The organism is Chitinimonas koreensis (genome assembly GCF_014353015.1).
GTDB lineage: Bacteria > Pseudomonadota > Gammaproteobacteria > Burkholderiales > Chitinimonadaceae > Chitinimonas > Chitinimonas koreensis.
The window spans coordinates 4,565,180-4,620,691 of sequence record NZ_CP060704.1; the positions used below are offsets into that span (position 1 = coordinate 4,565,180).

The following is a 55,512-nucleotide window of genomic DNA, read 5'->3' on the forward strand; positions in this document are numbered from 1 at the left end:
TCAAGGACATCGGCGACCAGGTGGCGCGGCAGATGGGCTACACGCCGCGCTACGTGGTGCTGTCGCGCAAGCGCATGGACCTGGCGCTGACCCGCGGCGACACCGATCTCAACTGTTTCTTCAACCCGGGCTGGACGGCGCTGGCCGACCAGCTCGAATGGACCGAGGAGACCGTGCCCCAGATCGAGCGGCTGCTGATGCCGGCCGAGGCGGCGCGCCGCGTGCACGGGCTCGACGATCTCCACGGCCTGCGCCTGGGCCTGATCCACGGCTTCCACTACCCGACGCTGGAGCCGCTGATCGCCGCCGGCCAGATCGTGCCGGTGTACGAGCGCGACCACCTCTCCAACTTCCGCCTGCTCGAACGCGGCGCGGTCGACGCGGTGGTCAGCGCCGACCTGCAGATCGCCCACTACCTGCACGGCCGCGACAAGGGCGCGCCGGTGGCGGTGGCCGATTTCGTGCTGAGCTCGACGCCGACCTATTGCGTGGTGCCCAAGGCCAGCCCGATCGACGCCGCCGCGGTGCAGCGCGCCGTGCATACCCTGCGCGAGCAGGGCGTGTTCGATCGATTGCTCAACCAGTACCGCGGGCCGCACCTGCGCGCCCCGGCCCGGACCGAATCGCCATGACGCTCTATTTCGAAGACCTCAAGCCCGGCCGCGTGTTCAAGGCCGGCCCGGTGACCGTCGATCCCGCCGAGGTGCACGACTTCGCCCGGCGCTACGATCCGCAACCGTTCCATCTCGACGAAGCGGCCGGTGCCGCCAGCGTGTTCGGCGGCCTGGTCGCCAGCGGCTGGCAGACGGCCGCCTACAGCATGCGCATGCTGGCCGCCAGCGAGCTGAACAGCATCGCCAACGGCCTGGTGGGCCTGCAGATCGACAAGCTGATGTGGCACCAGCCGGTGAAGCCGGGCGACGTGCTGAACGCCGAATTCGACGTGATGGGCCGCAAGCACTCGCGCTCCAAGCCCGAGTTCGGCGTGGTGCAGCTGGCCTGGCGCACCTTCAACCAGCGGGGAGAGCTGGTGATGAGTCTGGAGAATGCGATCTGGGTGGCGGTGAAGAACGTGAAAAGTGAAACGTGAAACGTGGAGCAGCCGCTACGCGGCGCTGATTTCAGGTGCGGCAACGCCGCACCACGTTTCACGTTTCACCCATGCCGCGCAGCGGCGAATCACGTTTCACGCCTGGCGCGCCAACAAACATAAGAGGGACAACTCATGATTCTCAGCGAAGAACACCAGCTCATCCGCGACAGCGTGCGCGATTTCGCCCGCGAGCGGCTGTGGCCGACGGCCGGGCTGCGTGACGAGACCCATGCCTTTCCGCACGACGAGCTGGCCATGGCGGCCGAGCTCGGCCTCCTGGGCCTGACCGTGCCGACCGACTGGGACGGCGCCGGGCTCGACTACCTGGCCGCCGCGCTGGCGATCGAGGAACTGGCGGCCGGCGACGGCGCCTTCTCGACCATCGTGTCGGTGCACAACTCGGTCGGCTGCGGCCCGGTCCTGGCGTTCGGCACCGAGGCGCAGAAGGAGCAGTACCTGAAGAAGCTCGCCAGCGGCCGCTGGCTGGCCAGCTTCTGCCTGACCGAGCCGCAGGTCGGCTCCGACGCCGGCGCGATCAAGACCCGCGCGGTGCGCGACGGCGACCACTACGTGCTCAACGGCGCCAAGCAGTTCATCACCAACGGCAAGAACGGCCACGTCAGCATCGTCATCGCCGTCACCGACCCGGCCGCCGGCAAGAAGGGCCTGAGCGCCTTCATCGTGCCGACCGACACGCCCGGCTACACCGTGTCGCGCATCGAGAAGAAGCTCGGCCAGGCCGCCAGCGACACCTGCGCCATCGTGCTGGACGACTGCCGGGTGCCGGCCGCCAACCTGCTGGGCGCGGAAGGCATGGGCTACAAGGTGGCGCTGGCCAGCCTCGAATCGGGCCGCATCGGCATCGCCGCCCAGGCGGTCGGCATGGCGCGTTCTGCCTACGAGTGCGCACTGCAATACAGCAAGGAGCGCGAGACCTTCGGCAAGCCGATCATCGAGCACCAGGCGGTCGCCTTCCGCCTGGCCGAGATGGCGACCCAGCTCGAGGCCGCGCGCCAGCTGATCTGGCACGCCGCCACGCTGAAGGACGCCGGCCTGCCCTGCCTCAAGGAGGCCAGCATGGCCAAGCTGTTCGCCAGCGAGATCGCCGAACGCGTCTGCTCGGATGCGATCCAGATCCACGGGGGCTATGGTTATCTCAACGACTTCCCGGTCGAACGCATCTATCGCGACGTGCGCGTGTGCCAGATCTACGAGGGCACCAGCGACATCCAGAAGATCGTCATCGGCCGGGCGATCGCGGCGGAAATTATGTGAAAAGTGAAATGTGACTCGCCGCTGCGCGGCATCGGTGAAACGTAGTGCGGCGCCGCCGCACCAAGCAAGCGGCGGCACGCCAAAACGCGAGCCGCATGGCGGCGACCCACGTTTCACCTTTCACCTTTCACGTTTCACTGGGGTCCAAACATGCAAGAACAAATCCAGCGCATCCGCCCCGACCAGGCGGACGTCCTGCGCGGCCTGCGGCTCCTCGGGCTGGAAGACGCGCCCGACGCGTTCGGCCGCCGCTACGCCGAAGTCGCGGCGCGGCCGTTCCAGTACTGGTGCGACCACGTCCAGCGCTACGCCAGCAGCAGCGATTCGGCCACCTTCGTGCTCTACCGCGCCGGCAAGCCGGTCGGCATGGCCGGGGCCTATCTCGAAGGCGGCCGCCGCGACCATGCCTACATCTGCAATATGTGGGTCGAGCCGGCCTACCGCCGCGGCGGCGCAGGCGCGCGGCTGGTCGACACCGCCAACCGCTGGCTGGCCGAGCGGGGCGTCGAGCGCATCAACGCCTGGGTGGTCGACACCAACGACACCGCGCTGCGCTTCTACGAAACGCTCGGCTTCGTCCGCCTCGAGCAGCGCCGGCCGATGCCGGGCAATCCCGGCCACGACGAGGTGCTGCTGGTGTTCGACACCGCGCTGCTCTAACCCGCCATCCACACGATCGCGCAGGAGCGGCCGGCCCCGCACCGGACCTCGGCCGACGACGGCACGGCGCCAACCGCGCCGGCCGCGGCCGAAGCCCGCTACCGGCCGGCCGCTCCTGCCAAACCCGCCCGACCGCCTCGGAGACGACATGCAGACCTTCCACCTCGACGCCATCAGCCAGGACCGCCAGACGCTGGCCGAGCCCTACCACGAGTTCCTGCGCACGCGCGACATGAGCGCCGGCGTCTACCACATGGAACCGGGCAGCCACGACCCGCAGGGCGCGCACCAGGAGGACGTGCTGTTCTACGTGATCCGCGGCGCGGCCACGCTGCGCGTCGGCGACGACGAGCTCGAAGTCGGCGCCGGCAGCATCGTCCACGTGCCGGCCCGCGTGGCGCCGCGCTTCGTCGCGGTCGCCGAGGCGATCGACGTGCTGGTGGTGTTCGCGCCGGCCGAGTCGGCGCCGACCATCGAAGTGAAATACACGGCCTGAGCGCCTGAACGGGCGCCGCGTGCCGCCCTGCCTATCCACCGCAGCGCCGGACCCACGCCCGGCCGACCGATGCCCATGAATACGCTACCCAACACCATCAATCCCAAATCCGAGCAATTCCAGGCCAACCGCGCCGCCATGGAGGCGCTGGTGGACGACCTGCGCACCCAGGCCGCCCGCGTCGAGCAGGGCGGCGGCCAGGTCGCGCGCGACCGCCACACCGCCCGCGGCAAGCTCCTGCCGCGCGACCGCGTGGCCCAGCTGCTCGACGTCGGCTCGCCCTTCCTCGAGATCGGCCAGCTCGCCGCCCACGGCCAGTACGACGACCAGGTGCCGTCGGCCGGCCTGATCGCCGGCATCGGCCGGGTCTCGGGCGTCGAGTGCATGATCATCGCCAACGACGCCACGGTGAAGGGCGGCACCTACTACCCGATCACGGTGAAGAAGCACCTGCGCGCGCAGGAGATCGCCATGGAGAACCGGCTGCCGTGCATCGCGCTGGTCGATTCCGGCGGCGCCAACCTGCCCAACCAGGACGAGGTCTTCCCCGACCGCGACCACTTCGGCCGCATCTTCTACAACCAGGCCAACCTCAGCAGCCAGGGCGTGCCGCAGATCGCCGCGGTGATGGGCTCGTGCACCGCCGGCGGCGCCTACGTGCCGGCCATGAGCGACTACTCGGTGATGGTGAAGAACCAGGCCACCATCTTCCTGGCCGGCCCGCCGCTGGTGCGCGCCGCCACCGGCGAGGTGGTGACGGCCGAGGAGCTCGGCGGCGCCGACGTGCACGCCAAGATCAGCGGCGTGGCCGACTACTACGCCCACAACGACGCCCATGCGCTCGACCAGGTGCGCCGCATCGTCGCCAACCTCAACTGGACCAAGCCGATGACGGTGGCGATGAAGCCGGCCGAGGCGCCGCTCTACCCGGCGGAGGAGCTGTACGGCATCGTCGGCGCCGACCTGAAGAAGCCGTTCGACATCCGCCAGGTGATCGCCCGCATCGTCGACGGCTCGAAGTTCGACGAATTCAAGGAAACCTACGGCACCACCCTGGTCACCGGCTTCGCCCACCTGTACGGCTATCCGGTCGGCATCGTCGCCAACAACGGCGTGCTGTTCAGCGAATCGGCCCAGAAGGGCGCGCACTTCATCGAGCTGTGCAGCCAGCGCGGCATCCCGCTGGTGTTCCTGCAGAACATCACCGGCTTCATGGTCGGCAAGAAGTACGAGGCCGAGGGCATCGCCAAGCACGGCGCCAAGATGGTGACCGCGGTGGCGACCAGCAAGGTGCCCAAGTTCACCGTGATCGTCGGCGGCAGCTTCGGCGCCGGCAACTACGGCATGTGCGGCCGCGCCTACGGCCCCAACTTCCTGTTCATGTGGCCCAACGCGCGCATCGCGGTGATGGGCGGCGAGCAGGCGGCCGGCGTGCTGGCCCAGGTGCGCGAGGAGGCGCTGGCCAAGAAGGGCCAGCAGCTGTCGGACGAGGAACGCGAAAGCATCAGACGGCCGCTGCGCGACCAGTTCGAGGCGCAGAGCCATCCCTACTACGCCACCAGCCGGCTGTGGGACGACGGCATCATCGATCCGAAGGACACCCGCCGCGTGCTGGGCCTGGCGATCTCGGCCAGCCTCAACAAGCCGATCGCCGAGACCAAGTTCGGCGTGTTCCGGATGTAGGCGGACGAGGCCGGTATGGGAGCGGCTCCGGCCGCGGACGCATCCAGAACGAATCGCGGCGCCAGTCGCTCCTACAATATGCCAACCGGATCGCCGCCGGCCGGACTTCGGTCCGGCCATGCCGGCGGACCGGACCGCCGTCGGGCCGCCCCCCGGCCCACCCGCCGACCTATCCAGACGAGATTGCAGACCGACTCATGAGCACCGAAGCCATCCTTCCCTCCCCCGCAGTGCCGCGCACGCGCGATACCGGCCGCCTGCGCCGGGCGCTGGTTTTCCTGATCGCCGGCTGGTCCGGCTTCTTCGTGATGGCGGTCGAGCTGCTCAGCGGCCGGCTGCTGGCGCCGAGCTTCGGCAACAGCATCTACGTCTGGGGCGGCGTGATCACGGTGTTCATGCTGGCGCTGTCGATCGGCTACCTGCTCGGCGGCCAGCTGAGCCTGCACTCGCCGAGCCTGCGCCGGCTCGGCGCCCTGCTGATCGCGGCCGGGGTCTCGACCCTGCCGGTGGTGCTGTTCGGCGACACGGTGCTGGACGCCCTGTTCGAGCACGTCGCCGACCCGCGCTGGGGCACGCTGCTGGCGTCGAGCGCGCTGTTCTTCGTGCCGACCGTGATCTCGGGCACGGTGTCGCCCTACGCGATCCGCCTGCTGGTCACCCATCTGCGCGCCAGCGGCCGCTCGGCCGGCCTGCTGTACTTCGTCTCGACCTTCGGCAGCGCGGCCGGCACGCTGGCCACCTCGTTCTACCTGGTGCTGCTGCTGGAGGTGAACCAGATCTTCTTCGGCCTGATCGCGGTCTCCTGCGTGCTCGGCGCGCTGGCGCTGCCGTTCGGCGACCAGGCGACGGAGGACGCGGCATGAAGCGCGCCCTCCTCTCCCTCGCCGCCGTGCTGCTGGCGGCCTGCCTGCCCCATGCCCGCGCCGAGGTGGTGCACACCGAGAAATCGCTGTACCGCAACATCGTCATCTACGAAGAGAACGGCGTGCGCTGCATGGGCTTCGGCCGCAACGGCGTCGGCCGCCAGACCTGCCAGATCATCGCCGCGCCGGACAAGCTGGTGTTCGCCTACACCCGCATCATGCTGGGCGCGCTCTACCTCAATCCCGAGCCGCGCGAGATCCTGGTGATCGGCCTCGGCGGCGGCACCCTGCCGCGCGTGCTGCGCAAGCTCAGGCCCGAGGCGCGCATCGACGCGGTCGAGATCGACCCGGCCGTCAGCCGCATCGCCGGCCGCTTCTTCGGCTACCGGCCCGACGCCAACAGCCGCGTCTACGAGGAGGACGGCCGGGTGTTCGTCAAGCGCCAGCTCAAGCAGGGCAAGAAGTACGACCTGGTGATCCTCGACGCTTTCGACCACGACTACATCCCCGAGCACCTCTTGACCCGCGAGTTCCTGCAGGAAGTGCGCGGCGTCCTGGCGCCCGGCGGCGTGCTGGCGGCCAACACCTTCTCGACCAGCAAGCTGTACGCCCACGAGTCGGCCACCTACGCCAGCGTGTTCGGCGAGTTCTACAACATCCGCCAGATCAACCGCGTGATCCTGCTGCGCCAGGGCGGCCTGCCGAGCCAGGCCGAGCTCGAGCGCAACGCCGCGCGCTACGAAACGGCGCTGGCGCCGTACGACATCGGCCGCGAAGCGCTGCTGCCGCTGTTCAAGGCCCAGCCGCGCGACTGGCCGGCCGACACCCGGGTGCTGACCGACCAGTATTCGCCGTCCAACCTGTTGAATGCCTTGTGAGCACGGCGATCCAAGCATGGGCGGACCCAACCCGCCGCGACCGAACCACCCGATACCGACACAGGAGATGACACCATGAGCAACTGTCTCGACCTCCAGCTCGCCGCCAACGGCGTGGCGACGCTGACCATGAACCGCAGCGAGCGCCACAACGCCTTCGACGACGTGCTGATCGCGCAGATGACCACCGCGCTCGAGGCGCTGGCGGCCGATCCCAAGGTCCGGGTGGTGGTGCTGGCCGCCAGCGGCAAGAGCTTCTCGGCCGGCGCCGACCTCGGCTGGATGAAGCGCATGGCGAGCTACGGCGAGGCGGAGAACCTCGAGGACGCCAAGAAGCTGGCGCGCCTGATGCACGTGCTCGACACCCTGGGCAAGCCGACCGTCGCCGCGGTGCAGGGCCCGGCCTACGGCGGCGGCGTCGGCCTGGTGGCCTGCTGCGACATGGTGTTCGCCGCGCCCGAGGCCTTCTTCGCGCTGTCGGAGGTCAAGATCGGCCTGATCCCGGCGGTGATCTCGCCCTACGTGGTGCGCAAGATCGGCGTGGCGCAGGCGCGCCGCTACTTCGTCTCGGCCGAGCGCTTCAGCGCCGAGCAGGCCCAGCGCATCGGCCTGGTGCACGAGATCGCGCCGCAGGACGAGGTCGGCACGCTGGCGCGCAGCTGGGCCGCGCAGCTGCTCAACAACGGCCCCGAGTCGATGGCGGCCGCCAAGCGCCTGATCGCCGACGTGGCCGACCGGCCGATCTGCGAAAACCTCAACGAGGACTGCGCCCGCCGCATCGCCGGCCAGCGCGTCAGCGCCGAGGGCCAGGAAGGCCTGACCGCCTTCATCGAGAAGCGGCCGCCGAGCTGGGTCAACCAATAACCTTTTCCACTCACCGCCGAGGACGCAGAGGACGCGGAGGAAACCGGAGCCAGGCTCCGCGTCCTCGGCGTCCTCTGCGGTGAAAGCACTGTCCCTATGTTCAAGAAAATCCTGATCGCCAACCGCGGCGAGATCGCCTGCCGCGTCATCAAGACCGCGCGCCAGCTCGGCATCAAGACGGTCGCCGTCTATTCCGACGCCGATGCCGACGCGCGCCACGTCAAGCTCGCCGACGAGGCGTTCCGGCTCGGGCCGGCCGCGCCGCGCGAGTCCTACCTCAAGGCCGAGCTGATCCTCGAACTGGCGCGCCGCAGCGGCGCCGAGGCGGTCCACCCGGGCTACGGCTTCCTCAGCGAGAACGAAGCCTTCGCCGAGGCCTGCGCCGCCGCCGGCGTGGCCTTCATCGGCCCGCCGGCCTCGGCCATCGCCGCGATGGGCTCCAAGTCGGCCGCCAAGACGCTGATGGAAGGCGCCGGCGTGCCGCTGGTGCCGGGCTACCACGGCGACGAGCAGGACACCGCCTTCCTGCAGCAGCAGGCCGACCGCATCGGCTACCCGGTGCTGATCAAGGCCAGCGCAGGCGGCGGCGGCAAGGGCATGAAGATCGTCGAGACCGCCGCCGACTTCGCCGGCCAGCTCGCCTCGGCCAAGCGCGAGGCGGCCGCCAGCTTCGGCGACGACAAGGTGCTGATCGAGAAGTACCTGACCCGGCCGCGCCACGTCGAGATCCAGGTGTTCGGCGACAGCCACGGCGACGCGGTCTACCTGTTCGAGCGCGACTGCTCGGTGCAGCGCCGCCACCAGAAGGTGCTCGAGGAAGCGCCGGCGCCGGGCCTGTCGGCTGAACTGCGGCGCGAGATCGGCGAGGCCGCGGTGCGCGCTGCCCGCGCGGTCGGCTATGTCGGCGCCGGCACGGTCGAATTCATCTTCGACACGCTGACCGACGCGTTCTACTTCATGGAGATGAACACCCGCCTGCAGGTCGAGCACCCGGTCACCGAGATGGTCACCGGGCTGGACCTGGTCGAATGGCAATTGCGCGTCGCCGCCGGCGAGCCGCTGCCGCTGGCGCAGGACGCGCTGCGCATCCGCGGCCACGCCTTCGAGGCGCGCGTCTACGCCGAAGACCCGGCGCGCGACTTCCTGCCGCAGATCGGCCGGCTCGCCCACCTGCGCCAGCCGGCCGAGTCGGCCCACGTGCGGGTCGATACCGGCGTCGAGAGCGGCGACGAGATCTCGCCGTTCTACGACCCGATGATCGCCAAGCTGATCGTCTGGGACGAGAACCGCGACCGCGCGCTCGACCGGCTGGCCAGCGCGCTGGCCGAGTACGAGGTGGTCGGCCTCGACACCAACCTCGACTTCCTGCGCCGGCTGGCCGGCCACCCGGCCTTCCGCGCCCAGGAACTCGATACCGGCTTCATCGCCCGCCACCGCGACGCGCTGATCCCGCCGCCGGCGCCGGTCGACGCCGAGACGCTGGCGCTGGCCGCGCTGGCCGAGCTGGCGCTGCTCGAAGCGCGCGGCGAAGCGGCCCGGCTGCGCTCGGCCGACGCCGCCTCGCCGTGGTGGCAGACCGACGGCTGGCGGCTCAACCAGGACAACCGCCACGCGCTGCACTTCCGCGTGGGCGAAGCCGAGCACGCGGTGGTGGCGCACTACCGCGACGACGGCTACCTGCTCGAGATCGGCGAGGCCCGCATCGAAGCGCGCGGCAGCCTGCGCGACGGCCGCCTCTCGGCCACGCTGGACGGCTACCGGCTGGCGGCTGGCGTGGTGCGCGACGGCGGCACGCTGACACTGGTGCGCGACGGCGGCAACGTCGCGCTCGAACCGTTCAACCCGCTGCTGGCCGGCCTCGCGGCCGCCGAGAGCGGCGGCGGCCTGACCGCGCCGATGCCGGGCACGGTGGTGGCGGTCCACGTCGCACCGGGCGACACGGTCGAGAAGGGCGCGCCGCTGGTGATCCTGGAGGCGATGAAGATGGAGCACACCATCCTGGCGCCGCACGCGGGCACGGTGCGCGAGGTGTTCTTCCAGAAGGGCGAGCAGGTGAAGGAAGGGCTGCCGCTGCTCGAGATCGAAGCAGCCGCCTGAGCGACGGAACCGGGCATGCAAGGCCCGGCATCCGTGCAATTGCAATGAAATGAAGCCGGGCACGATGCCCGGCTTCTGCTTTTGGATGGACCTGACTCGGCGAGGGACATTTGCAGGAGCGGCTTCAGCCGCGAACGGCCTTCGCGCGCTTCCCGCTATTCGCGGCTGAAGCCGCTCCTGCATGAAACCGAGCCCGCAGCGCGGCCCGGCTAGTGCCCAGGCCCGGCCAGCGCCACCCGCTGCTCCGCCTTCTTCGCTGCTGCCTCGGCCGCCAGCCGCAACAGCAGCCGGTGGCCGACGCTGCCGGTCCAGTTGAAGCTGTTCTGCAGCACCACCACCGCGGTGCGGTTGGCCGTGTCGAGGCCGACATAGCTGGTGTAACCGGCCACCAGGCCGATCTGGTAGGTGATGCGCTGGCCGTTCACGTCGTCGGTGATCCAGGCGATCGCGGCGCCCTCCTTGGGCCGCGGGAAGCGGACCTTCAGCGTATCGTCGAGCGCCGCGTGCAGCGGGGTGTCCGCCTGTTCGAGATGGGCCTGGGCATAGCGCAGCAGGTCGCGCGCGCTGGCATAGGCGCCGGCCGAGCCGCGCATCAGCGGCGTGAACTGCCAGTCCGGCGTCGGCTGGCCGCGGCGGATGAACTTGGGCTGGTCGCCGGCATAGCCGTGCGCACGGGTGGCATAGCCGGGCAGCAGTTCGGGCCGGTAGCCGGTGCTGCGCAGGCCCAGCGGCCCGGCGATGCGGCGGGCCAGCAGCTCGTCCAGCGTCAGGCCGGTGCGCCGTTCGAGCACCAGGCACAGCGTGGCGTAGCCGATGTTGGAATAGCGCGGCTCGTGCTCGGCCGGCGCGCTGAAGCCGGCCAGGTAGTCGAACAGGTAGGCCTGGTCGATATGGCGGTAGAAGCTCTCGCCGGTGAACAGGTACTGGACGAAGTAGGCCAGCATCCGCTCGGTGATCGGCTGGCGCGGCAGGCCCGAGGTATGGGTCGCCAGCTGCAGCAGCGTGATCCGGCCGGCGTCCCGGCTGAGCTTGGCGTCGGGCAGCAGCTCGGCCAGCGTGTCGTCCCACGACAGCTGGCCCTCCTGCACCAGCTGGTCGGCGATGGCGCCGACGAAGCCCTTGCTCAGCGAGCCGATCGCGAACAGCGTATCGGCGTCGGGCGGCTGCCCGCTGGCCTTGTCGGCCACGCCGTAGCCGAAGAAGCGGCTGCTGCCGTCGGGCAGCAGCACGCCGACCACCATGCCGGGGGTATTGCCGCCGTCGATCAGCGGCTTGGCCAGCTCGTCCACCTCGGCGGCCAGGTCGCCCTGGCGCAGGTGGTGGCCGACCTGGGCGCCGACCGGGTCGACCGGCATGCTCGACAGGGTGCCGCAGCCGCACAGCAGCGCTGCGGCGGCAAAGCCGGCCAGCAGGCCGGCGCGAAAGCGCCGGTCCGGGCTCGAGGACTGCATCGGGGATTCCTCCCGCGCCGGGAGCCGGCGCGTACGTTCTTGTGCTGCCGTCGGCGCCGCCGCGCGGCGCGCGCGGTCAGCCGGGGATCTTGGCGTAGCTGCCCTTGAGCGTGACGCCGATCACGATGGCGCCGGCGTGGCATTCGACGGTGCTGTCGCTGCGCGTCTCGTCCCGCTTGTAGTAGCTGACCAGGTCGACCACCGCGTTGGCGCCCTTCTGCTTGGCCGTACGCTGGAAAGCCAGCAGCGCCGACAGCGCCGCCCACTTGCAGCCGAACTCGTCGCTCTTGCCGACGCCGTTGGTCTTCTGGTTGGAGACGTCGTCGCCGAGCTTCTGCAGCACCTTGGGCGTCTTCTGGCCGGCCAGGAAGAACTTGACCGAGCCGTCGAGCTCCTTCTGCGCTTCCGGCATCGCCAGCACGTCGGCCAGCGGGATGTTGAGCACGGTGTCGCGGGCCAGCGCCGGTGCGCTGAGGCCGGCGGCCAGCACGGCCAGGGCGATGATCTTCTTCATGCGATTCTCCGGAAGGATGGTTCGAAACGGGGTGGCGGCGTTCACTGCGCCGCTTCGGGCTTGGCGTCGGCGGTCTCGGCGCCCTTGGGCGCGGCCTCGTCCTCGATCTTGTAGGCCGGGTCGCCGACCCAGCGGCCCAGGTCCTTGCCGATGGCGACGGCGCAGCGGTCGAGGATCGAGCAGGTGCCCTTGAAGCCGCCCCACATGCCGCCGGTCGACCAGCGGTTGATGCGGGTCTGCCGCACCACCTTGCCGCGTTCGAGCAGTTCGGCGTTCACGGTGATGGCCTTCGGGCCGCTCCAGCCACCGCCGCCGACGCCGAGCACGTGGGTGATCTGCAGACGCAGCACCGAGGCGTCGCCGGCATCGGCGCCGGCCGCCACGGTGGCCTCGCCCTTGTTGCGGCGCTTGAGCACCGGGGCGACGCGGCTGGCCAGCATCTGCTCGATCTTGCACTCCTCCTTGACCTTGTCGACCACGCCGGCGCTGGGGTGGTAGGTGACCGGAGTCTCCAGCACGACGTCGCTGGCGGAGGCGAAGGTGGCGAGGGCGCAGAGGCCGAGCAGCGCGGTTGTCTTCATCGTTGATTCCTGGGCGGGTGGATATGGGCAAGCGTTACCCGATCGGCATAAGCCGGCCGGGCTCGCAGCCTTATAGCCGAATACGCCGGGAAGGGCACGCGCACGATTACCAAACCGGTGGTGCGCCCCGCGGCGGCCCGCCGCTATTTCAAGGCCGCCTTGTTGATCTGGGCGATCAGGTTGCTGATCCAGCGGTTGTAGTTCGGATGGATTTCCGCCTGCTCGCCGGTCTTCTCGTAGTTCATGTTCTGGCTGCCCAGGTACTTGATCTGGTACTTGTCGGCGTCGTAGGCCACCTCGATCGTCACTTCGTGCTTGCCCTGCTTGTTGTAGGTCAGGACCAGCCGGCCGGGCTCCTGCTTGCTGACCATCCAGCCGAGCCGGAGCGCGCCTTCGACGATGGCGGCCCGCACCGCCTCGGCGGTCTGCGGCTGGCCGGTGGCCGCGCTCAGCTGCACCGGCGCCGGCTCGATCAGCGGCGCCTGGCGGGCCGCGGCCGGGGCAGCGGCGAAGGCCAGCACCAGTCCGGCAAGAATCAATCCACGTTTCATGAAAACACTCCTCTCAAAGGTATGGACAGGCGCCGGGCCTGGATCACCAGCGCTTGAAGATCAGCGAGGTGTTGATCCCGCCGAAGGCGAAGTTGTTGCTCATCACGATGTCGGTCTCGATCCGCCGGCCCTCGCCGGTGACGTAGTCGAGCGCGCCGCAGCGCGGGTCGACGGTCTCGAGGTTCAGCGTCGGCGCGAACCAGCCGCTGCGCATCATCTCGATGCTCATCCAGGCCTCCAGCGCGCCGCAGGCGCCCAGCGTGTGGCCCATGTAGCTCTTGAGCGAGGAGATCGCCACCCGCTCGCCGAACACCGACTGGGTCGCCTGGGTCTCGGCAACGTCGCCCTGGTCGGTGGCGGTGCCGTGGGCGTTGACGTAGGCGATGTCGCTCGGCGCGAGCCTGGCGTCGTCGAGCGCCAGCCGCATCGCCACCGCCATGGTGTCGGCGTTCGGATGGGTGACGTGGCGGCCGTCGCTGTTGGTGCCGTAGCCGATCACCTCGGCCAGGATGGTGGCGCCGCGGGCGCGCGCATGCTCGAGCTCTTCCAGCACGAAGGTGCAGGCGCCCTCGCCCAGCACCAGGCCGTCGCGCTCGGCGTCGAACGGCCGCGGCGTCAGCTCGGGCGTGCCGTTGTGCTTCACGCTGGTGGCGAACAGGGTGTCGAACACCGCCGCCTCGGTGGCGTCGAGCTCCTCGGCGCCGCCGGCCAGCATGGCCACCTGCTTGCCCGACTGGATCATCTCGTAGGCGTAGCCCAGGCCCTGGCTGCTGCTGGTGCAGGCGCTGGTGGTGGTGACGATGCGGCCGGTGATGCCGAAGAACACCCCGATGTTGACCGCCGCGGTGTGCGCCATCATGCGGATGTAGGTGGTGGCGGTGATGCCCTCGACCGTCTTCTCGACGATCATGCGGCCGAAGTCGCCCATATTGGCCGGCGTGCCCGAGCACGAGCCGTAGGCGATGCCCATGCGGCCGCTCTTCACCAGCGGGTCGTCCAACAGGCCCGCGTCGATCAGCGCCAGCTCGCTGGCGCGCGTCGCCATCAGCGCCACCCGGCCCATGCTGCGGGTGGTCTTGCGGTTGTAGCGCTCGGCCGGCAGCTCGAACGGCGCGGCCGGCACGCCGACGTGGGTGTTGAGGCCGTCGTAGACCATCCAGTCGCTCATCACCTGCACCGCGTTCCGCCGCGCGCGCAGCCGCGCCTCGACGGTGGCCCAGTCGTGTCCCAGCGGGCTGATCGCGCCGACTCCGGTAATCACTACGCGCTTCATCCGATCATCCCCCCGTTCACCGAAATCACCTGCCGCGTGATGTACGCGGCGTCCTCGCCCAGCAGGAAGGCGACCGTGGCGGCCACCTCCTCCGGCTTGCCCATGCGCTTGGCCGGGATCAGCTTCATCGCCTCTTCGAGCACCTGCGGCTCGACCATCTCGGTGTCGATCAGGCCCGGCGCCACGCAGTTGACCGTGATGGCGCGGCTGGCCAGCTCGGCCGCCAGCGCCTTGGTGGCGCCGATGATGCCGGCCTTGGCCGCGCTGTAGTTGACCTGGCCGCGGTTGCCGATCAGGCCCGACACCGAGGCCAGCGTGACGATGCGGCCCGGCTTGCGGCGCCGCACCAGCGGCATGGTCAGCGGGTGCAGCACGTTGTAGAAGGCGTCCAGATTGGTATGGATCACCGCGTCCCACTCGGCCGCCGGCATGGCCGGAAAGGCGTTGTCGCGCGCGATGCCGGCGTTGCACACCACGCCGTAGTAGCAGCCGTGCGCCTCGACGTCGGCCAGCAGCGCCTCGGCCGTCGCCGCGCGGTCGGCCACGTCGAACTGCAGCACGCGGACTGCGCGGCCCAGCGCGCGGATTTCTCCGGCCACCGCCTCGGCCTCGTCGATGCGGCTGCGGCAATGCAGCACCAGGTCGTAGCCCTCGCGCGCGAGCCGAAGCGCGATGGCGCGGCCGATGCCGCGGCTGGAGCCGGTGACCAGCACGGTCTTGTCGTTCATCCCTGTATTACCCCGTTGCAATTCATTCATTTATTCGTCGTTTCGATTCGTATCGTTCTTCTACGGCCTGAATCGGTGTTGTAGGTCGGAATCTATTCCGGCATCGCTCTTTTTCACGTCCGCCGGCGCCTTTTATTCACCTTGCCGCCGGAATGCAATTCCGACCTGCAAAACCGTTCCGAACGGCAGCGCGGTTGCAGCGGATCGATCCCGCCGCGGACGACATTCCAGGTTCATCTCACCCTCCCCGCCAAGGAATTGCAGCGCATCGTCCGGCTCGAACACCGTCAGCGCCGCGGTGGCCACCGTCTCGCCGGCGATCTCGATGCGGCAGTCGAACTGGCCCAGGCCGTTGTCGGCGCGGAATTCCTGCCGCACCGCCACGCGCAGCACCTGGCCCGAACGGAATACCGGCACGCTGCACGCATAGCGCCGGCTGCCGAGCAGGAAGCCGACCTTGGGCGCCTCGCCGCGCTGGCGCGCCTGCCAGCCGGCCCAGGCCGCCACCGCCTGCGCCATGTACTCGATGCCGACCCAGGCGCCGACGCCGTCGTCGCCGCAGAACAGCCCGCCCGGCCGGATGTCGACCTCGGCCACGAAGTGCTCGCCGTCGCCTTCGATCGCGCGGTCCAAGAGGCTCATGGCGCCGGCGTGCGGCACCAGCTCGGCGATCGGGTAGTCGGCGGCGGCACGACGTGCCGTCGCGGCGCGAGACACCACCGTGGAGCGAGGCGCCGTCGTCGTACCGTCCTCCGGCACCGCGCCCGCGGCCTCGTCGGCCCGCCCCGCCGCCTCGTCGCGCACCCGCTCCAGCACCAGCGCGGCATTGCTGCCGCCGAAGGCGAAGGAATTGCTCAGCGCGTAGTCGAGCGGCCGGCCCAGCGCCTGGCCGGGCTGCACCAGGTTCAGCGCCGGCAGCGCCGGGTCGGCCGCGCCGTCCCACCAGTGCGGCGGCAGCCGTCCCTGCGGATTGTCGGTCAGCGCCAGCCAGCACAGCGCCGCCTCGAGCGCACCGGCCGCGCCCAGCGTGTGGCCGGTCAGCGGCTTGGTCGAGCTGGCCGGCAGCGCTTCGCCGAACAGCTCGCGCACCGCCAGGCTCTCCATCGCGTCGTTCTGCGGCGTGGCGGTGCCGTGCAGGTTCAGGTAGTCGATCGCGGCCGGCGCCACGCCGGCCTGCTCGAGCGCCGCGCGCATGGCGGCCAGCGCGCCGCGGCCGTCGGGCGCCGGCGCCGAGATATGGTGGGCGTCCGAGCTCTCGCCCCAGCCGGCCAGCCGTACCGGGCCCGGCTCGGTGCCGAGCAGGAACAGCGCGGCGCCCTCGCCGATGTTGATGCCGTGGCGGTTGGCGCTCATCGGGTTGCAGCGCTCGGCGCTGACCGATTCCAGCGCCGAGAAGCCGGCCACGGTGAAGGCGCACAGCGAATCGGCCCCGCCGGCGATCACCGCGTCGCACAGGCCGGCGCGCAGCAGCCGCGCGGCGCTGGCCAGCGCCTTGGCGCTCGACGAGCAGGCGGTCGACAGCACGATGGCCGGGCCGGACAAGCCCAGGTATTCGGCCAGCATCAGGGCCGGCGAGCCCATCTCCTGCTGGCCGATGTGGAAATCGGCGTCGAGCGCGCCGTCGCGCTGCAAGGCGGCGACCGCGCGCTCCGATTCGCCGATGCCCGAGGTGCTGGTGCCGAGCACCACGCCGACCCGCGCCGCGCCGTGGCGCGCGATGGCGGCGTCGACCGCCGGCCGGATCTGCGCCAGCGCGGTCAGCAGCAGCGCGTTGTTGCGGCTGCGATGGGCGAGCGGCAGGCCGGCCAGGTCGGCCAGCGGCGCGGTCACGGCGCCGAGATGCAGCGTGCGGCCCGGCAGCAGCCCGGCCAGCGGCGCGACGCCGGAAGGCGCCTCGGCGAACAGCGCGGCGCGCACTTCGTCGACGCCGGCGCCGAGTGCGCAGACCAGGCCGAGCCGGTTCAGGTAGATCGCTTGGGTCAAGGTACGGCCTCCACGCCGGACGGACTCGATTCGATGGTCAGGCGGTAGCCCTCGCGGCGGTTTTCCAGCACCACCGTCGCGGCGGCGCCGGCAGCGGTGCGGCTCACCGTCAGCACCGGCACGCCGTCGGCCAGCAGGCGGCGGCCGTCGGCGCCGTCCTCCAGCGTCCAGCCGGCCGGCAGGGCGGCGCGCAGCCGCTCGGCCGGCCAGTAGACCAGTTCGATGTCGCGCAGCACGCGCGCCGCGTCGACCTCGGCCGGCAGGCGCGGATGGCGCTCGACTGCCAGCTGGCGGCCGTCCCAGGCCAGCGTCAGGATGCGCTGGCCGAGCGCGAAGCCGGCCAGCCGCACCGATTCGCCGTCGATCTCGAGCAGCGCCTCGATCGGCTGGGCGCCGCTGGGGCGGCCGTCGAGCCGGGCGAAGTCGAGCCGCTGGGCCAGGCTCAGGCTGCCGCCGAAGTCGGCCGGGGCGAGCTGCAGCGGCGGCAGGTCGGGCAGCGTTGGACGCTGCGGCTGTTGGGCACAGCCGGCGAGCAGGAAAGCCGTGAAAAGTGAAACGTGAAAGGTGAAACGCGGGATCGCGCCGCTGCGCGGCGCAGGCCGTTTCGGTGCGGCATGGCCGCCAAGCGGCAGCGCGATGCCGAGGCAGGCCGCGAAACGCGAAAGATGAACGGCGACGCGCGACCCGCGCGTTGCCGTGCGGAGCTTCCGCGCAGCCTCGCCGCACCACGTTTCACCCAAGCCGCGCAGCGGCGCGTCACGTTTCACGTTTCGCTCCTTCGCGCGTCGCTGCGACCGAAGCGCAGCAAGGAGTGGCAGTAGCCGATGTCGTCGCGCGCGGTCAGCAGCGTCAGGCCGGCCGCCTCGCACAGCCGCACGTAATCGCCGCTCTGGTAGATCTTGCTGTTGCCGCTGGCCAGCGCGGTGAAGTACGGCGAGGTGTTGATCAGGCAGTAGGCGGCGATGTCGTAGCGCTGGCGGTCCCAGAAGGTGTCCATGATCAAGAGCTGGCCGCCCGGCGCCAGCGCCGCCACCGCGCGCGCCAGGATGCTGGCGATCACCGGCTCGCTGAAGCAGCTGAGGAACTGGCTCATCCAGATCACGTCCATGCCGGCCGGGAAGGCGGCGGCCGGGTCGAGCATGTCGACCGGGTGCAGTTGCGCGCGCGCCGAGAGGCCGGCCTCGGCCAGGTTCGCCTCGGCCAGCGCCAGCTGCTGCGGCAGGTCGACCAGATGCAACTGCACCGTGCCGTGGTAGCCGAGCGCGGCGCGGCTGAACTTGCCGGTATTGGCGCCGACGTCCATCACCCGCCGCGGCGCGGTGGCGAACACGTCGGGCAGGATGGCCGGGAAGGAGGCGTCGGAATAATGGTGGTCGAAGGCGAACCAGCTGGTGCGCGCCGGCTCGGGCAGCTCGGCCAGGCCCTGGTACAGCGTCGGCCAGTCGCCGAGCGCGGCGAGGCCGTGCGGCTTCTCCTCGTCGAGCGAGCGGTCGAGCGCATGCAGGCCCTGGTAGCAGACGTCGTGGACGAAATCGAGATTGATCTGGGTGGTGGCGTCGCTGAGCACGCAGAAGCCGGCCTTGTCGAGCGCGTAGCGGCCGTCGGCCAGCCGCACCACGCCGCAGGACAGGCAGGACTCCAGCACCACCTTGAGCGCGTAGGCGGTCCAGCGGCCGTCGGCGGCGAGCGCCTCGAGCGTCAGCCCGGCCGCGCCGGCCTCGGCCAGCGCCTGCAGCATGCCGCGCTTCCATGCATAGCGGACGCACTGGAACACGACCGGCCCGAAGGCGATCTTCTGCGCCTCGAAGCGCGCGTCGAAGGCGGTCTGGCGGGCGGGGGAGAAAGTTTTATCGAGCATAAGGTCCGTGAAAAGTGAAAGGTGAAACGTGAAAGGTGGTTCGCCGCATCGCGGCTCAAGTGAAGCCTTCGGCAACTACTTTGCGGTGCGGCTGCGCCGCCCGAGTTCCCGTGTCGCGTTTCATTCCTCCCCGTTTCCGATTTCAGAGTCCCGCACCCATCAAAAGCGGCGCAGCCGCACCCCGACCACCCGCCGCCAGGCATAAACACGTTTCACATTTCACGTTTCACCTTTCACGGCCTCTCGCACCCTTCACCCACGTCCTCCAGCCGGAAACACGGTGTGACCAGCCAGATCAACAACTCCCCAGCAGCATCGTCAGCCCGAACGCCCGCAGCGCCGGCGTCGACGACAGCGCCAGCAGGCCGAACGACAGCAGCGTGCTGACGCCGGCCAGCGCCACCGCCAGCCAGGCGGTGCCGTCGCCCGGGTGCTCGAGCAGGAAGATGCCGTAGTCCACCCCATGCCCAGCAGCAACACCAGCGCCAGCACGCCGAACAGCTGCAGCGGCAGGCCGAGCCAGCCGAAGATCGCCAGCGTGGCCAGGCTGCCCAGCACCGTCGGCAGCAGCGCGCGCCAGGCGGCGCGGCGGAAGCGCCAGGCCAGCGCGGCGAACACCGCGGCGTAGCCGGCCAGCAGCAGCGCCGCCATGCCGCTGCGGTAGCGCGCCAGCAGGCTCGAGATCTCGGCGGTCTTGTCGACCCAGCGCACGCCGGCGAGCCCCTGGCCGGCCTCGGCCAGCCGCGGCAGCAATTCCGGGCTCAGGCCGCGCAGCAGCAGCACGCTGTAATGGCGGCCGCCGAGCTCGCCGAGCCACTGGCCGCGGATCGCCGGCGCGGCCGGGCCGGCCAGCCAGTCGGCCGGCGCCAGCGGCGCCGCGGCGAAAGCCGGCCGCTCGGCCGCCTCGCCGGCCTGGGCCGCGACGGCGGCCAGCGCGGCGCGCTCGGCCGCGGCGGTCAGGCCAGCGTCGGCACGCTGGCGCGCCTGCGACGGCAGCCAGTCCGATACCGCGCGGTAGCCGGTCAGCTTGCCGGCCGCCACCAGCCGGTCCAGCCGCGCCTTGAGCGCTTCCTCGCGCAGCAAGACCTGTTCGGGGTCGGCGCCCTCGAGCAGGTAGAACTGGGCCGGGCTCGGCAGGCCGAGCAGGCGGCCGAGCTCGACCTGGTCGGCGATCAGCGCGGCCGGCGAGCCCTGCAGCTGGCGCAGGTCGTCGCGGCTCTCCAGCCGCGCCAGGCCGCCGGCCATCAGCGCCAGCAGCACGGCGGCCAGCGCCAGGCCGCCGCGGGTGGGCGCCAGCGCGGCCAGCGCCCCAGCGTGTCGGCGAAGCGGGCCGAGAAGCGCGTCAGCGGCAGCTCGCCGCGATCGAAGGCCGGGAACCAGCACAGCACGGTCAGGAAGGCGGCGGCCAGGCCGACCGAGGAGAACACCGCCATCTGGCGCAGCCCGGGAACGGCGCCAGGCCGAGCGCCAGGTAGGCCAGCGTGCTGGTCAGCAGCGCCAGCGCCAGGCCCGGCAGCAGGCCGCCGAGGATGCCCCAGCGCGCTTCGGCCGGGCGGCCCTGGCGGGCAGCGAAATAATGGAAGCCGTAGTCCTCGGCCACCCCGACCAGGCTGGCACCGAACACCAGGGTGAGCAGGTGGACCCGCTCGAACAGCAGCGCGGTCACGCTCAGCGCCACCGCGCAGCCGATCAGCAGCGACAGGCCGACCAGCACGATCGGCCGCAGCGAGCGGAAGGTCAGCCAGACCAGCAGCAGCACCGCCGCCAGCGAGCCGTAGCCGATGGTATTGATCTCGAAGCTGGCGCGCGCCGCCGCCGCCTCGGCATGCAGCGGCACGCCCGCCGCCAGCAGCCGGCTGCCCGGCGCGGCCTGGGCCGCCGCAGCGCGCGCCGCGTCGAGCGCATCGGCCAGCGGCGTGTCGCCGCCGACCGCGAAGGCCGAGCCGCGGCGCTGGTAGCCGAGCAGCACCCATTGCCGCCCCTCGCCTTCGAGCCACATCAGGCCGTCGCGCGGCCGCGCCCGCGTCTCGGCGGCGCGCGCCGTCCACCAGGCCGGCCACAGGCCGAGCGGATCGCTGCGCCAGTCGCCCAGGTGCAGTCCGCCGCCGGGCTGGTACAGCTGCATCAGCGCGGTGGCGCCGAATTCGTCGGCGCCGGCATGCGCCAGCCAGTCGCGCTGGTCCGCCGTCAGCAGCCGGTCGCGCCAGGGCCGGTAGAACTCGACCGCGGCGTCGAAGCGGCTGCCGTCGAAGGCGCCGGGCTCGAGCACATCGCGGGCGCCGTCCAGGCTGGCCGAAACGGCCTTGGCCGCGCGCTGGGCGGCCGGCCAGTCTGCCGCGCCGACCAGCACCACCACCGGCCGCGTCGCCTGCTCGGCCAGCGCGCGGGTGGCGGCGGTGACCGCCGGCGCCTGCTCGTCGACCGGCAGCAGCGCCAGCACGTCGGTATCGAGCCGGGCCGCGCGCCAGAACTGGACCTGGTGCAGCACCACCGCCAGCACGATCGCGCCCCACAGCGCGGCCAGCCAGCGGCGATGGCGCCGGAGCGGAGCAGCAGGCGGTGGAAAGTGGCGCGAATCTCGCGTCAGCGCGGCTCCCTCGCGGCGGCGAGGGCGGGATGAGTGGAATGAAATAGCGATAACCCGTTGATTTTCATTAACTCTAAAGCGCCCGGCCGAGCGGAGTTGTTGCCCGTCTTACGGGCTTACAACTCCGGCCTCCCCCTTGCGGGGATTGCCGGGCGAATCACGGAGCTTGGTGCTCAACTACTGTTTCAACAACCTACCTGCCAAGGCGTTGAGCCTCGTCGGCGCTGGCGGCCGGCGCTTCGGCCAGGCCGTCGAAACGGATCAGGCTGGCGTCGCCGTTGGCCTCTTCCAGCTTCACCTGGCGCACGTAGCGGTCGCCGTTCAGTTCGATGCGGCGGAACACCTTGGCCAGGTTCGGCTCCAGCGGCGCCAGCTGCAGCGTCCAGCCGTCCTTGCCGGCCAGCGCGCCGTCGATGCGGAAGCGCTGCGCCAGCGCCGCCACGTCGCCGGCCAGGAGGGCGAACAGCAGCGCGTTGACCTCGCGCAGGCCCGGCTCGCGGCCGGCGTCGAGCCGGTAGCCGGCGCGGCCGTCGCCCTGGCGCGCGCTCAGCGCGTCGCGGGTCAGCGCCAGCGTGGCGTCGAACGGCTTCTTGGTGTGCCACAGCACGCCATGGTCGCGCCACAGCAGGAAGTCGCCGCTCGACACCAGCGGTTTCTTGAAGCCGGCCACCTGCTTCTCCTGCACGAACTGGCCGCGCAGCAGCGGCGGCGCGGCCAGCCGGGCCTTGACCTCGTCGGCCAGCGGCGCGGCGCGCAGCGGCAGGGCCAGCGCAAGGCAGGCCAGGGCGATCAGGCGCTTCATTCGACCGTCACTCCGAGCCGGTCCCACAACACCCGCGGGCAGACGTACTGCATCTCGCCGCTGGCGGCGTCGACCGCCACCTGGATGGTATGGGCCTTGTTGAGCTTCTCGCCGGTGACCGCGTCGCGCACCAGGTAGTCGATGCGCAGCCGGCATTCCCACTCGGTGATCTCGGCCCGCACCGTGATGCGCTGCTTGAAGGTGGCCGGCTTCACGTACTTCAGCCGCATGTCGACGATCGGCCACAGATAGCCCGAGTCGCGCATCTGCGGGTAGTCGTAGTCGAACTTGTCCAGCAGCGCGCAGCGCGCCAGCTCGAGGTATTTGACGTAGTTGCCGTGCCAGACGATCTGCATCGGATCGACGTCGTGGAAAGCCGGCGCCAGCTCGATCTGGTGGCTCAGGTCAGGCCGCATACAGGCTCCAGGCCTGCGCGCGGATGGCGATCAGCAATTGCTGCAGCTCGCCGTCCAGCGCGCGGTCCTCGACCACCAGCGCGATGCGGTCGGCCAGGTCGGCCTGCATCGCGGCCAGCTCGGCCGGCAGCGCCAGCCCGCCGTCGACGCGCTGCCGCAGCGCCACGCCCTGGCGCGCCGCGATCAGCATGGCGGCCACCACCTGTTCGCTCAGTTCCAGCACGCGCAGGCAGTCGCGCGCGGCGATGGTGCCCATGCTGACCTTGTCCTGGTTGTGGCATTCGGTCGAGCGGCTGAACACCGAGGCCGGCAGGGTCAGCTTGAGTGCCTCGGCGGTCCAGGCCGACACGCTGATCTGCAGCGCCTTGAGGCCGTGGTTGATCGCCGCGCGCGGTCCGCTGGCGCCCGACAGGTTGCTCGGCAGGCCGTGGTTGAAGCGGGTGTCGACCAGCAGCGCCAGCTGGCGGTCGAGCAGGTCGGCCACGTTGGCCACCGCGTTCTTCAGGCCGTCCATGGCGAAGGCGATATGGCCGCCGTAGAAGTGGCCGCCGTGCAGCACGCGCTCGCCCTCGGCGTCGATGATCGGGTTGTCGTTGGCACTGTTGAGTTCGTTCTCGATCAGCGTGCGGAAGAACGGCAGCGTGTCTTCGAGCACGCCGATCACGTGCGGCGCGCAGCGCAGCGAGTAGCGGTCCTGCAGCCGCTGCTCGTTGCGGCTGGGCCGGTCGCTGGCGAGGTCGGCGCGGATGCGCGCGGCGATGCGCTGCTGGCCGGCGTGCGGCTTGACCGCGAACAGCGCCTCGTCGAAGTGGTGGGCGTTGCCGGCGCTGGCCAGCACGTTGAAGGCGGTCAGCCGGGTGGCCAGCCTGCACAGGTAGTCGGCGCGCTGCCAGGCGAGGCAGGCCAGCGCGGTCATCACCGCGGTGCCGTTCATGATCGCCAGGCCTTCCTTGGGCCGCAGCCGCAACGGCGCGATGCCGAGCTCGGCCAGCACCTCGGCGGCCTGGCGGCGCTCGCCGCGGTACAGCACCTCGCGCTCGCCGCACAGCACGGCGGCCAGGTAGGACAGCGGGGTCAGGTCGCCGCTGGCGCCGACCGAGCCCTCGGCCGGATCAGCGGCAGCACGTCGTGTCGCAGCAGCGTCTCGATCTGCTGCAGCAGCGCCACGCTGACGCCCGACACGCCCTGGGCCAGCGAGGCCAGCCGGGTCGCCAGCACCGCGCGGGTCTCCTCCGGCGTGAGGAAGCGGCCGGCGCCGCAGCCGTGGTAGGCGTACAGGTGGTGCGGCAGCTCGGCCACCAGCTCGGGCGGGATGGTGACGGTGCAGGAATCGCCGTAGCCGGTGGTGACGCCGTAGACCACGCCGTCCTCGGCCAGCAGCCGGTCGAGGAAGTCGGCGCCGCGGGCGATGCGGGCGCGGAATTCCGGTTCCGGCGACAGCTCGGCCGGCCGCGCGCGGGCGGCCAGCGCGACGACGTCCTCGATGGCGAGGCGGCTGCCGTCGAAGCGGACGGGATCAGGAGGGGTGTGCGGACGTGACATGCGGGCGATTCCGGGATTGATCCCAAAACGGGAAGAAGTTGAACCAGTCGTAGGGCGAGCGCCGCAGCAGGCGGCGAGCGCGGCGGCGTAGCGGCCGGCGTATTCGGCCATGGCGGCCTGGCGGCGGCCGCGCGGCAGCTCGACGCGCTCGGCCAGCCGTTCGAAATGCAGCAGGTAGCCGTCGCCGTCGTGGATGCAGCCGAGCAGGTAGAGCGGGCACTTGAGCAGGCCGGCCAGCACGTAGGGGCCGATCGGGAAGTGGGCCGGGTGGCCGAGGAAATCGGCCTCGACGGTCTGGCTGGCGAACACCGGCACGCGGTCGCCGGCGATCGCCACGCATTCGCCGGCGGCCACCTTGTCGGCCAGCAGCACGGCGGTGGCCGGGCCGATCTCGGTCACCTCGATCAGCGTCAGCGCGTTGTCCGGGTTGAGCCTCTGCAGCAGCCGGTTGAAGCGCACCGCGTGGCGGGTGTGCACCAGCACGTTGAGGCGCAGGCCGCGGCGGCGCTCGGCCAGCACCCGGCACAGCTCCAGGCAGCCCATGTGGGCGGTGACGATCACGCCGCCGCGGCCGTCCAGCGTGGCGCGGTCGATCTCCTCGTTGCCTTCGCAGCGCACCGCCTCGAAGCGGTAGCGGCCCGACACGGCCAGGAGCTTGTCGAGCAGGGTCTCGGCGAACAGCGCGACGTGGCGCAGGCTGTCGCGCCAGTTCGGTGCGCGGCCGAAGGCGCCGGTGGCGGCCTCGAGCCGGGCCAGGTATTGCAGCGAGGCGGCGCGCAGGGCCGGCCGCGCCAGCCAGTGGATCGCCACCACCGGGTAGAGGCAGAGCCGGAACGGCCAGCGGCCGAACAGGCGGTGGACGGCGTAGAGCAGCCAGATGCCGAACACGAAGGTGCTCTCGCCCATCTCGGCCCAGTGGCGGCGGCCAGCCGGCGCGCTCATGGCGCGACCCGGCGCAGCCGGGGCTTGCGCGACCGGAACTTGCGCGCCAGCAGCAGCGGCAGGCGCAGCAGCATGCCGCCGAACAGCCGCGCGTGCATGCGCGAGATCAGCAGGTTGTCGCGCCAGACCTGGAAGTGCGAGACGCCGTCGCTCGGGTAAGTGACGCGGGTCGGCAGGTTGACCACCGCCAGGCCGCGCCAATACAGCCGCACCACGATCTCGGTATCGAAATCCATGCGCCGGCCGATGCGCACCGCGTCGAACAGCGCCACCGTCGGCGCCAGCGGATAGACGCGGAAGCCGCACATCGAATCGCGGATGTCGAACGACAGGGTATTGATCCAGACCCAGACGTGGGTGGCGTAGCGGCCGTACAGCCGGCCCTTGGGCACGCTGTCGTCGTAGACCGGGCAGCCGCAGATCACCGCGGCCGGGTGTTGCGCCGCCAGTTCGAAGAAGCGCGGGATGTCGGCGGTGGCGTGCTGGCCGTCGGCGTCGATCTGCAGCGCGTGGCTGTAGCCCAGCTGCAGCGCGCGGCGCAGACCGGCCTCCATGGCGCCGCCCTTGCCCTGGTTGCGCGCCAGCCGGACCAGCTCGATGCCGGCCGGGTCGGCCGCCGCCAGCGCGTCGAGCACCGCGGCGCAGCCCGGCTCGCTGCCGTCGTCGACCAGCAGGCAGGGCAGGCCGTGGCCGCGCACCGCCGCCGCCACCGCGCCGATCGCGGCGCCGTGGTTGTAGACCGGGATCACCACGCAGGGCTTCACGGCGCGTCCCCGAACACGATGCGGCCGCCGGCGTGCGGACCGGCCGCCGAACTCAGCTTGAAGCCCAGCACCCGCTCGGCCGCGGACGGCGACTTGAGCGTCAGCTCCAGCGTCACCACCGTGCCGGGCACGATCACCTGCTGGAACTTGACCGCCTCCATGCGCAGGAAATGCGGCGGCAGCGCGAACAGCTCGCGGCCGAGGCGGATCGCCCAATCGAGCTGGGCCACGCCCGGCAGGATCGGCGCGACCGCGAAATGGCCGTCGAAATACGGTGAACTCGCGGCGACCTCGATTTCCAGCACGGCGGCAGCCGGGCCGTGCGCGCGCAGCCGCGCGACCGGCCGGCGCGGATCGAACAGCGCCTGCAAGGCGGCCACGGTGGTCTTGCCCTGGCTGTTGGCCGGCAATGCCCAGACGTAGCGCCAGCGCCGCGGCAGCACCGCCGCCTCGGCCACGCTGGCCAGCGCCGTGCGCAGCCGCTGGCTCAGCGCGCGGCGGCCGTCGCCGTCGTGCAGCGCCCAGCCGGCCTCGCTCGGCACCGCGGCGACCGCCAGCAGCGTGCGGGCGCCGGGCAGCGCCAGCACGCGCGCCTCCTGCACCAGGCCGGTGGCGCGCAGCGCCTGTTCGAGCGCGTCGAGCGAGACGCGCTTCTCTTCGATCTTGACGATGCGGTCGGCCCGGCCCAACAGCGCGAAACCGTCGCCGCGTGCCTCGGCCCGGTCGGCGGTCGCCTGCCAGTCCGACTCGAACAGGTGGGGCGAGCGCACCTCGAGCACGCCGTCGGCCACCCGCACCGCCACGCCGGGCAGCGGCCGCCAGGCCAGCGCCGCGTCGTCGCTGCGCTGGCGCCAGGCCACGCCGCCGGTCTCCGAGCTGCCGTAGACCTCGATCGGCGCCCGGCCGAGCAGCGCGCGGCAATCGGGCAGCGCCTCGTCGGGCAGCGGGCCGCCCGAGGAAAACACGGCGCGCAGCGACGCGCGGCCGGCCGCCCACGGCAATTGCGCCGGCAAGCGCTTGAGATGGGCCGGGCTGGCCACCAGCGCGCAGGGGCCGGCGACCGCCAAGGCGGCGGCGATGTCCTCGGGGAAGGCCAGCCGGCCGGCGGCGAAGCGGCGGCCGGCCGCCAGCGGCCACAGCACGCGGAACAGCAGGCCGTAGATATGCTGGTGCGACACGCTGGCCAGCACCGCGGCATCGCCGAGGCGAGGGCCGAAGCCGCGCTCGAGCGCGGCGACCTCGGCGTCGAGCTGGCCGAGCCGCTTGGGGATCGCGCCCGGTTCGCCGGTCGAGCCCGAGGTGTAGACCACCAGCGCGACGGCGGCCGGATCGAGCGGCGCCCACGGCGCGGCGTCCACCGTTGCGGCCGGCGTCACCACCGGCTCGCCCGGCACCTCGCCGGCGAAGCCGTCGACCTCGCCGCGCAGCCGCGCCAGCGTGGCCGGCAGCACGTCGGCCGGCAGGTAGGCGCACTTGCCGGCGTGCCAGGCGCCGAACAGCGCGGCGGCGAAGCGCGCGCTGTCGTCGAAGAACAGCGCGAAGCGCTGGCCGGCCTGGGCGGCGAAGGCCGCACGCCAGCGCGCGACCTCGGCGGCGAAGGCGGCGAAGCCGAGCACGCCGTCGGCGGCCAGCGCCACCGGCTGCTCGGCGGCGCGGCCGGCCAGCAGCAGCTGGGCCAGGTCGATGAACTCAGCCATGGGCGATCCTCGCCCGCACGCGGCGGCGCACCAGCCATTCGCCGCCGAACAGCGCGCCCATCAAGAGGTAGGACAGCAGGCCGTTGTACAGCGCCCAGCCGGCGTCGTCGGCCCACAGCGTGGTCGCCAGCGACACCAGCGCGTTGAAGGCGAAGAAGCCGCACCACACCTGGGTCACCCGGCGGGTATAGGCCACGGCTTCGGGCGGCAGGTCCGGGTCCTGCAGCCGCGCCAGCCGCTCGATCACGCTCGGCGGATGGGCCAGGCTGGCGAGGAACACCGTCAGCAGCACCAGGCTGACCAGCACCGGGTAGAGCTTGAGCGGCAGCGCCGCGTTGCCCAGCGCGCTGATCGCGGCCAGCAGCAGCGCGCCGCCGGCGGCGGCCAGCCAGACGCGTTCGCGCGTGGCCAGCGCGCGCAGCAGGGCGAGCGCGGCCAGCAGCAGCGCCATCCAGCGCGGCTCGAAGCGGCCGAGGCCGAGATAGACCAGCAGCGGGTAGGCGGCGGTCAGCACGGCGACGCCGACGAGCCTGAGCCGCGGCGGAACGGCAGCACCCATGCGCTCAGGCGGCGGAGGCGTCGTTCATCAGGCCGTGCAGCGCATCGACCACGTCCTGCAGCGTGCGCACCGACTTGAAGGCGTCGGGCTGCAGCCGCTTGCCGGCGATCGGCTTCAGTTTCACGATCAGGTCGACCGCGTCGATGCTGTCGATGTCGAGGTCCTCGTACAGCCGCGACTCGGGCTTGATGCGCGCCGCGTCGATGTCGAAGGTTTCCTGGAGGATCGCGCTCAGGCGATCGAACATTTCCTGCTTTTCCATGCTTGTAAGCCCCTGGTCGAAGGCCGGCGCGAGGGCCGGCGGTTCATCCGTTGTTTCCTGGTCGCGCCCCGCAGGGCGTCCTGGCCGTTGGCCTGTTCTATCGTGCAGCACCGCCCGGCTTTCGCCGGCAGGTCGGGCGTTGCGCCCGACGGCGCCCTCTATTGGCGGCGCTTGTCGGGCGTAAAGCCCGACCTACGGGTGGGCGGCGCTGTTGGGTAGGGTTCGCGTCGCCTCAGCGGGTCCGACTGGCGGATACGAATTCCGCCAGCGCGCGCACGCTGGCGAAGTGCTTGCGCGTCTCTTCCGAATCGGCCGACATGCTCACGCCGTAGCGCTTCTGCAGCGCCAGGCCGAGCTCGAGCGCGTCGATCGAATCGAGGCCGAGGCCTTCGACGAACAGCGCCGCGGTCGGGTCGATGTCGTCGGGCGTGATGTCCTCGAGGTTGAGCGACTCGATGACGAGTGCCTTGATTTCGTGTTCAAGCGCCTGCATGGGCGGTCTCCGTCGAAAAATAGTCGTGTAGGTGTTCGGTGAGCTGGCGCGCGGCCAGGGCCGGCTCGTGGCCGGCGCGCTCGAGAAAGGGCTGCACCGCAATGTCGTCGCGCACCACCAGGGTGAACTGCATGCGGCGCGGCGGCACCTTCCACCACGGCAGGCCCTTGGTCAGGCTCAAGGGCTCGCAGCGGATGGTGACCGGCGTGACGTCGCGGCCGCCGCGCACCGCGATGTTGGCGGCGCCGCGCTGCAAGCGCATCGGACCGCCGACCGGGGTGCGGGTGCCCTCGGGGAAGATCACCAGGTTGTGGCCGGCGCACAGCGAGGCGATGCAGTCCTCGACCAGGCCGGCGCCCGAATCGTTGCAGATGTAGTTGGCGGCGCGCACCGGGCCGCGGGTGAAGGGGTTGCGCGCGAGGCCGCCGCGCACCACGCAGTCGGCGTCGCGCACCAGCGAGATCAGGAACACCACGTCGATCAGCGTCGGGTGGTTGGCCAGGATCAGCAGGCCCGGCCGCTGCAGCTTGTCGATGCCCTCGATGCGGTAGCGCAGGATGCCGAGCACGCGCATCAGCTCGATGAAGGCCGCGAAGGCGTAGTGAATGGTCAGCCGCGCCAGGCGCGCCAGCCGTTCGCGGTCGCGCACCGCCAGTTGCAGCAGCGGGAAGTAGACCAGCCGCAGCAAGAGGCCGCCTAAGCCGAAGGTGGAGAAGGCAATCGCGGTCGCGATCACGCGCCAGCCGCGATCGAGACGCTCAAGCATGGCGCACCCAATGCCACTGGCGCACGCCGGCGCGGTGGACGTAGCGTTCGTCGCCGGACAGCAGGAAGCGCAGCGCGGCCAGGTCGGCCGGCCAGTCGCCGCGCGCCGCCGTGCCGTCGCCCGGCGCGGTGGCCAGCGAGAAGCCGCCATGCTCGGCGCGGACCAGCCGGCAGGCCCAGGCGCGCGGGAAGTCGGCGTGTTCGGCGAAGGATCGGTAGAGCGGCGGCAGCGGCTCGTCGTAGCAGACCACCAGCACGGCCGGCGCGCCGTCGGCCAAGAGGCCGAGCGCCTCGGTGAAGGCCGCCTCGGCGGTCTCGGCGCCGGCCGCCACCGCGGTGTAGGCGGCGGTATCGCTACGCGCGATCGAGAACAGCGCGCCGATCGCGTTGTGCACCGACAGGCTGAAGGCGGTCGGCGACAGCGCCTCGCCGGCGGCCAGCTGGCGCAGCAGCTCGACCGAGCGGGCGATGTCGCCGTAGCGCGAGGCGAACACCAGCGGGCAGTCGCCCGCCGGCGCCCCGTCCGATTCCCGGCCATCCAACCCCCAATAGGCCGCCTGCAGCGCGATGCGGCCCAGCCGCTCGACGCGGCGGCGCATCATCGGCGCCATCTCGGCCAGCGGCGGCGCCCCGTCGCCCTCGAGGGCACGGGGTTCGGCCAGCCAGGCCAGCCAGGCCTCGCGGTCCGGCAGCCCGGGTGCCCAGGCCGCCCAGCGGTCTATGGAAAAGCGAATGGTCATGGTCGCGCGATGTCGTGTTCGAACGCTCGACGCGAAGGTAAAGGCTTGATTTCAAAAGTATAAAACCGGCACTCGACCCCACCGTCAGCACGGCGGCGCCCCCTCGAGCGAAGCGCGCGAGTCTAACAGAGTCATCAAGGAAAACAACCGCTTAGCGGCGACCGGCGGCCGGCATGCAACTTAATACCGCTCGACCGGTCGCCGCGGCCGGGCTAGAGCAAGGGCTTGAGATAGCCGTCGAGCCTGGTCTGATCGAGCCGGCCGGCGTGGGCCGCCACCCGCTTGCCGCTGGCGTCGTAGATCACGGTATAGGGCAGCGCGCCGATGCGGTTGCCCTCGGACCGCATCAGGTCCATCGCCTCCTGCTCGCCGTACAGCAGCGGGTAGTCGACGCCGAGCTCGGCGGCGAACTTCTTCACTTCCGTCGGATTGTCGATGGCCAGGCCGACGAAGCGGACCTTGTCGCCGAGCGCCTTCTGGGTGGCGACGAACTCCGGCATCTCCTCGCGGCACGGCGCGCACCAGCTGGCCCAGAAGTTCAGCACCAGCGGCTTGCCGCGCCACTGCGCCAGCGGCTGCGGCTTGCCGTTCAGGTCGTTGAAGCTGGCCTGCCACAGCGAAACGGCCGGCGCGGCGGCGGCCACCGGCTCGGCCGGCTGGCTGCGCCACCAGGCGAAGCCGCCGCCGGCGGCCAGGGCCAGCGCAGCGACGGACAGGTAGAGGGCGGCTTTTTTCATGGGGCGACGGATCTAGGCAGAAGGTTGAAGACCGGTGAGCCGGGAGATAAAGGCGTCGGCGTCTTCGAAACCGATCAATCGCTGGCCGATCTCCTGGCCGCCGGCGCCGAAGAAGATGGTGCCGGGCGGGCCGAACAAGCCGAAGCGCTTGAGCAGCGCCTTGTGCGCCTCGGTATTGGCGGTCACGTCGGCCTTGAGCAGCACCACGCCGGCCAGCCGCTGCTGTACGCGCGCATCCGAGAAGGTGAAGCGCTCCATCTCGCGGCAACTCACGCACCAGTCGGCGTAGAAATCGAGCATCACGGTCTTGCCGCCGGCCGCGGCTATGGCGGCGTCGAGTTCGGCCTCGCTGGCCACCGGGCGGAACGCCAGCTTGGCTTCGGCCGCCTGCACGCTGCCGCCGGCCAGCGGCCTGAGCGGCTGCAGCGGATCGCGCGCGCCGGCCAGCAGGCCGATCAACTGCGCCGCGCCGACCAGCGCCAGCAGCACGCCGACCGCCTTGGCCAGCCGCTGGCGCGGCTTGGCGTGCGGCGCCAGCGAATCGAAGGCCGACAGCGCCGCGCCGGCGCCGAGCGCCAGCATCGCCCAGCCGAGCATATAGGCCCAGGCCGGCAGCACCGGACTGGCGATCCACAACGCCACAGCCAGCATCAGCGTGCCGAAGGCGTTGCGCACCAGGCTCATCCACGGCCCGGCCTTGGGCAGCACATGGCCGCCGGCGACGCCGACCACGATCAGCGGCAGGCCGATGCCGAGCGCCATCGCGTACAGCGCCAGCGCGCCGCGCAGCACGTCGCCGCTGGCGCCGATGTAGCCGAGCGCGGCGGCCAGCGGCGGCGCGACGCAGGGACCGACGATCAGCGCCGACAGCGCGCCCATGCCGAACACCGGCAGCCAGCGACCGCCGGGCAGCTTGTTGGAGGCGTCGTTGAGGCGCGATTGCAGCGCCGACGGCAGTTGCAGCTCGTACAGGCCGAACATCGACAGCGCCATCAGCACGAAGAAGACGGCGAAGGCGCCGAGCACCCAGGGCTGCTGCAGCGCGGCCGACAGCAGCGTGCCCGACAGCGCGGCGGCCACGCCGGCCGCCGCATAGGTCAGCGCCATGCCCTGCACGTAGACGAAGCTCAGCGCGAAGCCGCGGCCCTTGCCGACGCCGGCGCCCTGCCCCACCACGATGCCCGACACGATCGGGATCAGCGGGTACATGCAGGCGGTGAAGGCGAGGCCGAGGCCGGCCAGGAAGAAGAAGCCGAGCAGCGCCGGCAGGCTGCCCTGGCGGAACAGCACGGCGCCGTCGCCATCGGCGGTGGCCGCGGCCGGCGGTGTCGCGGTGGCAATCTTGGCGGATGCATCGCTGGCCGGCGCATCGCCGAACAGGCCTTTCACGGCCGCGCCGACGCTGGCGGCGACGCCGCCGCTCAGCGCCAGCTCGGTGGTCTGCGGCGGATAGCAGACGCCGGCGTCGGCGCAACCCTGCGATACGACCTGCAGCTTGGCGTCGGGCTTGAAGGCGGCCTCGGCGGTCAGCGGGATCTCGACCGCGTGGCGATAGGTCTCGACCTCGCCGAAGTAGTCGTCCTGCTTCTTCTTGCCCGGCGGGATCTCGGCCTTGACGCTGCCGTCGGGCAGCAGGCTGAACTTGAACTGGTCGCGGTAGAGGTAGTAGCCGTCGGCGATGTCGAACTTCACCACCGCGGTATTTTCGCCGGTCCGGCTCAGCGAGGGCTTGAAAGCCTGCTCGGGCGGCAGCAGATCATCGGGGTTGGCGGCCGCCTGCGCGGCGAAGCCGAGGAACCCGGCAGCCAATGCGGCGACAAAGCGGGGGCCAGGCGCAGAATCATCGCGCGCCCCCGGTTTCGGCCGCGACCCAGGCCAGGTATTCGGGCAGCCCGCCGGCGGGCAGCGCCAGGATCTCGGGCAATTCGTAAGGATGCAGCTCGCGCAATGCCGCTTCGAGCGCCGGGTAGGCGGCGGCGGTGGTCTTGATCAACATCGGGATCTCAGTCGCGGTTTCGATCGCGCCCGCCAGCGGTAGATCGAGCGGGCCGGCGCGAGCAGGTTGACGCAGGCGGCCAGGCGGCGCTCGATCAGCGCGGCGGCCAGCCGGTTTGCCTCCCCCTCGTCGGGGGCGGTGCACATTACCATCAAGACGGAATCTTTTTCATCCATGTTGCTTCGACTTCTCCCCCTGTTCGGCCTCGCCCTGCTGGCCCTGCCGCTGATCGAGCTCAGCGCCTCGATCTGGCTGGCCGGCCAGATCGGCTGGTGGCTCGCATTCTGGCTGTTCGCCAGCGCCTTGGTCGGCGTCGGCATCCTCAAGAGCTGGCGCATCGCCACCACCTGGGCCATGGTGGACAGCGTCCGCTCCGGCGAGTTGCCGCTGGGCCGCATGTTCTGGGTGGCGCGCAGCCTGGTGGCGGCGCTGCTGTTCATCTTCCCCGGCCCGGTCAGCGACCTGGTCGGCCTGGTCCTGCTGCTGCCCTGGCCGGGCGGCCGCACCATTCGCTTCGGCGGCGCGATGTCGGGTTCGGCGAGCTTCGGCGCGGATTTCGACCTGGGCCGATCGGGCCGCGAACGGCCTACCGATCGCGGCCCGACCGGGCCACAGGGCGACGGCGTGATCGAGGGCGAGTACAGCCGCGTCGACGAGACCGCCAAGCCGCTGCCGCAGGAGCCGCGCGGCTGAGGCGCCGCCCGGCGGTGGATCGTCGCCCGCCGCGGCAAGACCGGTTTTCGTAGGTCGGGCTTGATGCCCGACCTACGGCCGACCAGCTCATATCGGTCGGAAGTCATTCCGCCGGCGATGCCGATCCAGCGCGCAGTCGGAATGAATTCCGCCCTACAACCCGGCCGCGGCGCGCCTGCTAACCCAGCAACTCCCCGGGCGAGCGCCCGCTTCCCGTCACCCTCACCCGCTTGTGGCGCGACAGCTCGCCGCCTTCGATCCTTACCCGGTTCTTCGGCACGCCGAACCAGTCGGCCAGCCAGCCGATCAGCGCCGCATTGGCGCGGCCCTCGACCGGCGGCGCGGCCAGCCGCAGCTTGAGCGCGCCATCGTGCAGGCCGGCCACCTCGGTCTTGCGCGCGCCCGGCTGCAGGTAGAGCGACAGCAGCCAGTCCTCGCCGTCGCGGCGGAACCAGCCGCCCGGGTCCTGCGCCATTTCAGCGCGAGACCAGGACGAAGGTGTAGAGCTGGCTCTCGATCGGCGCGACGGCGAAGTTGAGCACCATCTGCAACAGCAGCATCAGCACCAGCGGGCTCAGGTCGATGCCGCCGATGGTCGGGATCAGCCGCCGGATCGGCGCGAGGAAGGGCCGGGTCAGCCGGTCCAGCAGCGGCGCCAGCGGGTTGTACGGGTTGACCCAGCTCATCACCGCCTGCACCAGCACCGCGCCGAACATCAGGTAGAACGACAGCTTGAACAGCTCGAGCGCCGCCAGCAGCACCAGGCCCAGCGTGGCGCCCGACGACAGCAGGTTGACCGGCATCGGCGCCAGCAGCAGCAGGAGCAGCACGTGCATCAGGAGCGCGCACAGCCAGGCCAGCAGCACCGTGGCCGAATCGTAGCCGCCAACGCTGGGGATCAGCTTGCGCGTCGGCAGCACCACGAAATTGGTCAGCTTGACGGTGAATTGCGCCAGCGGATGCGAGAACGGCGCGCGCGCGACCTGCAGATAGAAGCGCAGCAGCAGGTTGAGGATGAAGAAACTGGCCAGGTTGCGGACCAGGAAGGCGAGCGCATCGTTGAGCATGAGCGGATCAGCTTGCGTGTAAGGGGAACGGCCGGCCGGGCAATGCTGCCCGGCCACGTGGAGTCGCTGCGAATAGACCTGCGGCGCGGCGTTCGGTTCGGCGCCGGCCGGCTCAATCCCGGCCGAATTCGTCGGCCAGCTCGCCGGCGCGCAGCTGCGCCGCGCGCGCGGCGTCGACGATGGCCGCCTGCACGCCGAGTTCGTTCATGCGCGCCAGCGCCGCCGCGGTGGTGCCGCCCTTCGAGGTGACCTTGCCGCGCAGCGTGGCGGCGTCGTCGGCGCTGCCGAGCGCCAGCTTCACCGCACCGTCGAAGGTGCCGTAGGCCAGCGTGCGCGCGGTCTCGGCGTCGAAGCCGAGTTCGCGCGCGGCGGCGGTCAGCGATTCGATGAAATGGAACACGTAGGCCGGGCCCGAGCCCGAGATCGCGGTGATGGCGTCGAGCTGTTCCTCGCGCTCGACCCATACCACGCTGCCGATGGCGCGCAGGATGCGGTCGGCCGCCTCGCGGTCGGCCGCGCCGGCCTGCGGCCCGAGCCAGGCGCCGCTGACGCCGGCGCGCACCAGCGCCGGGGTATTGGGCATCACCCGCACCAGCCGCGCCGCGCCGCCGAGCCAGCGGTCGAGATCGGCCATCCGCACGCCGGCCGCGATGCTGATCACCAGCCGGCCGGCCAGCTCGGACGCGCGCGCCTTGGCCACGGCGGCGAGCTGCTGCGGCTTGACCGCCAGCACCGCCACCTCGGCCTCGGGCAGGGCGTCCTCGACCGCCACCGTGCCGACGCCGAAATCGCGCGCCAATTCGGCGCGGCGTTCGGCGCCGGGCTCGACCACGGACAGGTCGGCGGCGGCGAAGCCTTGCTGCAGCAGGCCGCCCAGCATGGCGGTGGCCATGTTGCCGCCGCCGATGAACACGATCCTCATGCCTCGTTCTCCTGGATGAATCCGATTTCCGGCCGCCGCTTCTGCAAGAGGTGCCTGAGCAGGTTGAAATACAGCTTGTCGAGCTCGCGCCGGCCGCTGAACGGCAGCGGCAGCCGGCCGCCGCGATGCTCGAGCGTGAGCGCCGTGAGCCGGCCGTCTCCCATGCGGTAGCTCAGCCGCTCGATATCGGCCAGCGCGAGCGCGACCGGGCCGGGTCCGCCCCAGCCGCGCACGGCCAGCGAGATCGCCGCATCGTCGAGATCGACCACCGTGCGCCAGAACCAGCCGCGCAGATGCCACAGGGCGGCCAGCGCCAGGCCCAGGGCCAGCACGGCCAGCGCCAGCGCGATGCCGGAACGGGTCAGCAGCGCCTGCAGCAGCAGCAGGACCACCACGACGGCGGCCAGGCCGGCGCCGAGGCGGGCGACCAGCCGGTCGGACGAGCCTTGGGGCAGGCGCTGCCAGGCCGAGGCGAGCTCGATCCGGTCGCTGCCCTCGCCCTCCTCGACGCGCAGCCAGCGGGCAAGGTCGGCGAGACTCGCCTGGGAGGTACTTGCATTCAAGATGGATTTCCTCTCGGATTACGGCTCTCGGGGCCGGTCATGAATTCATGTGGTCGATCCGCATACGGTCGAAGAATCCACCTTCGAGCGAAGCGAGGCTCCCTCGCTGCGGCGAGGGCGGGGGAGTCGGGATCTAGCCGGGGGAGCCGCTGGTCGAGTACGAACTGACCGCATGCGCCCGGCGCTGCCGGGTGTTCCGCTGCGGGTCGAACCCCGTCAAAGGTATTCATATCAGACTAGGCTCGACTACCGAAGAGCGCGGTGCCGACGCGGACCAGCGTGGCGCCCTCGGCGATCGCCGTTTCGAGGTCGGCCGACATGCCCATCGACAAGGTATCGAGCGCCAGGCCGTCGGCGCGCAGCGCGTCGCGCAGCCGGCGCAGCTCGGCGAACTGGCCGGCCAGGCGAGCCGTGTCTTCGGTCGGTTCGGGAATGCACATCAGGCCGCGCAGCCTCAGCCGCGGCAAGGCCGCCACCGCGTGCGCCAGCGCGATCGCGTCGCCAGGGGCGCAGCCGGACTTGCTGGCCTCGCCCGACACGTTGACCTGCACGCAGACGTCGAGCGGCGGCAATGCGTCCGGCCGCTGTGCCGACAGCCGCTCGGCGATCTTCAGCCGCTCGATCGAATGCACCCAGTGGGCGGTCTCGGCCACCGGCCGGGTCTTGTTGCTCTGCAGCGGGCCGATGAAATGCCATTCCACGTCGAGGTCGCGCAGCGCGGCGGCCTTGTCGACCAGTTCCTGCACGTAGTTCTCGCCGAAGGCGCGCTGGCCGGCCGCATGGCAGGCCCGCACCGCGTCGGCCGGGAAGGTCTTGCTGACCGCGAGCAGCGCGCAGTCGCCGTCGGGCCGGCCGGCGGCGCGCAGCGCGCCGGCGATCCGGGCCAGTACGGCCTGTCTGGATTTATCGAGGTCGGCCATCCATAATGCTTCCGGAATATTTACCGCGCATCCCCAATAAGGACGCGGCTTCGAACAGGGAATTATAAATGGAAATCTCGGAACTCCTCGCCTTCTCGGTCAAGAACAAGGCCTCCGACTTGCACCTCTCGTCCGGCCTGCCGCCGATGATCCGGGTCCATGGCGACGTGCGGCGGATCAACCTGCCGCCGATGGAGCACAAGGACGTCCACGACATGGTGTACGACATCATGAACGACGGCCAGCGCAAGACCTACGAGGAGACGCTCGAGTGCGACTTCTCGTTCGAGATTCCCAACCTGGCCCGTTTCCGGGTCAATGCCTTCGTGCAGAACCGCGGCGCCGGCGCGGTGTTCCGGACCATTCCGTCCAAGGTGCTGACGCTCGAGGAGCTCAATGCGCCCAAGGTGTTCCAGACCATCGCCGAGACGCCGCGCGGCATCGTGCTGGTGACCGGCCCGACCGGCTCGGGCAAGTCGACCACGCTGGCGGCGATGATCAACTACATCAACGAGAACGAATACGGCCACATCCTCACCGTCGAGGATCCGATCGAATTCGTGCACGAATCGAAGAAGTGCCTGGTCAACCAGCGCGAAGTCGGCCCGCACACGCTGAGCTTCGCCAACTCGCTGCGGGCCGCGCTGCGCGAGGACCCGGACGTGATCCTGGTCGGCGAAATGCGCGACCTCGAGACCATCCGCCTGGCGCTGTCGGCCGCCGAGACCGGCCACCTGGTGTTCGGCACGCTGCACACCTCGTCGGCCGCCAAGACCATCGACCGGATCGTCGACGTGTTCCCGGCCGCCGAAAAGGAAATGGTCCGCTCGATGCTGTCCGAATCGCTGCGCGCGGTGATCTCGCAGACGCTGTGCAAGACCAAGGACGGCAACGGCCGGGTCGCGGCGCACGAAATCATGATCGGCATCCCGGCGATCCGTAACCTGATCCGCGAGAACAAGATCGCGCAGATGTACTCGACCATCCAGACCGGCCAGCAGTACGGCATGCAGACGCTCGACCAGTGCCTGACCGACCTGATCCGGCGCAACCAGATCACGTCGGCCGAGGCGCGCGGCAAGGCGGCCAACCCGACAACTTCAAATAAGCCGCGCGATACCCGCGCAGCGAATCCGACCGCCGGCCCCTCGCCCCGCCCGGGCGACGGCCGGCGGTGATCCATCAACCCGTCGCCGTTCCGTCCCCGCCCGCCGCTGCGCGGCCGCCCGCGGCGGATCGGCCCACATACAAGGATGCGGCGGCATGCCGCCGTCCGGAGCCAGATCATGGAAAAGGAACAAGCCACCAAGTTCATGCACGACCTCTTGCGCCTCATGCGCCAGAAGAATGCATCGGACCTGTTCATCACCGCCGACTTCCCGCCGGCGATGAAGATCGACGGCAAGCTCACCCCGGTATCGAGCCAGGCGCTCAGCACCCAGCACACCAAGGAGCTCGCCCGCGCGGTGATGAACGACCGCCAGGCCGAGGAATTCGAGGCGACCAAGGAGTGCAACTTCGCCATCAGCCCGGGCGGCATCGGCCGTTTCCGCTGCAACGCCTTCATGCAGCAGGGCCGCATCGGCCTGGTCATGCGGACCATCACCACCGAGATCCCCAAGTTCGACGACCTCGGCCTGCCGCCGGTGCTGAAGGACGTGGCGCTGGCCAAGCGCGGGCTGGTGATCTTCGTCGGCGGCACCGGCTCGGGCAAGTCGACCTCGCTGGCGGCGATGATCGGCTTCCGCAACGAGAACAGCTACGGCCACATCATCACCATCGAGGATCCGGTCGAGTACGTGCACGAGCACCGCAACTGCATCGTCACCCAGCGCGAGATCGGGGTCGACACCGACAGCTGGCACGCCGCGCTGAAGAACACGCTGCGGCAAGCGCCCGACGTGATCCTGATCGGCGAGATCCGCGACCGCGAGACGATGGACTACGCGGTGGCCTTCGCCGAGACCGGCCACCTGTGCATGGCCACGCTGCACGCCAACTCGGCCAACCAGGCGCTGGACCGCATCATCAACTTCTTCCCCGAAGAGCGCCGCGCCCAGCTGCTGATGGACTTGAGCCTGAACCTCAAGGCCTTCGTCTCGCAGCGGCTGATCCCGCACCGCTCGGGCAAGGGCCGGGTGGCGGCGGTCGAGGTGATGCTGAACAGCCCGCTGATCTCCGACCTGATCTTCAAGGGCGACGTGCACGAGATCAAAGAGATCATGGCCAAGAGCCGCGAGCTCGGCATGCAGACCTTCGACCAGGCGCTGTTCGACATCTACGAGGAAGGCAAGATCAGCTACGAGGACGCGCTGCGCAACGCCGATTCGGTCAACGACCTGCGGCTGAAGATCAAGCTGCAGTCGAAGGAATCGAAGAATCGCGATGCGTTGTCCGGGCTCGATCATTTGGACATCGTCTGACGGCAGAAAGTACGCAACCGGCGTGTCGGCGCCCGGCGAAGCCGGGCGTTCGCCGGCAGTGATTCCTCGGCGGACCCTTTCGCTGATTTCATTCCTACCCCCTCCGCCCCGCCGCCGCGGGGAACCTCGCTGTCGCTCGTCGCATGTCGCTCGATCGGCATCGCATTGCAATGCGCTCTGTCGCATTGCACCCTAACTGCCCCCTGGCCGCATGTTCGCGGAGCACCGCCCTTCCGACCGCGCCAACTGGCGCAGAGAAATCCCTTTGACGCGACCGTTGCCGTTCACTTCCCTCGCGTGAGGAAGAAGGTTCGGGACAGAGCGCAGACCTGCCGGTGGACGCCGGGGTGCTCCCTTCTCCCGCGCGCGGGAGAAGGTGGCCCGCAGGGCCGGATGAGAGCTGGCGCAGGAAGCGCTGCCCGCCGAACGCCCCGGTCGATCCGCGTCATCGGCACAGCACTGGTTTTCCCGCTGTGAACGCCCATCCGCTACTGACAAGACGCTGTCAGGATGCCCCCGCACACTGCTCTCCGTCGCTGCCGCCGGCAGCTCAAACCCCCACGGAGACCTGTCATGAACGCCATCAACTGGTTCGAAATCCCCACCGCCGACTTCACCCGCGCCGTCGACTTCTACGGCAATGTGCTCGGCATCGAATTCCATCTCGACGACAGCATGCCGCACAGCCGGCTGGCGGTATTCCCGCACGGCGAGACCGGCGTCGGCGGCGCGCTGGCGCACAGCCCCAACATGAAGCCCACGGCCGAGGGCACGGTGGTCTACATCGGCACGGCCGAACTCGACGCGGCGCTCGGGCGCGTGCCGGCCGCCGGCGGCGCGGTGCTGATGGCCAAGACCTTCCTCGGCGACGAAATCGGCCATATCGCACTGATCCGCGACAGCGAGGGCAATACCGTCGGCCTGCACCAGCCGCGCTGAGCCGCGACGGCCCGGGCCGGCCTGCGCTATCGTGCGGGCCGGCCCCTGCGACCGAACCGGACCGCGGCTGCCCCTCGTCTCCCCACGCCGCCCTGCCCGACCAAGGAAACCCATGCGCCGCGCCGACCGCCTGTTCCAGATCGTCCAGTTCCTGCGCGGCCGCCGGCTGACCACCGCGCGCTGGCTGGCCGAGCGGCTCGAGGTGTCGGAACGCACGGTCTACCGCGACGTGCGCGACCTGATGCTGTCCGGCGTGCCGATCGAGGGCGAGGCCGGCGTCGGCTACACGCTGCGCCACAAGCTCGACCTGCCGCCGCTGATGTTCGACCGCGAGGAGCTGACCGCGCTGCGGCTAGGCGCCGAGATGGCGGCGGCCTGGAGCGACCCGCAGCTGGCGCGCGCGGCGCAGAGCGCGCTGGCCAAGATCGACGGCGCGCTGCCCGGCGACATGCGGCGGCCGACCGCGCCGCTGCTGGCGCCGAGCTTCGATGCGCACCACGACGTGTCCTTCGCGCCGCTGCGCGAGGCGATCGACAGCCGCCGGGTGGTCGAGCTCGACTACCGCAAGCCCGGCCTGCCCGGCGAAACGCGGCGGGTGCAGCCGCTGGCGCTGCTGTTCTGGGGCGCGCACTGGACGCTGGCGGCCTGGTGCGAATTGCGCGGCGACCACCGCCACTTCCGGCTCGACCGGATCGAGGCGCTGCGCACGCTGGACGAGCGCTTCGACCCGCTGCCCGAGCGCAGCCTGCGCGCCTGGATGCAGGCCGCCGGTGCGCCGCCCGATGCGTTCGACGGCACCTAGGCCGGCTACAGTCCGAAGAACCGCCGGATCCGCTCGAGCAGCTCCGCCTGCGGCGGCACCTCCGGCACGCTGGCCTTGTCGCGCGACTGCAGCCGGTTATCGGCCAGCCGTTCGGCCAGGACGCGCGACAGCGCGTCGGCCAGCGTCGGCCGGGCGGTCAGGATCGCCTCGAAGCCGGCGCGGTCGAGCCGGTAGCACTCGACATAGGTCGCCGCCACGATGGTCGCGGTGCGCGGCGCGCCGGTCATCAGCCCCATCTCGCCGAAGAAGCTGCCGGCCTTGAGGTGGCCCAGCAGTTCGGCCGTCGGCGTCCCGTAGTCGTGCCAGACGTCGACCTCGCCGACCGCCAGGATGTAGAGCCAGTGCGCCACCGCGCCCTGGCGGCTGATCACGTCGCCGGCCTCGAACGGAGCGAAGCCGAGCTGGCCGGCCAGGTGGCGGCGCTCCTCCTCGGTGAAGTCGGCGAACAATTCCACCCCGCCCAGCGCATGGAAGCGCCGGCCGACGTCCTGCTCTTGCCGCTGCGCCGCGGTCTTGTCGTTGTCCTTGGTCATCAGCACGTTGTGGCTCGGCGCGGCGAGCGGGATGCCGTGGCGGACCAGCGCGGTGATCAGGTGGGCGCGCACCTGCGAGTCGGTCGGATCGTCGGCGGCGAAATTGCTGAGCCAGTAGCGCAGCGCATAGCGGGCGATGCCGTCGCGCGCCTCCATCAGCACCGTCTGCGGCGGCGGCTCGGCCGCCACGCCGTCGACGTGCGCCTCGCGCAGCGCGGCCTGGGTCAGCTCGATCACCCGCGTCGGCGGATGCTCCCAGCCGACGTCGAACCAGACCCAGCGCCGCCACAGCAGGCCCTGGCCGTTGAAGCGCTTGCCGACGACCTGGAAGCTGTTCTTCATCAGCCAGGCGTTCGGCACCACCACCGTCTCGCCGTTGCGCGTCTCGATCAGGGTCGAGCGCCAGCCGACCTGCAGCACCCGGCCCGAGGCATCGGGCAGCTTGACCCACTGGCCGAGCTGCAGCGAATCGTCGAGCTGCAGCGCCAGGCCCGACAGCACGTTGCCCAGCGTGTCCTGCATCGAGAAGGCGAGCACCGCGGTGATCACCGCCGAGGTGGTGACCAGCTGCGACAGGTCGAGCCCGGCATAGCGCAGCCGCACCAGGCCCCAGCCGAGGTAGGCCAGCATCACCACCACATCCTCGAGGATGCGCGGCGGCTCGATGCCCAGGCCGGCCAGCACCAGCCGGAACAGCACCAGGCCCAGCAGCCGCAGGATCACCATGCCGAGCAGGATGGTGAAGATCTCGACCAGTACGCCGCCCACCTGCGGCGCCGACGCCTGCACCAGGTTGCCGAACCAAAGGCCGCTGCCCAGCGCCAGCAGGAACAGCAGGGTGAGGCCGACGTTGCGGCGTTCGTCGGGGCGGAAATAGGCCATGGCCAGCAGGAGGCCGCCGCAGCAGAGCAGGATCCAGGGCCATTCCTGGCGGGCGAGCGAATCGAAATCGGGCATGTCGGCGAATCGGGAGGATCTGCTACAAGCATACGACAGCGCCGCGCGGCGGCGGGCGGCGAAGCGCAGGCGATTTTGGCCGGCCGCTGGGCTAGGATGAGTTCAAAGGATCCGCCTGCCCCCATGACGCCTCCACAATTCTTCCTCGGCCGCCAGCCCATCGTCGGCCGCAACGGCGAGCTGGTCGCCTACGAACTGCTGTTCCGCACCGGCCTGGACAACGCCGCGGTGGTCACCGACGACGTCAGCGCCAGCGCGGCGGTGATGCAGCACGCCTTCACCGGCCTCGGGCTCAACGCGGTGCTGGAGGACAAGCTCGGCTTCATCAACCTGTCCGAGACGCTGCTGCGCTCGGACGCGATCGAGGTACTGCCGCGCCAGCGGGTGGTGCTCGAGATCCTGGAGACGGTGGAGCTGACGCCGCAGGTGGTGTCGCGCTGCCGCGCGCTCAAGATCGCCGGCTACCGGCTGGCGCTGGACGACGTGATCCGCTTCGACGAGGCCCAGCGGGCGGTGCTGCCGCTGGTGGAGGTGGTCAAGCTCGACGTGCTCGGCATGCAGCCGGCCGCCATCGCCGCGCTGGTCAAGCAGCTCAAGCCCTACAAGGTGAAGATCCTGGCCGAGAAGGTCGATTCGCCCGAGCAGCACGAATTCTGCCGCGAGCTCGGCTGCGACCTGTTCCAGGGCTACTACTTCGCCCGGCCGACCATCCTGTCGGGCCGGCCGGTGCAGCCCTCGGCCGCGCTGCTGCTGCAGCTTCTGGCGCAGGTGGCGGCCGACGCCGAGACCGACGAGATCGAACAGACGCTCAAGCACGCGCCCGACCTGACCATCCACCTGCTGAAGCTGGTCAATTCGGTGGCCTTCGGCCTGCCGCACAAGATCTCCAGCGTGCGCACCGCGATCATGCTGCTGGGCCGCGCCCAGTTGCACCGCTGGGTGCAGATCATGGTCTACGCGCGGCAGTCGAGCACCCACAGCGCCGGCGACCCGCTGGTGCAGACCGCCGCGGTGCGCGGCCGGCTGATGGAGCAACTGGCCCAGATGCGGCGGCCCGGCAACGAGGCGCTGGCCGACCAGGCCTTCATGGTCGGCATGCTGAGCCTGGTCGACGCGTTGTTCGGCCAGCCGATGGCGGAAGCGATCGTGCCGCTCAACCTCGAGGAGACGGTGCAGGAAGCGCTGCTCGAGCGGCGCGGCGAACTGGGCCTGCTGCTGCAGCTGGTCGAATCGCTCGAACAGTCGGACGTCGACGAGATCGCGCTGCACCTCGAACAGCTCGGCCTGCCGGCCGACCCGATCAACCGCGTGCAGATCGACGCGATGAGCTGGGCGGCCCGGCTGGGGCGCGATCCGGAGCTGATGTAGGCGACGGGCAGCCGGCGACGGGCTACCGGCGACGGCCATCGGACGAGGTGGGGCCGGCGACGGACTGGCAGGGGCACGGTAGGCCGGACTTCAACCCGATGGCGACCTCGATCGGCGGCGCTGCCGGACTGAAGTCCGATCTACGTCCGAGCCCCCGCGGCCCGGGCGAATCCGTAGGAGCGGCTTCAGCCGCGAATGGCCGAGGCGACACGCTCGCCGATTCGCGGCTGAAGCCGCTCCTACAAAACCGTCCCCGCGGAGCTGCTGCCCCAACGAAAAACGCGAAGCCGAAGCTTCGCGTTTTCTGATTCCGGCCCCGCGGACGATCGACGGAGTCGCTGACGAGCGTCAGCGAGGCTCCCTCGCTGCGGCGAGGGCGGGGGAGCAGGAATCGATCGGGGATGAGCCGGGGTCGCGCACTCGCTGCCCCCGGCTCCGCCGGGGCTCAACCCAGGGTTCAAGCCGAGGCGATCGTTTCCATCACCCCAAGGCTCACTTCGCGCCGATCGTCTCGAGCACGGTCCACTTGCCGTCGACCACCTTGTACACGGTGATGCCGCCGTCCTTGAGGTCGCCCTTCTCGTCGAAGGCGATCGCCGACGAGGTCACGCCGGCGTAGCTTTCCTTGGCCAGCACCGGCAGGTAGACCTTCGGATCGACCGAGTTGGCCTTCTTCATCGCCGCGATCAGCTGGCGGGTGGAGTCGTAGCCGTAGGGCGTGTAGATCTCCATTTCCTGGTACTTGGTCTTGTAGCGGGTCTCGAAGTCCTTGCCGCCGGGCATCTGCTCCATCGGCACGCCGGCCAGCGAGGCGATCGCACCTTCGGCGTCCTTGCCGGCCAGCTGGATGAAGTTGTCGGTGCGGGTCATCTCGCCCGACAGCAGCGGGGCCTTCAGGCCCAGGCGCTTGAGCTGGATCGCCATCGGGCCGGACTGGGTGTCGGCGCCGCCGTAGAACACGATGTCGGGGTTGCTGCCCTTGATCGCGGTCAGGATGCTGGCGAAGTCGGTCGCCTTGTCGTTGGTGAACTCGCGCTTGACGATCTCGCCGCCGGCCGCCTTGGCCGCCTTCTCGAACTCGTCGGCCAGGCCCTGGCCGTAGGCGGTGCGGTCGTCGATGATGGCGATCTTCTTGGCGCCGAGCTTCTCGACCGCGAACTTGCCGACCACGCCGCCTTGCTGGGTATCGTTGGTCAGCGAGCGGAAGGTGGTCTTGAAGCCCTGCATGGTGTAGGCCGGGGCGGTCGCCATGGCGATCTGCGGGATGCCGGCGTCGGAGTAGATCTTGGAGGCCGGGATCGAGGTGCCCGAGTTGAAGTGGCCGATCACGCCGGCGACGCCGCCGTCGACCAGCTTCTGCGCGACCTGTGCGCCGGCCTTCGGATCGGCCTGGTCGTCTTCCGACACCAGTTCGAACTTGACCTTCTTGCCGCCGATCTCGGGATTGGCGGCGTTCTCGTCGTCGATGCCCATCTGCACGCCGTTCTGGTAGCCCTTGCCGTAGTGGGCCTGCGGGCCGGTCAGCGGGGCGGCGAAGCCGATCTTGACGATCTGCACGTCGGCGGCTGCGGCGGGCGCTGCGCCCTCGGCGGCCGGGGCTTCTTCCTTCTTGCCGCAGGCGGCCAGCGCCAGGGTGATGGCGGCCAGGGCGAATACACGGGTCTTGTTCACGGTCATCCTCGTTTGGTCTCGGTGGAATTCGGCCGCCGCGCACGCGGGTCTGCGCCACGCGGCGGGCAGGCGGCACCTTGCCGGATCGCGGCAAGGGCGGGCAGATTGTAGTCTTCGCGCGCGTTCCACCGACTGGGGAATTCCCTAAGCGAACGCTTATTTTCCACGCTGCGGCAAGGACTTGGCCGCACGCTTTCATCCCTTTCCACCATGCGATTGCTCGGCATCGACTTCACCAGCCGCCCCAGCCGGCGCAAACCGATCACCGTGGCGCGCGGCCGGCTCGATGGCGACGTCGTGCAACTCGACGCGGTCGACCGGCTGGCCGACTACACCGCCTTCGAGACGCTGCTGGCCGAGCCCGGGCCGTGGCTGGCCGCCTGCGACTTCCCCTTCGGCCTGCCGCGCGAGCTGGTCGATCACCTTGGCTGGCCGCGCGACTGGCCGGCGCTGATGCGCCACCTGGCCACGCTCGACCGCGCCGCGCTGACCGCCGTCTTCAAGGCCTTCTGCGACGCGCGGCCGGCCGGCGGCAAGTTCGCCCACCGCGCGGCCGACCTGCTGGCGCGTTCGAGCCCATCGATGAAATGGGTCAACCCGCCGGTGGCCTGGATGCTGCACGAGGGCGCCACCCGGCTGCAGGCGGCCGGCCTGGCGGTGCCGGGCCTGCAGGCCGGCGACGGACGGCGGGTGGCGCTCGAAGGCTACCCTGCGCTGGTGGCGCGCGCAGTGATCGGCAACGCCAGCTACAAGAGCGACGACCGGGCCAGGCAGACGCCCGAGCGGCGTGAACGCCGCGCCGAGATCGTGGCCGCGCTGTGCGGCGGCCGCCATCCGCTCGGCCTGCGGCTGGCGATCGGCGACGCGGCGCTGGCCGCCGAGCTGGTCGACGAACCGGGCGCCGACCTGCTCGACGCGGTGCTGTGCCTGATGCAGGCCGGCTGGGCGCAGCAGCGCGCCGGCCAAGGCTACGGCCTGCCGGCGGCAATCGACCCAATTGAGGGCTGGATCGTCACCGCCGGCTGATACGGCCAATGCGCCCGGCCGGCCTCACGCCACCGTCAGCGCCAGCGGCCCGCCCAGCACCGCGTAGCCGTCGTCGTGCAGGAACCAGACCGCGTAGCTGCCGGCCGCCAGTTGGCCGGTGGCCAGCGTGACGCGACCGCTGGCGCTGCCGGCGTAGGCCCACACCAGCGAGCCGCTGCTGCCCGGCACCACCCCGGTCGGGTAGATGCCGATCCAATTGGTGGCGCTGGCCTTGGACGGCGGTACCGCGTAGTCGACCGCCAGGCTGCCGCCACGCGCGATGCTGGTCGCGGCCGGCACCAGGCTGGTCACCGAGAAGGCCAGCGGCCCGCCGAGCACCGCGTAGCCGTTGCGGTACAGATACCAGGCGGCATAGTCGCCGACCGCCAGCTTGCCGCTGTCGAAGCTCGCGCTGCCGCTGGCGCCCGGGTATAGCGCCATTGCAGCGAGGCGTTGCCGCTGGCCGGCGTGCTCCCGGCCGGGTAGAGGCCGATCCAGTTCTGCGGGTCGCTCTTGCCGGCCGGCGCCGCATAAGTGAAGGCCAGCGCCTCGCCACGCGCCAGGCAGCTGCGGCCGGCCTTCAAGGGCTGCTGCACCACCTGCCCGCGGTTGGTGCCGATCATCGGGTCGGTGCGGCAGACGCCGCCGAGGTCGATGAAACCGGCCAGCCGGCGCAGGAATTCCGCGTCGGCGTCGACGCTCACCGCCACGTCGTACCAGCCGTAGGTGTTGGCGACCGACCAGCTCACCTGCAGGCTCTGGCCCGCCGCCACGCTGTAGCTGCCGCCGGCCGGCATGCCGAAGCTGCCGCCGGCCGCAGCGTAGCCCTGATCGGCCAGGGTGAAGCGGCAGGTCGCGCTGCCGCCGTTGCTCAGCGTCAGCACCAGCCGGCCATTGGCGGCATCGTAGCTGGCCTGCACCTCGGGCCGCGCGGCCGATGCCAGGTTGCCGCGCCACTCGCGCATGAAACCGTTGGGGCCGTAGGCGCACAGGTGGTAGCTGTTGCCACTCCAGTTCCACACTTCCTTGTCGATCGATTTGCCGGCCTCGACCGCGTAGTACCACGGCCCGCCGCTGCGCACCCGCGAGTAGACGCTGAACGCCGCGCCGGCCTGGCCGCCGTTGATGAAGCCGACCTCGAGCTGGCGGCTGGCGTTGACGCGCGCCTGCACCTGCACCAGGTAGGGCAGCCGGCAGGCCGGCCGCGGCCCCTGGCCGACCGGGTAGGGCTCCTGCCGCGGCAGGGTCTGCACCGCCGGCGGCTGCGGGTAGGGCTTGCCGGTGACCAGCTGGTAGGTGGTGGTCTTGGGCACGCTGGCCGGCCAGGCCTGGTCCGGCGTCTTGAAGTCGAAGGCCGAGGTCAGGTCGCCGCACACCGTGCGCCGCCACGGCGAGATATGTTCGCAGCGCACCGCCGCGCGCGACTTGCCCTGCGCCACCAGCCATTCCTCGAGGAAGCGCAGCTTGGAGGTGTGGTCGAACAGCTGCGAGCAGACCCGGCCGCCCTTGCTCCACGGCGACACCACCAGCATCGGCACGCGCGGCCCGAGGCCGACCGGCACGCCGCCGTACTGCTCGTAGGCGCCGAGCTCGGCCAGCGTGCTGCGGCCCATGCTGGCGTCGAGCGGCGGGATGGCCGGCGGCACGTGGTCGAAGAAGCCGTCGTTCTCGTCGTACATGATCAGGAACACGGTCTTGGACCACACCTCGGGCTCGGCCACCAGCGCGGCCAAGAGGCGCGCGCTCAGGTTCTCGCCGGCGTTGGGCGAGTTGGACGGGTGCTCGGTGTAGTCGTTGGGCGCGCAGATCCACGACACCTGCGGCAGCCGGCGGTTGCGCACGTCGTCGGCGAACGAGGCGACCAGCCAGTCGGCGCGCGTGCCGCGCGCGTTGGCCTCGGTCGAGCCGGGCGCCAGCACGCGGCCCTTCTGGTACAGCGGCGAGCTGGTGCTCAGGCGGCTGCCGTCGGCGTTGACGCGGAAGTTCCTGAAATAGGCCAGGTAGTTGTCGCCGTAGTTGTCCCACTCCTGGTAGACCTTCCAGCTCACGCCGCTGGATTCCAGCACCTCGGCGTAGGTGCGCCAGTTCGGCGCGCCGGCGGTCACCGCGGCGCTGATGTTGTCGTACTTCGGATCGTTGTTGTAGTAGCCGGCCGAGTCGATGTTGTAGAGGCTGCCCATGGCGCCGAACCAGCCGCGGTTGGTGCCGGACAGCGAATACAGCCGGTTGGGGTCGGTCGCGCCGAACACCGAGCTGTGGTAGGCGTCGCAGATGGTGAAGGCGTCGGCCAGCGCGTAGTAGAACGGCAGGTCGGCGCGGGTGAAGTAGCCCATTGCCTGCGGCGTCTTCTTCGGCACCCAGGCGTCCCAGCCCTGCCAGGCCTGCTGCGAGCCCTTCCAGGAATGGTCGGTGCCGACCTGCAGCGCGCTGGTGTTCTTGGCGTCGAAATGGAAAGGCAGCACGTAGCCACCCTTGCCGTCGGGCTGGTACCACACCGGCAGGCCGCTGGGCAGCGTGACCGCGCGCGGATCGTCGAAGCCGCGCACGCCGGCCAGCGAGCCGAAGTAGTGGTCGAAGGCACGGTTCTCCTGCATGAAGATCACCACGTGGCCGACGTCGGCCAGGGTGCCGGTGGCGTTGTAGGCCGGCGCCGCCAGCGCCTGCTGGATCAGGCCGGGGAACATCGTGCTGCCGACCGTCATGCCGGCCGAAGCCGCGCCGTAGCGCAGGAAACGCCTTCTGCTTTCCGAAATCATCGTCTCATCCTTTTTAATACCGGTCTGCAATACCTTGCTTGGGGAAAAACGCCTCGAACCATTGGCAATGAAACGGGATCGATCGTCCCTTATAGGGTACGGGGCGCGGAAAGACCGGATTACGGGGCATCATCATGACGACAATATTTCGAAAGCAATTACGCATCCACTTTCGACCAATCGGGATCAATCCGGACTAATCGACGAATTGAAATAATAGGTAGGAATCGGCCGAAATAAGATCGCCATTTTACAAATCGATTCGCGAAACCATGGATTGCAATACGGAACGCCCCGTCGGGACAAGGCGTTCGCGGGTGTCGCGCAGCAGACGGCCGGTTCAGCCGGCCACCTGCGGCAGCTCGGCCAGCGCCGAGGGCCGCCCTGCGCACCGAGTAGCGGAGCGTTCTCGACGATCGGCAGCGGTGTATCGACGATATGCGGATGCTTATCTTTCCGCAGAGGTGCTGCCGAAAATCAGGGCGCCTGTCGGCTCTTTCATCTTCATGTCATCGGAGAGAACGGCTACGCAACAGGTTTCGTCCAGGTCATGAGCCGGGGCGGAACATCTCATTTCTTGGCGGGCCGGGTCGCGCGCTCAGCCGCCAGGAAAGGGGCATAGTCGACATAGTCGCGGTGGCTCACGACCTTTCCGCCGCGGACTTCGAGCACGATGACGATCGGCGTGACGCTCGAAACGTCGCGGCCGTCGCCCATATCGACGGTCCAGCTGAGGTCACCTTCATAGAGCGCGAAATTGCCGGAATGGATGATCCGCTTCTTGGTGAAACCCATTTGGCGAAGCGATGTGTAGGCGGTGCGGAATTTCCGCATCATCGCCGCCTTGCCCTCCGCACCGACGCCTCCGAAAACGAGTGCCGACGTGGGATCGCGAAAATTGGCGTCGTCCGCCAACAGGGGTTCGAGATGATCCCAGTCGAGCCTGATGTAGGCCTCGAAATAAGCGTCGGCGACGGGGGCCATGGCAGCCGTTTCGGCGGCAAAGCGATCATCGGCGGTCGCCGTGGCAGGTATCGCGGCAACGAGAAGCGCAACAAGGATCGCTGCGAATTGCTTGTTCATAGTTTGAGCCTTCTTTTGATCGCTCTGCCCGAGCCAACGTCGCGAAGCGGGGGAGATTTGCCGTGCCGGAACTCGGCATGACCAGTTGCCTCGTGAAATCGTGTTCTTCGGGACTCTTCCAGCCAGCCGAGCCGGTGGCCGGGGACAGGATTCCGCGCCTGACATCGGCCTTTTCGGCTCATCGCGCCCGATCAGAAATCGGGGTATTCGATCAGTTTGTCCTTCTCGTCAAAGCGCAGACGGTATTCGCGTGGCAGCGGACATTCCCATTTCGAGCAGTGATAGAAGCGGTAGTTGCCCGTCGTACTGATCAGGAAACTGATCGCCTGCACGTATTTGCGATACCCGAAAGGCGAACGGTCAGCGGCATCTTCGTCCCCTGCCGAATCGCCACCGTCATGAACATACACCACCGCACCGCCGTGAACATCCATGTCCCTCCCGACAAAATCAGCAATGCCCCGACGAAACCACCGCCTCCGTACCAGTGCTTGCCTCGGCGCACGAAAACACTGGCAAATTTTCCTCGGCCATTCCAAGCAAGCAATACGGCAGGTTCCGGCGTGGCTTCTGCGAGACGATGAATTCGATCCACGGTGAATTCAGGCACGACAACTTCTGCCTGGGCAATTAAAGAGAAGCACAGAGCAAGGTAGATTGCTTGTCGGCTCAAGGCGCGTCCTTCCTGATCGGCGAGCTGGCAAAGGCCAGGGTATGAGAACATGGCTCCGACCCGCGTTCTGCGGACCGGAATCGGCGCGGCAGTGACGAGGCGGTGACCGAGATCGCGCGAAAGTTGTCGCGCAGGATTACGTCGACGACGCGAGCAATTGCATCCGCCCCATAAGAGCCGCGAACAAAACCCGACGAAGCTGCTCAGGCCAGGCGTGCAAGCGCAGACAGCACATAATAGGTACGGCCAGCTCGCACAACGACGCCAGAAGGGTTCCGTCGGCGGCGCCAAATGGTCGATGCCCCATCCACGCCGCTGCGCGGACAATTTTGCTCAGATTCATCTCGGACTTGCTCCCTCATCACATGGTCAATCGGCGAACCGGCGCCGAGCGGGCAGCCGGCCCCCGAGCCGGGATCGGGACGGGCATGTCCCGTATGGCCTATCCGCACTCTGCTGCGGAGGCGACAGACCGGCCGGCACGATCCACTTTAAGCAGGCCGCCCCTGCGTGGCGCCGCTGCTGGGACCGAAACCCGCAACGGCGACGCCGAGGGACCGTTTCCCCGCAGCAGGGGCCGAAATACCGGCGAGGCGTTACGTGACCGCAACCCGCGACAGTCCGTGGCAACGCCATTGGCCGCGAACTAGACCGACCAAGCGGGTACGCCGGTAGTCGGCGGGCCCAAGCGCGGGGACCGACCGGGAGCGTTGCGGGGAGACATGGCGAAGAGGCGGGGAAGCCAGGCACGACAGACCGTGCCGGGAGCAGCCTGCAGTGCCGGTTTTGCCGGGCACGACGTGCGTCTGGGGGAGTCTGCTGGGCGGTTGCCGTGCAGGGGGTCAGATGGTGGCTAGCGCCGAACGCACCGCCTGGACATATCGACCGCTAACTGCGACTCGGTCGCCGTTGCGGAGCGTGAGCGCATAGGTCCCGTCGCCGGTCACGCGAAGCTGCTGCATCTGCTGTCGCCGAACCAAGAAACTGCGATGGACCCGAATGAAGGTCTCCGGATCCAGCAGCGTTGCCATGTGGCAAAGGGTGGCGCGGTGCAGCACCGTACGATGCTCAAGATGAAGGGAGACGTAATTACCTGATGCGCTTAGATAGTAAATATCGTCAACATCGATCGATTCGATGGCACCGACGGAGCGTACCGTGACCCGCGACAAATGCCGGGGCGGTAAAGTCTCCATGGCCTCGAGCGAATAGCGGAGCAACTCGCCGTAGCTGCCCTGCCTCAAAGCCAGCATGGATCGGGATCGTTCCAGCGTCCGCGCCAGCCGCTCGTCATCAAAGGGCTTGAGCAAGTAGTCGAGCGCGTGTGCCTCAAATGCTTCGACTGCGTAGCGCTCATAGGCCGTTACGAAAACAATGACCGGTGGGTACGGCAGCGTCGACAGTTCCCGGGCCAGGGCCAGGCCCGACTCGCCGGGCATCTGGATATCAAGGAATACGACATCGCAAGGCAGTTCAGCCCATTGAGCACGCGCCTGCGCCGTGCTGCTGCATTCCGCCAGCAACTGCCAGTCGGGAAAATCGGCGAGGGCATAGCGCAAATTGAGTCGGCCAGGCTCCTCGTCATCCACCACCATGGCGCGAATCGACATGCGGCGTTCAATCATGGCGGCGCAGGGGCAATTGCAGGGTAACGACGAACCGGCCATCCGTGGCTTGCGTGGTCAGGCTGGCGGCATCACCAAATGCCAGCCGAAGCCGTTCTCGAGCGTTGCGCAGACCGAGACCGGTCCCGGGATTGGGTGGCACCATCTCGCGCAAGGGGTTCGACAGACTTAGCTGCAGTACCTCGCCACGTGATGTCAGCGTCAAAACGATTTCACTCGGTTGCTCATGCCTTTCCAGGTCATGCCGGAGCGCATTCTCAACCAGCGGCTGCAACAATAGCGGCGGGAACGCCACGTCCATTAGACTGGCGTCGTCGTTCTCCACCCGAATCTGCAGCCGCTTGCCAAAGCGCAGGCCTTGCAACTCGAGGTAGTCGCGTATAAAGCGCATTTCGTCGCCGAGGGTCACCCACTCCTGGTCGCTGGCGGTCAGCGCGTATCGCAACAGCATGCTCAGCCGACTGAGCGCTGTAATTGCCAGCTTCTTTTCATCCGCGCGAACCAGCGCGCTGATGGCATTGAGCGCATTGAACATGAAATGCGGCTCAAGCTGCGCGCGCAGCGCCGCCATACGCTGCTGCTCGAGGGCGAAGTGCAATTCCAGATTTTCCGCCTCGATGACCCGTTGGCGTTGCACCATCTGCAGCTGTCGAGCCACCAGCGCCAGTGCGTACACCGCCCCGCTAAATCCCAGAAAGAGCAGATAGTCCCAGACGGCGTATTGCACCGGCAACTGCCGCAGGCTTTGTACCAGCTCGCCCCAGGGTCTGTCGCCAATGAGGTGAGCAATCACGACGTTGGACAGCAGCGTGTGCGGCACAAAATAGCAAATAGAGCCCCACGCCAAAGGAAGCAGCAGTTCCCGCGCTCGAATCAACACGCCGCCGCAATGCATCAGCCGCAGATACAGCCAGGCGCAATACGCCGCCATGGGCAGGCTGTACACGCACATCTTGGCCGCGATGAACCCTAGCCGCAGATCCTTGCCGTCGCGAAGCTGGTCGCCTACGCCGGCCACCGTCTGCATCAGGGCGACAAAGGACCAGATCAGAAGACTAAGCAGCAGAACACGTTGCCAAGTTGGCAACGCTGGCGACTCTGGCTGTATCGGGGCGGGCGCCAGCAAGTACCGGGTTTGGAGCCGCATGTTCATTCTCCAAGGCTACTCATTTACCCAATAGGGTGCCCAGCCATTTCGTCCCGGCGAGACGGTACTTCATCACGATCGCGCCCTGAAATTGCCCGCAGAAAACGAGCTCGCCGATTGCTCGACGATGCTTTCAGGCCGATCGCGAACCTGACCGGGGTGCCCCGGAGCCGATGCTCACCGACCAGGCCAGCTTCGCTGACCCTACTGCCGATTCAGTGTTCGGTGGAATCGACAAGCAGGGATAGCGGGCCATGCTGGAGATGCTTCTCGAAGGCGATGCCGCGGTCGATCCGGAATCTTGTCGAACGGCGCATTGAAACCGCCATGCCGACAGCGGGGCTGGCAATGGGAAAACGCTCCGCCGGGACGGGGCGTTCGAGCATGCGGCAAGAAGAAGAAGAAGAGACGGCTCAGCCGGTTTGCCGGATACGCTCGTCCAGCGCCAGCCGGGCGCGATAGACCTCGCCCAGCAGCAGGATGGCCGGGCCGGCCAGGTTCCAGCCGGCCGCCTGCGGCAGCTCGGCCAGCGTCAGGGGCCATTCGCGCACGCCGGGCAGCGAAGCGTTCTCGACCACCAGGAGCGGCGTATCGGGCCGCATGCCGCCGGCCAGCAGCGCCGCGGCGATCTCGGCGGCCTGCTTCACGCCCATGTAGAGCACCGCGGTATCGGCCGCCAGCACCGGCTTCACCCAGTCGCTGCCGGACTCGCCCTCGCCGACCCGGGCGGTGGCGAACAGCACGTTGCGCGCCAGGCCGCGGCTGGTCAGCGAGATGCCGGTCCCGGCCGAGGCGGCCAGCGCGGCGGTGACGCCGGGCACCACCTCGTAGCCGATGCCGGCCTCGTCGAGCGCGGCCAGCTCTTCCTGGGCGCGGCCGAACAGCATCGGGTCGCCGCCCTTGAGCCGGACCACGCGGCCATACTTGCGCGCCGCGTCGACCAGCATCTTGTTGATGAAGCGCTGGGCGGTGGAGGCCTTGGCGCAGCGCTTGCCGACCGGGATCAATACCGCCTGCGGACAGTACTCGAGCATCTCGGGCTGCACCAGCGCGTCGTACAGCACCGCGTCGGCCTGCTGCAGCAGGCGCATGCCGCGCACGGTGATCAGGTCGGCCGCACCGGGGCCGGCGCCGATCAGGTAGACCCGGCCCGCCATGCTCAGGCGCTCCGCC

General features: G+C 69.8%; 54 protein-coding genes and 2 pseudogenes (2 of these 56 only partly in view). 17 read left to right on the top strand and 39 right to left on the bottom strand.

Annotation, left to right across the window (positions count from 1 at the left end; translation table 11 throughout):
* The 10 genes from H9L41_RS19210 to H9L41_RS19255 all read left to right on the top strand — a co-directional run.
* Positions 1–632, top strand: the 3' portion of a protein-coding gene (locus tag H9L41_RS19210) for a substrate-binding periplasmic protein (protein ID WP_028445048.1). It extends 142 nt beyond the left edge of the window; only the last 632 of its 774 coding nucleotides appear in the window; the start codon falls outside the window, past its left edge; its stop codon occupies positions 630–632.
* Entirely contained in the window at positions 629–1,090 is a 462-nt protein-coding gene (locus H9L41_RS19215; RefSeq protein ID WP_028445047.1) for a MaoC family dehydratase, read from the top strand. The genes H9L41_RS19210 and H9L41_RS19215 overlap by 4 nt, the downstream gene beginning before the upstream one ends.
* A 135-nt stretch (positions 1,091–1,225) precedes the next feature.
* Positions 1,226–2,368: an acyl-CoA dehydrogenase family protein gene (locus tag H9L41_RS19220; RefSeq protein ID WP_028445046.1), complete on the top strand. Its 1,143-nt coding sequence runs from the start codon at positions 1,226–1,228 to the stop codon at positions 2,366–2,368.
* A 150-nt stretch (positions 2,369–2,518) separates the two neighbouring features.
* The gene (locus tag H9L41_RS19225; protein WP_051318757.1) at positions 2,519–3,028 is read left to right on the top strand and encodes a GNAT family N-acetyltransferase; all 510 of its coding nucleotides are present in this window, start codon (positions 2,519–2,521) and stop codon (positions 3,026–3,028) included.
* 148 nt (positions 3,029–3,176) lie between these two features.
* Positions 3,177–3,524: a cupin domain-containing protein gene (locus H9L41_RS19230; RefSeq protein ID WP_028445045.1), complete on the top strand. Its 348-nt coding sequence runs from the start codon at positions 3,177–3,179 to the stop codon at positions 3,522–3,524.
* 75 nt (positions 3,525–3,599) lie between these two features.
* Positions 3,600–5,207, top strand: a complete 1,608-nt coding sequence (locus H9L41_RS19235) for a carboxyl transferase domain-containing protein (protein WP_028445044.1) — start codon at positions 3,600–3,602, stop codon at positions 5,205–5,207.
* 197 nt (positions 5,208–5,404) lie between these two features.
* Complete coding sequence (locus tag H9L41_RS19240) at positions 5,405–6,070, top strand: fused MFS/spermidine synthase (RefSeq protein WP_051318756.1); 666 nt, start codon at positions 5,405–5,407, stop codon at positions 6,068–6,070.
* On the top strand, positions 6,067–6,948 hold the full coding sequence (locus H9L41_RS19245; protein WP_028445042.1) for a spermidine synthase: 882 nt from the start codon (positions 6,067–6,069) through the stop codon (positions 6,946–6,948). Before H9L41_RS19240 ends, H9L41_RS19245 begins: the two co-directional genes overlap by 4 nt.
* Positions 6,949–7,023: 75 nt before the next feature.
* Positions 7,024–7,812: an enoyl-CoA hydratase/isomerase family protein gene (locus H9L41_RS19250; protein ID WP_028445041.1), complete on the top strand. Its 789-nt coding sequence runs from the start codon at positions 7,024–7,026 to the stop codon at positions 7,810–7,812.
* A 96-nt stretch (positions 7,813–7,908) separates the two neighbouring features.
* Positions 7,909–9,909, top strand: coding sequence for an acetyl/propionyl/methylcrotonyl-CoA carboxylase subunit alpha (locus tag H9L41_RS19255; RefSeq protein ID WP_028445040.1), 2,001 nt, complete (start codon positions 7,909–7,911; stop codon positions 9,907–9,909).
* Between the two features lie 209 nt (positions 9,910–10,118).
* On the opposite strand, the gene H9L41_RS19260 is transcribed toward H9L41_RS19255, so the two are convergent.
* The 25 genes and pseudogenes from H9L41_RS19260 to cutA all read right to left on the bottom strand — a co-directional run bounded on the left by H9L41_RS19260 (position 10,119) and on the right by cutA (position 33,326).
* Positions 10,119–11,360: a serine hydrolase domain-containing protein gene (locus H9L41_RS19260; protein ID WP_084299873.1), complete on the bottom strand. Its 1,242-nt coding sequence runs from the start codon at positions 11,358–11,360 to the stop codon at positions 10,119–10,121.
* 76 nt (positions 11,361–11,436) lie between these two features.
* On the bottom strand, positions 11,437–11,874 hold the full coding sequence (locus H9L41_RS19265; protein ID WP_028445039.1) for a hypothetical protein: 438 nt from the start codon (positions 11,872–11,874) through the stop codon (positions 11,437–11,439).
* 41 nt (positions 11,875–11,915) lie between these two features.
* Positions 11,916–12,455, bottom strand: coding sequence for a hypothetical protein (locus H9L41_RS19270; RefSeq protein ID WP_051318755.1), 540 nt, complete (start codon positions 12,453–12,455; stop codon positions 11,916–11,918).
* A 143-nt stretch (positions 12,456–12,598) separates the two neighbouring features.
* Complete coding sequence (locus tag H9L41_RS19275; RefSeq protein ID WP_028445038.1) at positions 12,599–13,006, bottom strand: hypothetical protein; 408 nt, start codon at positions 13,004–13,006, stop codon at positions 12,599–12,601.
* A gap of 43 nt (positions 13,007–13,049) precedes the next feature.
* Positions 13,050–14,279 carry a beta-ketoacyl-ACP synthase gene (locus H9L41_RS19280; RefSeq protein ID WP_028445037.1) on the bottom strand — a complete coding sequence of 410 codons (1,230 nt, stop codon included), beginning with the start codon at positions 14,277–14,279 and terminating at the stop codon, positions 13,050–13,052.
* Complete coding sequence (gene fabG, locus H9L41_RS19285) at positions 14,276–15,007, bottom strand: 3-oxoacyl-ACP reductase FabG (RefSeq protein WP_028445036.1); 732 nt, start codon at positions 15,005–15,007, stop codon at positions 14,276–14,278. The genes H9L41_RS19280 and fabG overlap by 4 nt, the downstream gene beginning before the upstream one ends.
* Positions 15,008–15,139: 132 nt before the next feature.
* A complete protein-coding gene (locus H9L41_RS25855) occupies positions 15,140–16,990 on the bottom strand; it encodes a beta-ketoacyl-ACP synthase (RefSeq protein ID WP_187523543.1) in 1,851 nt (616 codons plus the stop codon).
* On the bottom strand, positions 16,987–17,757 hold the full coding sequence (locus tag H9L41_RS19295) for a DUF3261 domain-containing protein (protein WP_051318753.1): 771 nt from the start codon (positions 17,755–17,757) through the stop codon (positions 16,987–16,989). The genes H9L41_RS25855 and H9L41_RS19295 overlap by 4 nt, the downstream gene beginning before the upstream one ends.
* Positions 17,754–18,848 carry a class I SAM-dependent methyltransferase gene (locus tag H9L41_RS19300; RefSeq protein WP_028445034.1) on the bottom strand — a complete coding sequence of 365 codons (1,095 nt, stop codon included), beginning with the start codon at positions 18,846–18,848 and terminating at the stop codon, positions 17,754–17,756. The genes H9L41_RS19295 and H9L41_RS19300 overlap by 4 nt, the downstream gene beginning before the upstream one ends.
* A gap of 318 nt (positions 18,849–19,166) precedes the next feature.
* Complete coding sequence (locus tag H9L41_RS25165; protein WP_265583847.1) at positions 19,167–20,108, bottom strand: MMPL family transporter; 942 nt, start codon at positions 20,106–20,108, stop codon at positions 19,167–19,169.
* Positions 20,093–20,281 carry a hypothetical protein gene (locus H9L41_RS25170; RefSeq protein WP_265583848.1) on the bottom strand — a complete coding sequence of 63 codons (189 nt, stop codon included), beginning with the start codon at positions 20,279–20,281 and terminating at the stop codon, positions 20,093–20,095. Before H9L41_RS25170 ends, H9L41_RS25165 begins: the two co-directional genes overlap by 16 nt.
* A complete protein-coding gene (locus H9L41_RS25175; protein WP_265583849.1) occupies positions 20,239–21,348 on the bottom strand; it encodes an MMPL family transporter in 1,110 nt (369 codons plus the stop codon). Before H9L41_RS25175 ends, H9L41_RS25170 begins: the two co-directional genes overlap by 43 nt.
* Positions 21,349–21,628: 280 nt before the next feature.
* Entirely contained in the window at positions 21,629–22,237 is a 609-nt protein-coding gene (locus H9L41_RS19310) for an outer membrane lipoprotein carrier protein LolA (RefSeq protein WP_028445033.1), read from the bottom strand.
* Positions 22,234–22,653 carry an acyl-CoA thioesterase gene (locus tag H9L41_RS19315; RefSeq protein WP_028445032.1) on the bottom strand — a complete coding sequence of 140 codons (420 nt, stop codon included), beginning with the start codon at positions 22,651–22,653 and terminating at the stop codon, positions 22,234–22,236. Before H9L41_RS19315 ends, H9L41_RS19310 begins: the two co-directional genes overlap by 4 nt.
* A pseudogene (locus H9L41_RS26295) lies at positions 22,643–25,137 on the bottom strand (aromatic amino acid lyase). The gene H9L41_RS19315 and the pseudogene H9L41_RS26295 overlap by 11 nt, the downstream one beginning before the upstream one ends.
* Positions 25,134–25,901, bottom strand: coding sequence for a glycosyltransferase family 2 protein (locus tag H9L41_RS19330; RefSeq protein WP_034606110.1), 768 nt, complete (start codon positions 25,899–25,901; stop codon positions 25,134–25,136). The pseudogene H9L41_RS26295 and the gene H9L41_RS19330 overlap by 4 nt, the downstream one beginning before the upstream one ends.
* A complete protein-coding gene (locus tag H9L41_RS19335; protein ID WP_028445029.1) occupies positions 25,898–27,598 on the bottom strand; it encodes an AMP-binding protein in 1,701 nt (566 codons plus the stop codon). Before H9L41_RS19335 ends, H9L41_RS19330 begins: the two co-directional genes overlap by 4 nt.
* Complete coding sequence (locus H9L41_RS19340; protein WP_028445028.1) at positions 27,591–28,157, bottom strand: COG4648 family protein; 567 nt, start codon at positions 28,155–28,157, stop codon at positions 27,591–27,593. The genes H9L41_RS19335 and H9L41_RS19340 overlap by 8 nt, the downstream gene beginning before the upstream one ends.
* A gap of 4 nt (positions 28,158–28,161) precedes the next feature.
* The gene (locus H9L41_RS19345; RefSeq protein WP_373282055.1) at positions 28,162–28,404 is read right to left on the bottom strand and encodes an acyl carrier protein; all 243 of its coding nucleotides are present in this window, start codon (positions 28,402–28,404) and stop codon (positions 28,162–28,164) included.
* A 247-nt stretch (positions 28,405–28,651) separates the two neighbouring features.
* Positions 28,652–28,912 (bottom strand): phosphopantetheine-binding protein, encoded by a 261-nt coding sequence (locus tag H9L41_RS19350; protein ID WP_028445026.1) that lies wholly within the window; start codon positions 28,910–28,912, stop codon positions 28,652–28,654.
* On the bottom strand, positions 28,899–29,678 hold the full coding sequence (locus tag H9L41_RS19355; protein ID WP_028445025.1) for a lysophospholipid acyltransferase family protein: 780 nt from the start codon (positions 29,676–29,678) through the stop codon (positions 28,899–28,901). Before H9L41_RS19355 ends, H9L41_RS19350 begins: the two co-directional genes overlap by 14 nt.
* Positions 29,671–30,417, bottom strand: a complete 747-nt coding sequence (locus tag H9L41_RS19360) for a beta-ketoacyl synthase chain length factor (protein ID WP_034606108.1) — start codon at positions 30,415–30,417, stop codon at positions 29,671–29,673. Before H9L41_RS19360 ends, H9L41_RS19355 begins: the two co-directional genes overlap by 8 nt.
* A gap of 212 nt (positions 30,418–30,629) precedes the next feature.
* The gene (locus H9L41_RS19365) at positions 30,630–31,154 is read right to left on the bottom strand and encodes a TlpA family protein disulfide reductase (protein ID WP_028445023.1); all 525 of its coding nucleotides are present in this window, start codon (positions 31,152–31,154) and stop codon (positions 30,630–30,632) included.
* A gap of 12 nt (positions 31,155–31,166) precedes the next feature.
* Entirely contained in the window at positions 31,167–32,963 is a 1,797-nt protein-coding gene (gene dsbD / locus H9L41_RS19370) for a protein-disulfide reductase DsbD (protein ID WP_187523544.1), read from the bottom strand.
* A 31-nt stretch (positions 32,964–32,994) separates the two neighbouring features.
* Positions 32,995–33,326: pseudogene (cutA, locus tag H9L41_RS26300) on the bottom strand (divalent-cation tolerance protein CutA).
* Between cutA and H9L41_RS19380 the strand changes: the two are divergent.
* Positions 33,325–33,843: an FxsA family protein gene (locus tag H9L41_RS19380; protein WP_028445020.1), complete on the top strand. Its 519-nt coding sequence runs from the start codon at positions 33,325–33,327 to the stop codon at positions 33,841–33,843. The pseudogene cutA and the gene H9L41_RS19380 sit on opposite strands and share 2 nt — an antisense overlap.
* A 178-nt stretch (positions 33,844–34,021) precedes the next feature.
* Here the strand turns inward: H9L41_RS19380 and H9L41_RS19385 are convergent, their stop codons facing one another.
* The 5 genes from H9L41_RS19385 to H9L41_RS19405 all read right to left on the bottom strand — a co-directional run bounded on the left by H9L41_RS19385 (position 34,022) and on the right by H9L41_RS19405 (position 37,315).
* Positions 34,022–34,318 (bottom strand): DUF167 domain-containing protein, encoded by a 297-nt coding sequence (locus tag H9L41_RS19385; RefSeq protein ID WP_028445019.1) that lies wholly within the window; start codon positions 34,316–34,318, stop codon positions 34,022–34,024.
* A 1-nt stretch (position 34,319) separates the two neighbouring features.
* Complete coding sequence (locus H9L41_RS19390) at positions 34,320–34,910, bottom strand: YggT family protein (protein WP_028445018.1); 591 nt, start codon at positions 34,908–34,910, stop codon at positions 34,320–34,322.
* Between the two features lie 112 nt (positions 34,911–35,022).
* A complete protein-coding gene (gene proC / locus H9L41_RS19395) occupies positions 35,023–35,832 on the bottom strand; it encodes a pyrroline-5-carboxylate reductase (RefSeq protein WP_028445017.1) in 810 nt (269 codons plus the stop codon).
* Positions 35,829–36,395, bottom strand: coding sequence for a hypothetical protein (locus H9L41_RS19400; RefSeq protein ID WP_028445016.1), 567 nt, complete (start codon positions 36,393–36,395; stop codon positions 35,829–35,831). The genes proC and H9L41_RS19400 overlap by 4 nt, the downstream gene beginning before the upstream one ends.
* 236 nt (positions 36,396–36,631) lie before the next feature.
* Positions 36,632–37,315: a YggS family pyridoxal phosphate-dependent enzyme gene (locus H9L41_RS19405; RefSeq protein ID WP_028445015.1), complete on the bottom strand. Its 684-nt coding sequence runs from the start codon at positions 37,313–37,315 to the stop codon at positions 36,632–36,634.
* Positions 37,316–37,383: 68 nt separating this feature from the next.
* Here H9L41_RS19405 and H9L41_RS19410 point away from each other — a divergent pair, with 68 nt between their 5' ends.
* From H9L41_RS19410 to H9L41_RS19425, 4 genes are all read left to right on the top strand, one after another.
* The gene (locus H9L41_RS19410; protein ID WP_187523545.1) at positions 37,384–38,493 is read left to right on the top strand and encodes a type IV pilus twitching motility protein PilT; all 1,110 of its coding nucleotides are present in this window, start codon (positions 37,384–37,386) and stop codon (positions 38,491–38,493) included.
* A gap of 108 nt (positions 38,494–38,601) precedes the next feature.
* On the top strand, positions 38,602–39,738 hold the full coding sequence (locus H9L41_RS19415; protein WP_028445013.1) for a PilT/PilU family type 4a pilus ATPase: 1,137 nt from the start codon (positions 38,602–38,604) through the stop codon (positions 39,736–39,738).
* Between the two features lie 573 nt (positions 39,739–40,311).
* Positions 40,312–40,677, top strand: a complete 366-nt coding sequence (locus tag H9L41_RS19420) for a VOC family protein (protein ID WP_028445012.1) — start codon at positions 40,312–40,314, stop codon at positions 40,675–40,677.
* A gap of 112 nt (positions 40,678–40,789) precedes the next feature.
* Positions 40,790–41,479: a helix-turn-helix transcriptional regulator gene (locus H9L41_RS19425; RefSeq protein ID WP_051318751.1), complete on the top strand. Its 690-nt coding sequence runs from the start codon at positions 40,790–40,792 to the stop codon at positions 41,477–41,479.
* Between the two features lie 5 nt (positions 41,480–41,484).
* Here the strand turns inward: H9L41_RS19425 and H9L41_RS19430 are convergent, their stop codons facing one another.
* The gene (locus H9L41_RS19430) at positions 41,485–42,990 is read right to left on the bottom strand and encodes a mechanosensitive ion channel family protein (protein WP_028445011.1); all 1,506 of its coding nucleotides are present in this window, start codon (positions 42,988–42,990) and stop codon (positions 41,485–41,487) included.
* A 123-nt stretch (positions 42,991–43,113) separates the two neighbouring features.
* On the opposite strand from H9L41_RS19430, the gene H9L41_RS19435 reads away from it, so the two are divergent.
* The gene (locus H9L41_RS19435; RefSeq protein WP_028445010.1) at positions 43,114–44,358 is read left to right on the top strand and encodes an EAL and HDOD domain-containing protein; all 1,245 of its coding nucleotides are present in this window, start codon (positions 43,114–43,116) and stop codon (positions 44,356–44,358) included.
* Positions 44,359–44,850: 492 nt separating this feature from the next.
* Here H9L41_RS19435 and H9L41_RS19440 read toward each other — a convergent pair whose 3' ends face one another.
* Positions 44,851–46,035, bottom strand: a complete 1,185-nt coding sequence (locus H9L41_RS19440) for a branched-chain amino acid ABC transporter substrate-binding protein (RefSeq protein ID WP_028445009.1) — start codon at positions 46,033–46,035, stop codon at positions 44,851–44,853.
* 204 nt (positions 46,036–46,239) lie between these two features.
* Between H9L41_RS19440 and H9L41_RS19445 the strand changes: the two genes are divergently transcribed.
* Positions 46,240–47,055: a DUF429 domain-containing protein gene (locus H9L41_RS19445; RefSeq protein ID WP_028445008.1), complete on the top strand. Its 816-nt coding sequence runs from the start codon at positions 46,240–46,242 to the stop codon at positions 47,053–47,055.
* 308 nt (positions 47,056–47,363) lie between these two features.
* Here the strand turns inward: H9L41_RS19445 and H9L41_RS19450 are convergent, their stop codons facing one another.
* The 7 genes from H9L41_RS19450 to H9L41_RS19480 all read right to left on the bottom strand — a co-directional run.
* On the bottom strand, positions 47,364–49,811 hold the full coding sequence (locus H9L41_RS19450) for a phosphocholine-specific phospholipase C (RefSeq protein ID WP_265583850.1): 2,448 nt from the start codon (positions 49,809–49,811) through the stop codon (positions 47,364–47,366).
* Between the two features lie 570 nt (positions 49,812–50,381).
* Positions 50,382–50,894: a nuclear transport factor 2 family protein gene (locus H9L41_RS19455; RefSeq protein ID WP_028445007.1), complete on the bottom strand. Its 513-nt coding sequence runs from the start codon at positions 50,892–50,894 to the stop codon at positions 50,382–50,384.
* Between the two features lie 191 nt (positions 50,895–51,085).
* Positions 51,086–51,328 (bottom strand): hypothetical protein, encoded by a 243-nt coding sequence (locus H9L41_RS19460; protein WP_187523546.1) that lies wholly within the window; start codon positions 51,326–51,328, stop codon positions 51,086–51,088.
* 1,081 nt (positions 51,329–52,409) lie between these two features.
* Complete coding sequence (locus H9L41_RS19465; RefSeq protein WP_028445006.1) at positions 52,410–53,177, bottom strand: LytR/AlgR family response regulator transcription factor; 768 nt, start codon at positions 53,175–53,177, stop codon at positions 52,410–52,412.
* Between the two features lie 7 nt (positions 53,178–53,184).
* Positions 53,185–54,339 carry a sensor histidine kinase gene (locus H9L41_RS19470; RefSeq protein WP_051318750.1) on the bottom strand — a complete coding sequence of 385 codons (1,155 nt, stop codon included), beginning with the start codon at positions 54,337–54,339 and terminating at the stop codon, positions 53,185–53,187.
* Between the two features lie 413 nt (positions 54,340–54,752).
* On the bottom strand, positions 54,753–55,496 hold the full coding sequence (cobA, locus tag H9L41_RS19475; RefSeq protein ID WP_034606103.1) for a uroporphyrinogen-III C-methyltransferase: 744 nt from the start codon (positions 55,494–55,496) through the stop codon (positions 54,753–54,755).
* Positions 55,497–55,498: 2 nt separating this feature from the next.
* Positions 55,499–55,512, bottom strand: partial view of a DUF934 domain-containing protein gene (locus H9L41_RS19480; RefSeq protein ID WP_051318749.1) — the 3' end only. Its footprint extends 502 nt past the window's final position; the window shows 14 of its 516 coding nt (coding positions 503–516); its start codon lies beyond the right edge, outside the window — the gene reads right to left on this strand; its stop codon occupies positions 55,499–55,501.

Excerpts from the sequence above, each read along its gene's own strand:
- H9L41_RS19360 (WP_034606108.1), bottom strand. The coding sequence starts at position 30,417 with ATGACCATTCGCTTTTCCATAGACCGCTGGGCGGCCTGGGCACCCGGG.
- H9L41_RS19255 (WP_028445040.1), top strand. The coding sequence starts at position 7,909 with ATGTTCAAGAAAATCCTGATCGCCAACCGCGGCGAGATCGCCTGCCGC.
- H9L41_RS25170 (WP_265583848.1), bottom strand. The coding sequence starts at position 20,281 with ATGGCGGTGTTCTCCTCGGTCGGCCTGGCCGCCGCCTTCCTGACCGTG.
- H9L41_RS19225 (WP_051318757.1), top strand. The coding sequence starts at position 2,519 with ATGCAAGAACAAATCCAGCGCATCCGCCCCGACCAGGCGGACGTCCTG.
- H9L41_RS19220 (WP_028445046.1), top strand. The coding sequence starts at position 1,226 with ATGATTCTCAGCGAAGAACACCAGCTCATCCGCGACAGCGTGCGCGAT.
- H9L41_RS19420 (WP_028445012.1), top strand. The coding sequence starts at position 40,312 with ATGAACGCCATCAACTGGTTCGAAATCCCCACCGCCGACTTCACCCGC.
- H9L41_RS19275 (WP_028445038.1), bottom strand. The coding sequence starts at position 13,006 with ATGAAACGTGGATTGATTCTTGCCGGACTGGTGCTGGCCTTCGCCGCT.
- fabG (WP_028445036.1), bottom strand. The coding sequence starts at position 15,007 with ATGAACGACAAGACCGTGCTGGTCACCGGCTCCAGCCGCGGCATCGGC.
- H9L41_RS19215 (WP_028445047.1), top strand. The coding sequence starts at position 629 with ATGACGCTCTATTTCGAAGACCTCAAGCCCGGCCGCGTGTTCAAGGCC.
- H9L41_RS19380 (WP_028445020.1), top strand. The coding sequence starts at position 33,325 with ATGTTGCTTCGACTTCTCCCCCTGTTCGGCCTCGCCCTGCTGGCCCTG.
- H9L41_RS19260 (WP_084299873.1), bottom strand. The coding sequence starts at position 11,360 with ATGCAGTCCTCGAGCCCGGACCGGCGCTTTCGCGCCGGCCTGCTGGCC.
- H9L41_RS19445 (WP_028445008.1), top strand. The coding sequence starts at position 46,240 with ATGCGATTGCTCGGCATCGACTTCACCAGCCGCCCCAGCCGGCGCAAA.
- H9L41_RS19265 (WP_028445039.1), bottom strand. The coding sequence starts at position 11,874 with ATGAAGAAGATCATCGCCCTGGCCGTGCTGGCCGCCGGCCTCAGCGCA.
- H9L41_RS19300 (WP_028445034.1), bottom strand. The coding sequence starts at position 18,848 with ATGCTCGATAAAACTTTCTCCCCCGCCCGCCAGACCGCCTTCGACGCG.
- H9L41_RS19455 (WP_028445007.1), bottom strand. The coding sequence starts at position 50,894 with ATGAACAAGCAATTCGCAGCGATCCTTGTTGCGCTTCTCGTTGCCGCG.
- H9L41_RS19335 (WP_028445029.1), bottom strand. The coding sequence starts at position 27,598 with ATGGCTGAGTTCATCGACCTGGCCCAGCTGCTGCTGGCCGGCCGCGCC.
- H9L41_RS19235 (WP_028445044.1), top strand. The coding sequence starts at position 3,600 with ATGAATACGCTACCCAACACCATCAATCCCAAATCCGAGCAATTCCAG.
- H9L41_RS19425 (WP_051318751.1), top strand. The coding sequence starts at position 40,790 with ATGCGCCGCGCCGACCGCCTGTTCCAGATCGTCCAGTTCCTGCGCGGC.
- proC (WP_028445017.1), bottom strand. The coding sequence starts at position 35,832 with ATGAGGATCGTGTTCATCGGCGGCGGCAACATGGCCACCGCCATGCTG.
- H9L41_RS19415 (WP_028445013.1), top strand. The coding sequence starts at position 38,602 with ATGGAAAAGGAACAAGCCACCAAGTTCATGCACGACCTCTTGCGCCTC.
- H9L41_RS19465 (WP_028445006.1), bottom strand. The coding sequence starts at position 53,177 with ATGTCGATTCGCGCCATGGTGGTGGATGACGAGGAGCCTGGCCGACTC.
- H9L41_RS19385 (WP_028445019.1), bottom strand. The coding sequence starts at position 34,318 with ATGGCGCAGGACCCGGGCGGCTGGTTCCGCCGCGACGGCGAGGACTGG.
- H9L41_RS19270 (WP_051318755.1), bottom strand. The coding sequence starts at position 12,455 with ATGAAGACAACCGCGCTGCTCGGCCTCTGCGCCCTCGCCACCTTCGCC.
- H9L41_RS19470 (WP_051318750.1), bottom strand. The coding sequence starts at position 54,339 with ATGCGGCTCCAAACCCGGTACTTGCTGGCGCCCGCCCCGATACAGCCA.
- H9L41_RS19250 (WP_028445041.1), top strand. The coding sequence starts at position 7,024 with ATGAGCAACTGTCTCGACCTCCAGCTCGCCGCCAACGGCGTGGCGACG.
- H9L41_RS19365 (WP_028445023.1), bottom strand. The coding sequence starts at position 31,154 with ATGAAAAAAGCCGCCCTCTACCTGTCCGTCGCTGCGCTGGCCCTGGCC.
- H9L41_RS19405 (WP_028445015.1), bottom strand. The coding sequence starts at position 37,315 with ATGGCCGACCTCGATAAATCCAGACAGGCCGTACTGGCCCGGATCGCC.
- H9L41_RS19315 (WP_028445032.1), bottom strand. The coding sequence starts at position 22,653 with ATGCGGCCTGACCTGAGCCACCAGATCGAGCTGGCGCCGGCTTTCCAC.
- H9L41_RS19245 (WP_028445042.1), top strand. The coding sequence starts at position 6,067 with ATGAAGCGCGCCCTCCTCTCCCTCGCCGCCGTGCTGCTGGCGGCCTGC.
- H9L41_RS19280 (WP_028445037.1), bottom strand. The coding sequence starts at position 14,279 with ATGAAGCGCGTAGTGATTACCGGAGTCGGCGCGATCAGCCCGCTGGGA.
- H9L41_RS19345 (WP_373282055.1), bottom strand. The coding sequence starts at position 28,404 with ATGTTCGATCGCCTGAGCGCGATCCTCCAGGAAACCTTCGACATCGAC.
- H9L41_RS19350 (WP_028445026.1), bottom strand. The coding sequence starts at position 28,912 with ATGCAGGCGCTTGAACACGAAATCAAGGCACTCGTCATCGAGTCGCTC.
- H9L41_RS19430 (WP_028445011.1), bottom strand. The coding sequence starts at position 42,990 with ATGCCCGATTTCGATTCGCTCGCCCGCCAGGAATGGCCCTGGATCCTG.
- H9L41_RS19230 (WP_028445045.1), top strand. The coding sequence starts at position 3,177 with ATGCAGACCTTCCACCTCGACGCCATCAGCCAGGACCGCCAGACGCTG.
- H9L41_RS19435 (WP_028445010.1), top strand. The coding sequence starts at position 43,114 with ATGACGCCTCCACAATTCTTCCTCGGCCGCCAGCCCATCGTCGGCCGC.
- H9L41_RS19410 (WP_187523545.1), top strand. The coding sequence starts at position 37,384 with ATGGAAATCTCGGAACTCCTCGCCTTCTCGGTCAAGAACAAGGCCTCC.
- H9L41_RS19355 (WP_028445025.1), bottom strand. The coding sequence starts at position 29,678 with ATGCTTGAGCGTCTCGATCGCGGCTGGCGCGTGATCGCGACCGCGATT.
- H9L41_RS19340 (WP_028445028.1), bottom strand. The coding sequence starts at position 28,157 with ATGGGTGCTGCCGTTCCGCCGCGGCTCAGGCTCGTCGGCGTCGCCGTG.
- cobA (WP_034606103.1), bottom strand. The coding sequence starts at position 55,496 with ATGGCGGGCCGGGTCTACCTGATCGGCGCCGGCCCCGGTGCGGCCGAC.
- H9L41_RS19450 (WP_265583850.1), bottom strand. The coding sequence starts at position 49,811 with ATGATTTCGGAAAGCAGAAGGCGTTTCCTGCGCTACGGCGCGGCTTCG.
- H9L41_RS19460 (WP_187523546.1), bottom strand. The coding sequence starts at position 51,328 with ATGGATGTTCACGGCGGTGCGGTGGTGTATGTTCATGACGGTGGCGAT.
- H9L41_RS19240 (WP_051318756.1), top strand. The coding sequence starts at position 5,405 with ATGAGCACCGAAGCCATCCTTCCCTCCCCCGCAGTGCCGCGCACGCGC.
- H9L41_RS19310 (WP_028445033.1), bottom strand. The coding sequence starts at position 22,237 with ATGAAGCGCCTGATCGCCCTGGCCTGCCTTGCGCTGGCCCTGCCGCTG.
- H9L41_RS19390 (WP_028445018.1), bottom strand. The coding sequence starts at position 34,910 with ATGCTCAACGATGCGCTCGCCTTCCTGGTCCGCAACCTGGCCAGTTTC.
- H9L41_RS19440 (WP_028445009.1), bottom strand. The coding sequence starts at position 46,035 with ATGACCGTGAACAAGACCCGTGTATTCGCCCTGGCCGCCATCACCCTG.